At 59.4% G+C, this 54,309-nt stretch carries 61 protein-coding genes and 1 tRNA gene (2 of these 62 only partly in view); 27 read left to right on the forward strand and 35 right to left on the reverse strand.

The genetic code is table 11. The features are described from left to right. The 3 genes from treS to AC4PS7_RS07085 form a co-directional block, all read left to right on the forward strand. Positions 1-1,910 carry the 3' portion of a maltose alpha-D-glucosyltransferase gene (treS, locus tag AC4PS7_RS07075; RefSeq protein ID WP_044287235.1) on the forward strand. It extends 154 nt beyond the left edge of the window, so only the last 1,910 of its 2,064 coding nucleotides appear in the window; its start codon lies off the left edge, out of view; its stop codon occupies positions 1,908-1,910. A 148-nt stretch (positions 1,911-2,058) separates the two neighbouring features. After that, on the forward strand, positions 2,059-2,835 hold the full coding sequence (locus AC4PS7_RS07080; RefSeq protein ID WP_492179252.1) for a GNAT family N-acetyltransferase: 777 nt from the start codon (positions 2,059-2,061) through the stop codon (positions 2,833-2,835). 12 nt (positions 2,836-2,847) lie between these two features. Continuing rightward, the gene (locus AC4PS7_RS07085) at positions 2,848-3,966 is read left to right on the forward strand and encodes an acyl-CoA dehydrogenase family protein (protein WP_492179253.1); all 1,119 of its coding nucleotides are present in this window, start codon (positions 2,848-2,850) and stop codon (positions 3,964-3,966) included. Here the strand turns inward: AC4PS7_RS07085 and ppk2 are convergent. Continuing rightward, a complete protein-coding gene (ppk2, locus tag AC4PS7_RS07090; RefSeq protein ID WP_010210290.1) occupies positions 3,963-4,880 on the reverse strand; it encodes a polyphosphate kinase 2 in 918 nt (305 codons plus the stop codon). The genes AC4PS7_RS07085 and ppk2 overlap by 4 nt on opposite strands. Before the next feature lie 185 nt (positions 4,881-5,065). On the opposite strand from ppk2, the gene pstS reads away from it, so the two are divergent. From pstS to AC4PS7_RS07120, 6 genes are all read left to right on the forward strand, one after another. Continuing rightward, entirely contained in the window at positions 5,066-6,094 is a 1,029-nt protein-coding gene (gene pstS / locus AC4PS7_RS07095; protein ID WP_010210291.1) for a phosphate ABC transporter substrate-binding protein PstS, read from the forward strand. 73 nt (positions 6,095-6,167) lie between these two features. Continuing rightward, complete coding sequence (pstC, locus tag AC4PS7_RS07100; protein ID WP_010210292.1) at positions 6,168-7,133, forward strand: phosphate ABC transporter permease subunit PstC; 966 nt, start codon at positions 6,168-6,170, stop codon at positions 7,131-7,133. Next, a complete protein-coding gene (gene pstA, locus AC4PS7_RS07105) occupies positions 7,133-8,026 on the forward strand; it encodes a phosphate ABC transporter permease PstA (protein WP_010210293.1) in 894 nt (297 codons plus the stop codon). The genes pstC and pstA overlap by 1 nt, the downstream gene beginning before the upstream one ends. Before the next feature lie 76 nt (positions 8,027-8,102). Continuing rightward, positions 8,103-8,864, forward strand: coding sequence for a phosphate ABC transporter ATP-binding protein PstB (pstB, locus tag AC4PS7_RS07110; protein ID WP_010210300.1), 762 nt, complete (start codon positions 8,103-8,105; stop codon positions 8,862-8,864). A gap of 27 nt (positions 8,865-8,891) precedes the next feature. Then, complete coding sequence (locus tag AC4PS7_RS07115) at positions 8,892-9,590, forward strand: hypothetical protein (protein WP_010210302.1); 699 nt, start codon at positions 8,892-8,894, stop codon at positions 9,588-9,590. Beyond that, a complete protein-coding gene (locus AC4PS7_RS07120; RefSeq protein ID WP_021493089.1) occupies positions 9,590-10,180 on the forward strand; it encodes a hypothetical protein in 591 nt (196 codons plus the stop codon). The genes AC4PS7_RS07115 and AC4PS7_RS07120 overlap by 1 nt, the downstream gene beginning before the upstream one ends. A gap of 39 nt (positions 10,181-10,219) precedes the next feature. Here the strand turns inward: AC4PS7_RS07120 and AC4PS7_RS07125 are convergent, their stop codons facing one another. Continuing rightward, positions 10,220-10,825 (reverse strand): cysteine hydrolase family protein, encoded by a 606-nt coding sequence (locus tag AC4PS7_RS07125; protein WP_010210309.1) that lies wholly within the window; start codon positions 10,823-10,825, stop codon positions 10,220-10,222. A gap of 254 nt (positions 10,826-11,079) precedes the next feature. On the opposite strand from AC4PS7_RS07125, the gene AC4PS7_RS07130 reads away from it, so the two are divergent. After that, positions 11,080-11,277, forward strand: a complete 198-nt coding sequence (locus AC4PS7_RS07130; protein WP_021493090.1) for a hypothetical protein — start codon at positions 11,080-11,082, stop codon at positions 11,275-11,277. A gap of 248 nt (positions 11,278-11,525) precedes the next feature. Next, a tRNA-Leu gene (locus tag AC4PS7_RS07135) sits at positions 11,526-11,612 on the forward strand. 180 nt (positions 11,613-11,792) lie between these two features. On the opposite strand, the gene AC4PS7_RS07140 is transcribed toward AC4PS7_RS07135, so the two are convergent. Further along, positions 11,793-12,074 carry a hypothetical protein gene (locus tag AC4PS7_RS07140; RefSeq protein ID WP_010210311.1) on the reverse strand — a complete coding sequence of 94 codons (282 nt, stop codon included), beginning with the start codon at positions 12,072-12,074 and terminating at the stop codon, positions 11,793-11,795. A gap of 196 nt (positions 12,075-12,270) precedes the next feature. Between AC4PS7_RS07140 and AC4PS7_RS07145 the strand changes: the two genes are divergently transcribed. Next, the gene (locus AC4PS7_RS07145; RefSeq protein ID WP_010210312.1) at positions 12,271-12,744 is read left to right on the forward strand and encodes a GFA family protein; all 474 of its coding nucleotides are present in this window, start codon (positions 12,271-12,273) and stop codon (positions 12,742-12,744) included. Here AC4PS7_RS07145 and AC4PS7_RS07150 read toward each other — a convergent pair. After that, on the reverse strand, positions 12,716-13,243 hold the full coding sequence (locus tag AC4PS7_RS07150) for a DinB family protein (RefSeq protein ID WP_010210313.1): 528 nt from the start codon (positions 13,241-13,243) through the stop codon (positions 12,716-12,718). The two genes, AC4PS7_RS07145 and AC4PS7_RS07150, sit on opposite strands and share 29 nt — an antisense overlap. A 125-nt stretch (positions 13,244-13,368) precedes the next feature. On the opposite strand from AC4PS7_RS07150, the gene AC4PS7_RS07155 reads away from it, so the two are divergent. Then, positions 13,369-14,058 carry a tellurite resistance TerB family protein gene (locus AC4PS7_RS07155; protein ID WP_042572373.1) on the forward strand — a complete coding sequence of 230 codons (690 nt, stop codon included), beginning with the start codon at positions 13,369-13,371 and terminating at the stop codon, positions 14,056-14,058. Here AC4PS7_RS07155 and AC4PS7_RS07160 read toward each other — a convergent pair. From AC4PS7_RS07160 to AC4PS7_RS07205, 10 genes are all read right to left on the reverse strand, one after another. Continuing rightward, a complete protein-coding gene (locus AC4PS7_RS07160; protein ID WP_492179254.1) occupies positions 14,055-14,876 on the reverse strand; it encodes a PA4824 family protein in 822 nt (273 codons plus the stop codon). The genes AC4PS7_RS07155 and AC4PS7_RS07160 overlap by 4 nt on opposite strands. Before the next feature lie 18 nt (positions 14,877-14,894). Further along, entirely contained in the window at positions 14,895-15,242 is a 348-nt protein-coding gene (locus tag AC4PS7_RS07165; protein WP_010210317.1) for a DUF2493 domain-containing protein, read from the reverse strand. A 65-nt stretch (positions 15,243-15,307) separates the two neighbouring features. Beyond that, a complete protein-coding gene (gene mgtA, locus AC4PS7_RS07170; protein WP_010210318.1) occupies positions 15,308-18,022 on the reverse strand; it encodes a magnesium-translocating P-type ATPase in 2,715 nt (904 codons plus the stop codon). 235 nt (positions 18,023-18,257) lie between these two features. Continuing rightward, entirely contained in the window at positions 18,258-18,551 is a 294-nt protein-coding gene (locus AC4PS7_RS07175; RefSeq protein WP_074900577.1) for a hypothetical protein, read from the reverse strand. 317 nt (positions 18,552-18,868) lie between these two features. Further along, the gene (locus AC4PS7_RS07180; RefSeq protein ID WP_021493096.1) at positions 18,869-19,480 is read right to left on the reverse strand and encodes a LysE family transporter; all 612 of its coding nucleotides are present in this window, start codon (positions 19,478-19,480) and stop codon (positions 18,869-18,871) included. Between the two features lie 74 nt (positions 19,481-19,554). Beyond that, positions 19,555-20,346, reverse strand: coding sequence for an AraC family transcriptional regulator (locus tag AC4PS7_RS07185; protein ID WP_010210322.1), 792 nt, complete (start codon positions 20,344-20,346; stop codon positions 19,555-19,557). Between the two features lie 50 nt (positions 20,347-20,396). Then, complete coding sequence (arsH, locus tag AC4PS7_RS07190) at positions 20,397-21,083, reverse strand: arsenical resistance protein ArsH (RefSeq protein ID WP_044287231.1); 687 nt, start codon at positions 21,081-21,083, stop codon at positions 20,397-20,399. Then, positions 21,080-21,565 (reverse strand): arsenate reductase ArsC, encoded by a 486-nt coding sequence (locus AC4PS7_RS07195; RefSeq protein WP_010210324.1) that lies wholly within the window; start codon positions 21,563-21,565, stop codon positions 21,080-21,082. The genes arsH and AC4PS7_RS07195 overlap by 4 nt, the downstream gene beginning before the upstream one ends. Positions 21,566-21,578: 13 nt before the next feature. After that, positions 21,579-22,862, reverse strand: coding sequence for an arsenic transporter (locus AC4PS7_RS07200; RefSeq protein ID WP_038453268.1), 1,284 nt, complete (start codon positions 22,860-22,862; stop codon positions 21,579-21,581). 19 nt (positions 22,863-22,881) lie between these two features. Beyond that, positions 22,882-23,238: a metalloregulator ArsR/SmtB family transcription factor gene (locus AC4PS7_RS07205; protein ID WP_021493101.1), complete on the reverse strand. Its 357-nt coding sequence runs from the start codon at positions 23,236-23,238 to the stop codon at positions 22,882-22,884. A 176-nt stretch (positions 23,239-23,414) separates the two neighbouring features. Here AC4PS7_RS07205 and AC4PS7_RS07210 point away from each other — a divergent pair, with 176 nt between their 5' ends. The 4 genes from AC4PS7_RS07210 (at position 23,415) to AC4PS7_RS07225 (ending at position 25,229) form a co-directional block, all read left to right on the forward strand. Next, the gene (locus AC4PS7_RS07210; RefSeq protein WP_010210327.1) at positions 23,415-23,630 is read left to right on the forward strand and encodes a hypothetical protein; all 216 of its coding nucleotides are present in this window, start codon (positions 23,415-23,417) and stop codon (positions 23,628-23,630) included. A 71-nt stretch (positions 23,631-23,701) separates the two neighbouring features. Next, positions 23,702-24,397, forward strand: a complete 696-nt coding sequence (locus tag AC4PS7_RS07215; protein WP_021493102.1) for an AzlC family ABC transporter permease — start codon at positions 23,702-23,704, stop codon at positions 24,395-24,397. Next, on the forward strand, positions 24,394-24,705 hold the full coding sequence (locus tag AC4PS7_RS07220; RefSeq protein WP_010210330.1) for an AzlD domain-containing protein: 312 nt from the start codon (positions 24,394-24,396) through the stop codon (positions 24,703-24,705). The genes AC4PS7_RS07215 and AC4PS7_RS07220 overlap by 4 nt, the downstream gene beginning before the upstream one ends. Positions 24,706-24,875: 170 nt before the next feature. Further along, positions 24,876-25,229 carry a hypothetical protein gene (locus AC4PS7_RS07225; protein ID WP_010210332.1) on the forward strand — a complete coding sequence of 118 codons (354 nt, stop codon included), beginning with the start codon at positions 24,876-24,878 and terminating at the stop codon, positions 25,227-25,229. A gap of 146 nt (positions 25,230-25,375) precedes the next feature. Here the strand turns inward: AC4PS7_RS07225 and AC4PS7_RS07230 are convergent, their stop codons facing one another. The 11 genes from AC4PS7_RS07230 to AC4PS7_RS07280 form a co-directional block, all read right to left on the reverse strand. Beyond that, positions 25,376-26,080: a YoaK family protein gene (locus AC4PS7_RS07230; RefSeq protein WP_044287230.1), complete on the reverse strand. Its 705-nt coding sequence runs from the start codon at positions 26,078-26,080 to the stop codon at positions 25,376-25,378. A gap of 69 nt (positions 26,081-26,149) precedes the next feature. Continuing rightward, positions 26,150-27,772, reverse strand: a complete 1,623-nt coding sequence (locus AC4PS7_RS07235; protein WP_492179255.1) for an ABC-F family ATP-binding cassette domain-containing protein — start codon at positions 27,770-27,772, stop codon at positions 26,150-26,152. A 124-nt stretch (positions 27,773-27,896) separates the two neighbouring features. Beyond that, positions 27,897-28,934 (reverse strand): DNA topoisomerase IB, encoded by a 1,038-nt coding sequence (locus AC4PS7_RS07240; protein WP_492179256.1) that lies wholly within the window; start codon positions 28,932-28,934, stop codon positions 27,897-27,899. 77 nt (positions 28,935-29,011) lie between these two features. Continuing rightward, the gene (modC, locus tag AC4PS7_RS07245; protein WP_032883058.1) at positions 29,012-30,091 is read right to left on the reverse strand and encodes a molybdenum ABC transporter ATP-binding protein; all 1,080 of its coding nucleotides are present in this window, start codon (positions 30,089-30,091) and stop codon (positions 29,012-29,014) included. A gap of 5 nt (positions 30,092-30,096) precedes the next feature. Continuing rightward, on the reverse strand, positions 30,097-30,777 hold the full coding sequence (gene modB, locus AC4PS7_RS07250; protein WP_044287229.1) for a molybdate ABC transporter permease subunit: 681 nt from the start codon (positions 30,775-30,777) through the stop codon (positions 30,097-30,099). Further along, on the reverse strand, positions 30,778-31,536 hold the full coding sequence (modA, locus tag AC4PS7_RS07255) for a molybdate ABC transporter substrate-binding protein (protein ID WP_021493107.1): 759 nt from the start codon (positions 31,534-31,536) through the stop codon (positions 30,778-30,780). Positions 31,537-31,655: 119 nt separating this feature from the next. Further along, on the reverse strand, positions 31,656-32,717 hold the full coding sequence (locus AC4PS7_RS07260) for an NAD(P)H-dependent flavin oxidoreductase (RefSeq protein ID WP_045792081.1): 1,062 nt from the start codon (positions 32,715-32,717) through the stop codon (positions 31,656-31,658). Positions 32,718-32,906: 189 nt separating this feature from the next. Further along, positions 32,907-33,959: a bifunctional DNA-binding transcriptional regulator/O6-methylguanine-DNA methyltransferase Ada gene (gene ada / locus AC4PS7_RS07265; RefSeq protein WP_021493109.1), complete on the reverse strand. Its 1,053-nt coding sequence runs from the start codon at positions 33,957-33,959 to the stop codon at positions 32,907-32,909. A gap of 77 nt (positions 33,960-34,036) precedes the next feature. Continuing rightward, positions 34,037-34,702, reverse strand: a complete 666-nt coding sequence (alkB, locus tag AC4PS7_RS07270) for a DNA oxidative demethylase AlkB (RefSeq protein ID WP_010210343.1) — start codon at positions 34,700-34,702, stop codon at positions 34,037-34,039. 4 nt (positions 34,703-34,706) lie between these two features. After that, entirely contained in the window at positions 34,707-34,871 is a 165-nt protein-coding gene (locus AC4PS7_RS07275; protein ID WP_010210344.1) for a hypothetical protein, read from the reverse strand. Between the two features lie 25 nt (positions 34,872-34,896). Then, a complete protein-coding gene (locus tag AC4PS7_RS07280) occupies positions 34,897-35,199 on the reverse strand; it encodes a DUF1883 domain-containing protein (RefSeq protein ID WP_003191319.1) in 303 nt (100 codons plus the stop codon). Between the two features lie 214 nt (positions 35,200-35,413). Here AC4PS7_RS07280 and AC4PS7_RS07285 point away from each other — a divergent pair, with 214 nt between their 5' ends. Together AC4PS7_RS07285 and AC4PS7_RS07290 are read left to right on the forward strand one after the other, a co-directional pair. After that, positions 35,414-35,767 carry a hypothetical protein gene (locus tag AC4PS7_RS07285; RefSeq protein ID WP_010210349.1) on the forward strand — a complete coding sequence of 118 codons (354 nt, stop codon included), beginning with the start codon at positions 35,414-35,416 and terminating at the stop codon, positions 35,765-35,767. A gap of 173 nt (positions 35,768-35,940) precedes the next feature. Continuing rightward, on the forward strand, positions 35,941-36,222 hold the full coding sequence (locus AC4PS7_RS07290) for a hypothetical protein (protein WP_010210350.1): 282 nt from the start codon (positions 35,941-35,943) through the stop codon (positions 36,220-36,222). Positions 36,223-36,231: 9 nt separating this feature from the next. Here the strand turns inward: AC4PS7_RS07290 and AC4PS7_RS07295 are convergent, their stop codons facing one another. Together AC4PS7_RS07295 and AC4PS7_RS07300 are read right to left on the reverse strand one after the other, a co-directional pair. Then, positions 36,232-36,462, reverse strand: coding sequence for a hypothetical protein (locus AC4PS7_RS07295; protein WP_010210351.1), 231 nt, complete (start codon positions 36,460-36,462; stop codon positions 36,232-36,234). Between the two features lie 1,001 nt (positions 36,463-37,463). Continuing rightward, a complete protein-coding gene (locus tag AC4PS7_RS07300) occupies positions 37,464-37,649 on the reverse strand; it encodes a hypothetical protein (protein ID WP_010210353.1) in 186 nt (61 codons plus the stop codon). 310 nt (positions 37,650-37,959) lie between these two features. Here AC4PS7_RS07300 and galU point away from each other — a divergent pair, with 310 nt between their 5' ends. Both galU and gorA read left to right on the forward strand, forming a co-directional pair. Then, positions 37,960-38,799 (forward strand): UTP--glucose-1-phosphate uridylyltransferase GalU, encoded by an 840-nt coding sequence (gene galU / locus AC4PS7_RS07305; RefSeq protein ID WP_003173830.1) that lies wholly within the window; start codon positions 37,960-37,962, stop codon positions 38,797-38,799. A 105-nt stretch (positions 38,800-38,904) separates the two neighbouring features. Further along, the gene (gene gorA, locus AC4PS7_RS07310) at positions 38,905-40,263 is read left to right on the forward strand and encodes a glutathione-disulfide reductase (RefSeq protein WP_010210355.1); all 1,359 of its coding nucleotides are present in this window, start codon (positions 38,905-38,907) and stop codon (positions 40,261-40,263) included. On the opposite strand, the gene AC4PS7_RS07315 is transcribed toward gorA, so the two are convergent. Next, positions 40,264-41,271, reverse strand: coding sequence for a DNA-binding protein (locus tag AC4PS7_RS07315; RefSeq protein ID WP_010210357.1), 1,008 nt, complete (start codon positions 41,269-41,271; stop codon positions 40,264-40,266). Between the two features lie 170 nt (positions 41,272-41,441). Between AC4PS7_RS07315 and AC4PS7_RS07320 the strand changes: the two genes are divergently transcribed. The 3 genes from AC4PS7_RS07320 to ahpF all read left to right on the forward strand — a co-directional run bounded on the left by AC4PS7_RS07320 (position 41,442) and on the right by ahpF (position 44,768). Further along, positions 41,442-42,368: a site-specific integrase gene (locus tag AC4PS7_RS07320; RefSeq protein ID WP_492179257.1), complete on the forward strand. Its 927-nt coding sequence runs from the start codon at positions 41,442-41,444 to the stop codon at positions 42,366-42,368. 143 nt (positions 42,369-42,511) lie between these two features. Continuing rightward, on the forward strand, positions 42,512-43,075 hold the full coding sequence (ahpC, locus tag AC4PS7_RS07325) for an alkyl hydroperoxide reductase subunit C (protein ID WP_010210361.1): 564 nt from the start codon (positions 42,512-42,514) through the stop codon (positions 43,073-43,075). Positions 43,076-43,202: 127 nt separating this feature from the next. After that, positions 43,203-44,768, forward strand: coding sequence for an alkyl hydroperoxide reductase subunit F (ahpF, locus tag AC4PS7_RS07330; RefSeq protein ID WP_021493112.1), 1,566 nt, complete (start codon positions 43,203-43,205; stop codon positions 44,766-44,768). A gap of 49 nt (positions 44,769-44,817) precedes the next feature. Here the strand turns inward: ahpF and gloA are convergent, their stop codons facing one another. Beyond that, positions 44,818-45,339: a lactoylglutathione lyase gene (gloA, locus tag AC4PS7_RS07335; RefSeq protein ID WP_010210364.1), complete on the reverse strand. Its 522-nt coding sequence runs from the start codon at positions 45,337-45,339 to the stop codon at positions 44,818-44,820. Between the two features lie 196 nt (positions 45,340-45,535). Between gloA and AC4PS7_RS07340 the strand changes: the two genes are divergently transcribed. Then, positions 45,536-46,072: a DUF4946 domain-containing protein gene (locus AC4PS7_RS07340; protein ID WP_031291339.1), complete on the forward strand. Its 537-nt coding sequence runs from the start codon at positions 45,536-45,538 to the stop codon at positions 46,070-46,072. Between the two features lie 112 nt (positions 46,073-46,184). Here AC4PS7_RS07340 and AC4PS7_RS07345 read toward each other — a convergent pair whose 3' ends face one another. From AC4PS7_RS07345 to AC4PS7_RS07355, 3 genes are all read right to left on the reverse strand, one after another. Further along, positions 46,185-46,550, reverse strand: coding sequence for a histone-like nucleoid-structuring protein, MvaT/MvaU family (locus AC4PS7_RS07345; RefSeq protein ID WP_021493114.1), 366 nt, complete (start codon positions 46,548-46,550; stop codon positions 46,185-46,187). Positions 46,551-46,748: 198 nt separating this feature from the next. After that, a complete protein-coding gene (locus tag AC4PS7_RS07350) occupies positions 46,749-48,290 on the reverse strand; it encodes an EAL domain-containing protein (protein WP_010210368.1) in 1,542 nt (513 codons plus the stop codon). A 98-nt stretch (positions 48,291-48,388) separates the two neighbouring features. Beyond that, positions 48,389-49,258, reverse strand: a complete 870-nt coding sequence (locus tag AC4PS7_RS07355; protein WP_492179258.1) for a LysR family transcriptional regulator — start codon at positions 49,256-49,258, stop codon at positions 48,389-48,391. Between the two features lie 77 nt (positions 49,259-49,335). On the opposite strand from AC4PS7_RS07355, the gene AC4PS7_RS07360 reads away from it, so the two are divergent. Both AC4PS7_RS07360 and hppD read left to right on the forward strand, forming a co-directional pair. Then, complete coding sequence (locus AC4PS7_RS07360) at positions 49,336-50,259, forward strand: DMT family transporter (RefSeq protein ID WP_038454137.1); 924 nt, start codon at positions 49,336-49,338, stop codon at positions 50,257-50,259. 245 nt (positions 50,260-50,504) lie between these two features. Beyond that, a complete protein-coding gene (hppD, locus tag AC4PS7_RS07365; RefSeq protein ID WP_021493116.1) occupies positions 50,505-51,581 on the forward strand; it encodes a 4-hydroxyphenylpyruvate dioxygenase in 1,077 nt (358 codons plus the stop codon). 55 nt (positions 51,582-51,636) lie between these two features. Here the strand turns inward: hppD and rarD are convergent, their stop codons facing one another. The 3 genes from rarD to AC4PS7_RS07380 form a co-directional block, all read right to left on the reverse strand. Further along, positions 51,637-52,518, reverse strand: a complete 882-nt coding sequence (gene rarD / locus AC4PS7_RS07370; protein ID WP_021493117.1) for an EamA family transporter RarD — start codon at positions 52,516-52,518, stop codon at positions 51,637-51,639. A 223-nt stretch (positions 52,519-52,741) separates the two neighbouring features. Beyond that, positions 52,742-53,752 (reverse strand): aldo/keto reductase, encoded by a 1,011-nt coding sequence (locus AC4PS7_RS07375; RefSeq protein ID WP_010210373.1) that lies wholly within the window; start codon positions 53,750-53,752, stop codon positions 52,742-52,744. A gap of 79 nt (positions 53,753-53,831) precedes the next feature. Continuing rightward, on the reverse strand, positions 53,832-54,309 hold the 3' portion of the coding sequence (locus tag AC4PS7_RS07380; protein ID WP_044287220.1) for a LysR family transcriptional regulator. It continues 425 nt past the right edge of the window; only the last 478 of its 903 coding nucleotides appear in the window; the start codon falls outside the window, past its right edge — the gene reads right to left on this strand; it ends in the stop codon at positions 53,832-53,834.

The raw sequence follows: 54,309 nt of genomic DNA on the forward strand, positions 1-54,309 counted from the left end.
CAGTGTGGTTTACGGCGTACCCGGCGTCGATCGTTACCCGCGAGGGCGGCACGGTGTTGGAGGCGCTGGGGGACGAGGCGCTGTGGCATGCCTTGTCGAAGATCGGTATCCAGGGTATTCACAATGGCCCGCTGAAGAAGTCTGGTGGCTTGAAGGGCACGCAGCACACGCCGACCATCGATGGCAACTTCGACCGCATCAGCTTCGAGATCGACCCCGAGTTGGGCACCGAGGCCCAGCTGCAGGCGTTGACGCGCATGGCGGCGGCGCACAATGCGGTGATCATCGACGATGTGATTCCTTCGCACACCGGCAAGGGCGCAGACTTTCGACTGGCCGAGATGGCGTATGAGGACTATCCCGGCCTGTACCACATGGTGGAAATTCGCGAAGAAGACTGGGCGTTGCTGCCGGACGTCGTCGAAGGCCGTGATGCGCAGAACCTCAGCCCCGCCCAGGTCGACGCGTTGCGTGACAAACACTACATCGTCGGCCAGTTGCAGCGGGTGATCTTCTTTGAGCCCGGCGTCAAGGAAACCGACTGGAGCGCGACAGACGTGGTGCAGGGCGTGGATGGCAAGCCGCGCCGCTGGGTGTACCTGCATTATTTCAAGGAGGGCCAACCGTCGCTGAACTGGCTGGACCCGACCTTCGCCGCACAGCAGATGATCATCGGTGATGCGCTGCACGCCATCGACGTGATGGGCGCGAAGATCCTGCGCCTGGACGCCAATGGTTTCCTGGGGGTGGAACGCAAGCTGGACGGTACGGCCTGGTCCGAGAGCCATCCGCTGTCGATTACCGGCAACCAGTTACTCGGCGGCGCGATCCGCAAGGCCGGCGGCTTTAGCTTTCAGGAGCTGAACCTCACCGTGGATGACATCGCGTCCATGTCCCATGGCGGTGCCGACCTGTCCTATGACTTCATCACCCGACCGGCTTACCAGCACGCGCTGCTGATGGGCGATGCCGAGTTCCTGCGCCTGATGCTGCGTGAAATGCACCGCCAGGGCATCGACCCAGGCTCGCTGATCCATGCGCTGCAGAACCACGATGAATTGACCCTGGAACTGGTGCACTTCTGGACGCTGCATGCCCATGACACCTTTCTGTACCAGGGCCAGACGTTTCCCGGCAACATCCTGCGCGAGCACATCCGCGAGCAGATGTACGAGCGCCTGGCCGGCGAGCATGCGCCGTACAACCTCAAGTTCGTGACCAATGGCGTGTCGTGTACTACGGCAAGCATCATCACGGCGGCGCTGGGCATTCGTGATCTGGAGGCGATCACAGCGGCGGATATCCAGCAGATCCGTCAGATCCATTTGCTGCTGGTGATGTACAACGCCATGCAGCCTGGGGTGTTTGCCTTGTCGGGGTGGGACTTGGTGGGCGCGCTGCCGCTGGCGGCTGAAGAGGTCGAACACCTGATGCAGGATGGCGACACCCGCTGGATTCACCGTGGTGCCTATGACCTGGTGGATCTGAACCCGGATGCGCAGCTTTCGGCGGGCCATATGCCGCGTTCGAATAGCCTGTATGGCAGCTTGAACACCCAGTTGCAGGACCCCGAATCCTTTGCCTCGCAACTGCAGAAAATCCTCGCGGTACGCCGTGCCTATGACATCGCCGCCAGCCGCCAGATCCTGGTGCCAGAGGTGGAAAACTCGGCGCTGCTGGTGATGGTCCACGAATTGCCGGCCGGCAAAGGCACACAAATCACTGCGTTGAATTTCGGTGCCACGGCGATCACCGAAACCCTGCACTTGCCGGATATTGCTGCCGGAATGGTGGTGGACATCATCAACGAGCGGGTGGAGGGCGACCTGACGGCGGAGGGGGCATTTACCATTACCCTGGATGCGTATGAAGGGTTGGCGCTGCGGGTGGTCAGCAGCTCGCCCCTCTAACGTTGACGCACCCTTTTGTGGTGAGCGCGCTCACCACAAAAGATCGCAAGTTGTTTCGGAGTTTCCTTACGTTGCCTGAATAAAGTCGCATGTTAGTGTCCTGTTCATTACGTGCCTCTTATTAGTATGGCGACTCAAAGGAACAGGAATGCGATCTCTGTCGGTATCCAGTGAAGAACAGTTAACTGCACAACTTCCGCGTGCAGCATTAGTGGTCAGTCTCGCCACTCGGCAAGAAGAAATACGTGAGGTGCAACGCCTGCGTTATCGAGTATTCACCGAAACGTTCCAGTTGTCTGAACTCGAAAATCCAGAGGCGTTGAATACCGATGAGTTTGATGACTACTGCGACCACTTGCTGGTCCGCGACGCCAGTACTTCAGCCGTGGTCGGCACCTACCGCTTGATGGGCCCGGCCGCTGCACAGCGCATGGGGCACTACTATTCGGAAAGGGAGTTCGATCTCAGTGGGTTGGCGTCGTTGCGCGCCAGGACAGTCGAAGCCGGGCATGCCTGTGTTCACCCCGAGTACCGCAGCGGCAGCGTGATCATGATGTTGTGGTCGGGCCTGGCGAAGTACATGGAACGCGAGAGTTGTGATCATTTGATGGGCTGCGCAAGCGTGAGCCTGTCCGACGGCGGCCACGATGCGGCAGCGTTGTATCGCGGCTTTACCGCGCAGAATCTGGCGCCCGCCGACTATCGCGTAACGCCCCACCTGCCTTTCCCCCTTGATACGTTCGAGCCCGGACATGTACCGCGCGTCCCCCCGTTACTCAAAGGTTATTTACGCAGCGGGGGTTGGGTCTGTGGTGCGCCGGCCTGGGATAAGGAATTCAATGTAGCGGACTTCTTTATGTTATTGCCGCTGTCGAAGTTGGACAGCCGTTATGCGCGACATTACTTGAAGCCTAAACAATCATAAGGGTTGATCAATATGTTCCTGAGTGAAGAAAGAGATGCGGCTTTAGCCTGTATTCCGGACGTGGTGGCTGTTCTAGAAAAGACCTCGCTTATTGAACTTGAACGCGGTGAGTCCAAACAACTGGCCACGTTGTTTCGAACTGTCGGCGCTCCAGGGCTTTCCATCGCCAAGGCACTTGGCGGTGGAGGGCTTAGTGCCGTCAACTTGGCCCAGGTGCATACCTGGGTCGGCGCCCATTGCCCTTCATTGGCGGTGATGATGACCATGCACCATCACACGGTGGCCGGCATGATGGCAGCCAGTCGTTTCTTTCCCGATATTCAGGGGGTGCTAGGCCTGGTCGCCCGCGACAACCTGTTGGTTGCCTCGGGTTTTGCCGAGGGCCGGGCGCACGCCAATATCCTTGAGTCCATGCTGTCCGTTGAAAAGACCGCCGCGGGTTATCTGGTGAGCGGCAGCAAGAAGCCGTGCACGATGACCCATCACTTTGACGCGATCACCTTTGGCGTCAACTACGTCGACCCGCAAGGCCAGACGCATATCGGTATCGGCCTGGGGTTGGCGGGTGATCCGAACATCCAGCGCAACAAGTTCTGGTCGGTGCCGCATTTGCAGGCAGCCGATAGCCATGAAGTGATCTTCAACAAGCTCTTGGTGCCAGAGGCGATGATGTATTTCAGTAAAGCCGTGGATCACCAACTGGACGATGTGCAGCAGGGCACCGGTGAGCACTTGTTTGCGATCTGGTTCCAGCTGCTCGCCTCGGCGTCCTACCTGGGCATGGCGTCTGCGCTGGCGTCGAAGGCATTGGCGTGCAACAAAGGTTCGCAGGATGATCGCGCAATGCTGCTGATCGATCTGCAGGGCGCCACGATGGCGATACGTGGGCTGGCGGACGCGATCGACCAGAACCGGTTCCTGCGCGCTGACCTGGCGCGCGCGCAAGCCACGCGGTTTGCCGTGCAGGAGGCGATCAACCGTATCAGTACGCGGGCGTTCGAAATCCTCGGAGGCATGGCGTTCATGTCCTCCGAGGAAGTCGCTTACCTGTTGGTGGCAACACGGGTACTGGCGTTTCATCCGACTTCACGGCTCGCCAGTGTGCCGTTCCTGTGTGAACAGCTGAGTTAGTAACGTTGCGGCACGATGAGTTCGGGTGGTGTCGGGCTGCGGGAGTAATCCTCCTGCCGCACGCGCTGCGGCAGTTCGATCACCGGTAACTCGACCTCTTCATATGGCATCTGCCCGAGCAAGTGGTGGATGCAGTTGAGGCGAGCCTTCTTCTTGTCATCCGCCTGCACCACCCACCACGGCGCTTCGGCGATGTGGGTGCGTTCGAGCATGATTTCCTTGGCCTTGGTGTAGGCCTCCCAGCGCCGACGCGACTCCAAGTCCATGGGGCTGAGCTTCCATTGCTTGAGCGGGTCGTGAATGCGGCTGAGAAAGCGCAGGTGTTGTTCCTGATCGGAAATCGAAAACCAGTACTTGATCAACTGAATACCGGAGCGGGCAAGCATGCGCTCGAACTCCGGCACGGTGCGGAAGAACTCTTCATACTGGTCCGCGTTGCAAAACCCCATGACTTGCTCGACGCCGGCACGGTTGTACCAGCTGCGATCGAACAGCACGATTTCGCCTGCGGCCGGCAGGTGTGAAACGTAGCGCTGGAAGTACCATTGGGTCTGTTCGCGGTCATTCGGCGCGGGCAGGGCGGCGACCCGGCAGACCCTGGGGTTCAGGCGCTGAGTGATGCGCTTGATGACACCTCCTTTGCCGGCGGCATCGCGTCCTTCGAACAGGATCACCACCTTGTGGCCGGTCTTGACCACCCAGCTTTGCAATTTCACCAGTTCGCCCTGCAGGCGGAACAGTTCGCTGAAATAAATCCTGCGCGCGGCTTTTTCACTGCTTTCACCCTCGTGCTCGTCAAACAGCGCGTTGAGGTCGTGCCCATCTTCGGACAATTCCAGTTCCAGCTCTTCGTCACTGTGATCCAGCAGCTCACGGTGGATGCGCTGCATCAAGGCGTCTTCTATGGAGGACATGGGGCGGAACTCGCGTGGGGGGGATGGCAAAGTCTTAGTCGCATTTTGTTACTAACCAATGACATCAAATCCCGTCATTGCGGGGGGAGAGGGGGACAAACAGGCGTTTTGCCACTCCACGTTCATAAAACCGTAACAAGATTGTTGCAGAGTTGCCGGGCCCGAAATCACAAGGATTTTCCTTAATGAAACGTCTGATGAAGTCTGCTGCACTCGCCGTTGCGGTTTCTCTCAGTGCCACCTCGGTGTTTGCTGCCGAGAGCATCCGCCTGACCGGTTCCGGTGCGAGTTTCCCGGCACCGATCTACCTCACCTGGTTCAAGGATTTCAGCAAGAAAACCGAGGGCGTCACCGTTGACTACCAATCCAAGGGTAGCGGTGCGGGTGTACAAGACTTCCTGAACAAAACCGTCGACTTCGCCGCCAGCGACTCGGCCATGAAAGACGAAGACATCGCCAAGGTGGCCGAAGGCGCGCAACTGCTGCCGATGACGGCCGGTGAAATCGTGTTGGCCTTCAACCTGCCGGGCAATCCTAAAGAGCTCAAATTGCCTCGCGATGTGTACTCCAACATCTTCCTGGGCAAGATCACCCAGTGGAACGATCCTAAAATCGTCGCCGCCAACCCAGGCGTGAAACTGCCTGACATGCCGATCACCGTGGTCGTGCGCGCCGACTCCAGCGGCACCACCGCTGTGTTCACCAAGCACTTGGCCGCGATCAACCCTGAGTTCCAGAAAGACCTGGGCGAAGGCAACACCGTCAATTGGCCAGCCAGCGACAAATTCATCAAATCGCCGAAGAACGACGGTGTGACCGCCACTGTGCGTCAGACCCCAGGCGCGATTGGTTACATCGAATACGGCTTCGCCAAACTGGCCAAGGTTGACTTTGCCCAGTTGCAGAACAAGGCCGGCAAGTACGTCGTACCGAACGCCGAAAGCGGCGCAGAAGCCCTGGCTGCGGTGAAAATGCCGGAAAGCCTGGTGGCCTGGCTGCCGGATCCGGATGGCGCCAAGTCCTACCCGATCACTTCCTACACCTGGATGATCTTCCGCAAGGACAACGGCAACCCGGCCAAAGCCAAGGCCATGCGTGAAATGGTTGAGTACAGCCTGACCGAAGGCCAGAAAATCGCCGACTCGATGGGCTACATCCCACTGCCGCCATCGGTTGTCGATCAAGTTCGTAAAGCTTCCGCCAACATCCAGTAAGGCCGCCAGGCGGTTCCCGGCATGGGCTTTCAGCCATGCCGGGAGCGTTCCCCCCTTGTTCCGGAATTAGCCAATGAACACACCTTTTGTCGTACCGGTTAACCCGGATTCTGCGTGCCAGCCACCCTCTACGAAGGATTTCCTGGTTGACCGCACCTTCCGTGCACTTGCACGCATAGGCGTAGTGCTGGTGCTGGCGCTGGTTTTTGCGCTGGTCTTCGAAGTAGGGCGCAAGGCACTTCCCGGCATGGAAAAGCACGGTTTTGATGTGCTGTTCGGCAGTGTCTGGGACGTTAACCAAGGTAAATACGGCATTCTGCCAGCTATTTGGGGCACGCTTTACAGCGCCTTTATCGCGTTGCTGATCGCAGGTTTTTTCGGCGTCAGCATGGCGATTTTTCTCACCCAGGATTTCCTGCCGGCAAAACTCGCGGCGGTGTTTCGCACCATCGTTGAATTGCTCGCCGCCATCCCCAGCGTGGTCTATGGCCTCTGGGGCATTTATGTGGTCATCCCGGCCATCCGCCCGCTTACCGCGTGGCTGAACACCGAACTGGGATGGATCCCGTTTTTCGGCACGTCCCTCAGCGGGCCGGGCCTGCTGCCGGCGGCGCTGGTACTGGCGATCATGATTCTGCCCACCATCGCCGCCGTTTCCCAGGACGCCCTCACCGGTGTGCCGATGAAAACCAAGCAAGCTGCCTACGGCATGGGGACCACGCACTGGGAAGCGATTCTCAAGGTGATGGTGCCATCCGCCGCCACCGGCATCTTCGGTTCCCTGGTGCTCGGCCTCGGTCGCGCCTTGGGTGAAACCATGGCCCTGGCCATGTTGGTAGGTAACGCGAACAACATTTCCCTTTCCCTGTTTGCACCGGCCAACACGCTGGCGGCCTTGTTGGCACTGAACTTCCCCGAAGCCGGCCCGAATGAGATTGAAGTGTTGATGTATGCCGCACTGGTCCTGATGTTTATCACGCTGCTGGTAAACATCATCGGTTCGATGATCATGGTCTACGCCCAGCGGGGTACCAAATAATGACTGATCTCTCTACGCCCATCGTCGCCATGCCGAGCCTGCAGCGGCGGTTCGAAGGCCGTGCCTTGCGCAGCCTGGTGCTGACCACGCTGGTGTGGTTCGGCGCGCTGCTGGCCGCCGTCCCGCTGATTTCCGTGCTCTACATGCTGATCACCCGTGGCGGCGCGCGCCTGAGCCTGGAAGTGTTCACCGAGCTGCCGCCCACCGGCTTCGAGACCGGCGGCGGCTTCGGCAATGCCATGGCTGGTACGTTCGTGATGGTCGGTATCGCTGCCGCCATTGCCGTGCCGGTCGGCATCCTGGCCGCGATTTTCCTCGCGGAGCTGGGGCCGGACAGCAAACTGGCGAACGCCTCGCGCTTCGCCGCGAAGATGCTCACTGGCTTGCCGTCGATTCTGGCGGGTGTTTTCGCCTACGCCTTGGTGGTGATGACCACTGGGACTTATTCGGCACCGGCCGGTGGCGTGGCGCTGGCCGTGCTGATGCTGCCTATCGTGGTGCTGACGGCTGAAGAGTCGATGAAGATGGTGCCCAAAATCATGAAGGATGCCGCCTACGGTATGGGTTGCACCCGTTCGCAGGTGATCTGGAAAATCGTCTTGCCCACCGGCATGCCGGCGATCCTGACCGGTGTGATGCTCGCCGTTGCACGTGCTGCCGGCGAAACCGCACCGCTGTTGTTCACCGCGCTGTTCAGCAACTACTGGATCTACCACGACGGCAGCCTGGCAGTCATGAATCCGACGGCATCCCTTGCCGTGTTGATTTACAACTTCTCCGGCATGCCTTTCGATAACCAGCTCGAGCTCGCATGGGCGGCCTCGTTGGTGCTGGTAATGATCGTGCTGGTCGTGAATATCGTGAGCCGTATCTTCGGCAAGCCCAAGTACTAAGAACGGGAGCACCTGAATTTTGAACGTATCAACTGCGCAAAAAGCCGCTCCGTTTGTCACCCAGGCGCCTGTGGTCATGGACTGCAAGCTGGACAAGATTTTCTACGGCAACTTCATGGCGGTGCGTGATAGCCATGTGCCGATCGAGAAGAACAAGATTACCGGCTTCATCGGCCCGTCCGGCTGCGGCAAGTCCACCGTGCTGCGTAGCCTCAACCGCATGAATGACCTGGTAAAGGGCTTCCGTTTCGAAGGCCATGTGCATTTCCTTGGCCAAGACGTTTACGGCAAGGGCGTGGACCCTGTGGTCGTGCGCCGTTATATCGGCATGGTGTTCCAACAGCCCAACCCGTTCTCGATGAGCATCTTCGACAACGTGGCCTTCGGCTTGCGCCTGAACCGCTACAAAGGCGACCTGGGCGACCGCGTCAAACACGCGTTGCAAGGCGCGGCGCTGTGGGATGAGGTCAAGGACAAGCTCAAGGTCAGCGGCCTGTCGCTCTCCGGCGGCCAGCAACAACGCCTGTGCATCGCCCGTGCCATCGCAACCGAACCGGAAGTGCTGTTACTGGATGAACCGTGTTCGGCACTGGACCCGATTGCTACGCGCCGTGTCGAAGAGCTGATGGTCGAGTTGAAAAAGGATTACACCATCGCGCTGGTCACCCACAACATGCAGCAAGCGATCCGTGTGGCGGATACCACCGCGTTTTTCTCGGTGGACATTTCCCAGGGCACCCGTACCGGTTACCTGGTGGAAATGGGCCCGACCGCGCAGATCTTCGAGAACCCGCGTGAGCAAATGACCGGGGACTACATCAGCGGCAAGTTCAGCTGACCCATGCAGCGTTTTTCAGGATTGCCAATGCCTGCAACACATCGTCTTGACCTGGCCGCGATTGAACGCGCACTGCGTGAGGTCCAGTCGCGTTTTGCCCAGCTCAGCCAGGACTTCACCGAGCCACGCGACCCATTCACAAACGAAGTGCTGCAGAATGTGCTTGAAGGTTATGCCCTGATTGACGACTATGTTGCGCGCGGTGTCGACCTGTTTGACCTCCAGCAACTGAACCTGATGCTGGAGATCAATGCCACGGTACTGTGTGGCAGCGACCCGGTACGCCGGCAGGAATACGCGCAGCACCTGGCGGCGACCGAAGTGCACTTTTTCAACAATGTCGAAGGTGGCATCAAGGATCTGTACAACTGGTATTGCAAGCACCATAACGAATCCGTATGGAAGCGAGCCGCAGGTGTCTACGTACGGGTCCTGAGCAAGCCGCAGTTGTTCATTGAAGGCAATCACCGCAGCGGGTCGCTGATCGTCAGCTACCTGCTGATGCGCGAGGGGTTGCCGCCTTTCGTGCTGACGCTGGACAACGCCGAGGGCTATTTCAACCCGTCCTCGGTGATACGCAACTCCGCCAAGCATGGCGTGATGGCTTTGTACGAATTGCCCAAGATCAAGAAAAAATACGCAGCGTTCCTGGAAGATAATGCTCCGGATCCAACAGAATTTTTCCTGAGCGACACACCTGCGCCCGCCCATCAGGGGGGCCGTTGATGGGAAGGTACCCAGTGCTCGACACGATCAAGCGTGTGTTCAAGCGTCAGCGAATCCGTATTTCGTTCGACATCGACGACACACTGGCCTGCCAGCTCCACCACAGTGCGACCGAACACAGCCGCTTGCCGGCGTGTGTGCACCGTTGGTTGGGCGAACCCCTGCGCAGCGGCACCCGTTCCCTGACCCGCGAGCTACGTCGCCAGGGCTGCAGTGTCTGGGTCTACACCTCATCCGGCCGCACCCCGTCCTACATCCGCCGCTGGTTGTTGCTGTACGGCATCCACGTCGACGGCGTGGTTAACAGCGTGCGCCATAACCAGGCACTCACGGAGCGCGGGTTGACGAGCACCCCGTCGAAATTTCCGCCGGCCTTCGACATCGACTTGCACGTCGATGATTCTGAAGGCGTTCAGCTTGAAGGTTTCGACCACGGGTTTCGTGTGGTGGTGGTTGACCCGCAAGACGAGCAATGGGCGCAACGGGTGTTGGAGGCTGTTGCACAGGTCCAGGCACAATTGGCTCGCCAACAGCCGCTGAGGCACAAGGTGCCGGTGCGGGCTTATCCAGGCCTGACGGTGAACGGTTGAAGCAAAAAGGGCAACTGAAAGATCAGTTGCCCTTTTTGCTTACTTGGCGTTCAACGCCCCAAGAAACTCGGTATGCCGTAACACCTTCGAAAACATCGGCAGTGTGAAGTTTTCCGCCGCTTTTTGCTGTTCGTCGGTGAACGTCGCTGTACAGTCGGCCAGAGTCACCACGTTATAACCCTTTTCATAACCTGATCGAACCGTGCCTTCGACGCAGCAGTTGGTCAGGAATCCTGCCACCACCAGGTTGTGGATGCCATTGTTGCGCAGCACCAGGTCCAGTCCAGTGGTAGCAAAACCATCCAGGCCGCGCTTGCCTTCCACAAGAATATCGCCAGGTTCACGGCTGATCGCATCGGTGATGTCTGCGCCCCAACTGCCGGTGCGGAACGCGCTGCCATCGGCAACGCCCTTTAAAATCCCGTAGTCGCGTGTCGTCAGCTCCGGATAGCCCTCCGCGAACTGAATCGGCAGGTGAATGATCTTCACGCCCAGTTGGCGCGCCTGTTGCACCGTGGTTGCGGTATTGGCCAGCATGTCGGTCGCGTGCATGACGTCTTTGACGGCGTCATGGAAGACGCCACCGGGAGTGGTGAAATCGTTCTGGAATTCGATCAGGACAAGGGCGGTGGCGTGGGGATTCATGGTGCGTCTCCGATAGGTGGGTTCAAGCATTGGGTTCGGGTGTCAAGCATAGAGCTGGGATCGCAGTCTGGCCGATTTTGTAACGCGCATACCACCGGTTATACACCGGATTGATCACCCGCAACGGCACCCGGTGGTGGTGACGAGGCCACAGGCGCAGCGTTCACCATTCGTCTAATGCCCGGCACTCTGAAGAATGTACTGTCTCTGAATAATAAGCACGGATACCCCGAGCGTAAGAAAGGAGAGCCCGTATGGAAATCAATGAAAACGCCCCAGGGAATATTTCACAGCAAGCAGTAACCCGCGGCACAGATAATGAAACAGGGCACGATCCAAAGCGTGATGACGACAATATCCCGCTGCCGCCGGACGACGAGGCACCGCTTGAAGAGGATATGTCTGACGTGGACGCTGCCGATTCGGTAGCGAGCGAGCATCCCGACCACTGATGTGCCTCCCAGCACAACAATTCCGACGTGTGCGTCGGGATTGTTGTTTATGCCCGTGGGGAGGGCATCAGGATCGCCGAGCAAGGGCCCAAGTGACGCCCATGAGCCGGGTTTATTCCTCTGGATGCTACCTAGATCACTGATCTACCGAGCTTTTTCGCCAGCCTCGCAGCGCGAGAAAGCTGTCGTTCGACCTTGCGTCAAAGCGACTGGATCTATATATTCCCAACCCTGCAACACGCGCTGCCGCCCGAATGGCGAAACTGGTAGACGCATGGGACTTAAAATCCCCCGCTCGTAAGGGCGTCCCGGTTCGATTCCGGGTTCGGGCACCATCATTTGGTTTCACGACCTCTCAGGACGTCGCTGCAGCCCGCATAGAACCTGCCTTGTGCAGGTTTTTTTGTGGCCCGGTTTTTTGCCGGATGTACGCCCTGTTCGCGGGGCGCTGTAGCGCTGCAACAGGCGATTGCAAACCTTGCGGGCAAATGGCAGGTGGCCCCGTGGCGCCATGATTACACGAACGGCTGACCACTGAACCCGCGCGGCAAACGCTGCAAGCCTGGCAAGTCGGTAAGGCGCTGCGTCCAGGCACTGCGCCAGTCGATATTGGTGTGGGTCTTGGCTTTGCGATTAACGCGTCGGGCCGCATTGCGCTGGGTGCGGCGGGCATCCTTGTAGGCGTCAGTGTTGCGGCAGGTACGACATTTGACTCGGTTCAGCTCGGTGCTGGAAGGGAGGTTGGTGCCGTGGTGACCACAGGCCAAGTGACCTGCAACCTTGAAGTGAATGACCATGTAAGCGTCTCCTTCTCGGGGGTACGCACATCGCTAGACCCTCAATGCGCGCGGGGAGGGCGGGGCGGTAAAAACCTCGACACCTAGGGTTAGGACCCCAACAACCAGGCAGCGTTCGGTTTGGGCGACAGGCCTGTTCAAGTCTGGCACCTGAGGCTAACCTGAGACGCTACCCATCAATAATAAGGAAGCAATGATGAGCGTCGACACCCTGCCATATGAGGGCAGCTGCCGTTGTGAGCGTGTGCGTTTCACCGTGAGTGCCGCCCCGGTGATCACCATGGCCTGTCATTGCACGGGCTGCCAGAAGATGTCTTCCAGTGCGTTCTCACTGAGCGCGTTGATTCCCGCCAGCGGTTTCACGGTCACCCAGGGCTGCCCTGTGATCGGCGGCCTGCAGGGCGTGGATCGCCATTATTTCTGCCCCCATTGCATGAGCTGGCTGTTCACACGGCCCCATGGCATCGATGAATTCGTCAATGTACGCGCCGCGTTGCTGGATAACGCCAGCGGTTACGTGCCTTTCATGGAGACTTGGACCCGCGAGAAGCTGCCTTGGGCATCCACCCCGGCCGTGGAAAGCTATGCACAGTTGCCCGAGCCGCACGAGTTTGCGCGCTTGATGCAGGCCTATGCCGAGTTCAGTCGATCAGCGCCAGCAAGTCCGTAGTGCCCACATCCAGCCCGGCCTGGGTCAGCAACGTCGTGGCCTGGCCCCGGTGGTGGGTCTGGTGATTGAAAAAGTGCACCAGCAGGCTGAAGAAATCCTTGTCGGCGCTCACGCCGCGCATATTGCGGTAATGCAGGCGATGGTCCAGGTCGGGCTCCTGCACGCTGTGGCTCCAATCGACAATCAACTGATCCAGCCAGGTGCGATGGGCTGCCAGCTCACGTATATCAGCAAAAGCCAATTGTTTGAGATCGGCAGGCGTAGCAATAACGTGCAGCGGAGCCAGCGCTGTGAAGCCTGCTGGATGCTGCGCAAAACGCTTGAGCCAGACGGTGTCGCCCAGGACCAGATGGTTCAGCGTGCCGAGGATCGAGCCGAAAAACGCCTGTCGATCCATCGCCAGTTCCGCGTCCGTCAGTGTCTGGGCCGCGTCATAGAGCTTGCGGTTCATCCACTGGTTGTAATTCGCCATCAGCGCGATGTGCTCAGTCCGGTTCACTTGGGTTTTCTCTCAAAGGCGCGGTAACGCCATGATAGGCCGTGCCCGCCCGGCGGTCATGGTGTTCCGGCAGTGTCGGGCTATGGTTGTTAGACGCCAACACTGCGCCCTGGGAGGGTGACACCATGAACACCAGTGATTTACTTGAACAACTTTTGCGCGCTGGGCAAGGCGGCAGTGCATCATCCGGCGGACTGGGTGGGCTGCTCGGTGGGTTATTGAAAGGCACCCGCACTGGCAATGCATCGGCCGGTGGCGGTCTGGGTGATCTGTTGGGAGGCCTGGGTGGGATGTTGGGCGGCACAAACGCTACTCGTCCCGCTCAAGGGCGTTCCGGTGGGATGAACTACGCGGCGTTGGCCTCTCTGGGAATGGCCGCGTTTCAGGCCTATCAAGCCTGGCAGCGCCAGCAAGCCAATGCGCCGCAGCAAGCCTTGCAGACAGTCGACCAGCTCGACGGCCCCGCAGCCGAGGACCACAGCCATGCGGTATTGCGTGCCTTGATCGCCGCTGCCAAAGCCGACGGCCGTATCGATGAAAATGAGCGGCAACTGATTTCCAATGAGCTGGGCCGGCATACCGAGGACCCGCAACTGCAGCAGTGGCTCGACGCTGAAGTCGCCAAACCGCTGGATGCTGCGGATTTCTCTGAGCTCGCCGGCGACCCAGCTGTGGCGGCCGAGGTGTACCTGGCCAGTGTGATGATGGTGGACGATCAGCAGGACGCCGAACGCAATTACCTGGATGAGCTGGCCGGGCAGTTGCAAATCGACCCGCAATTGCAACTGCACCTGGAGCAACAAGCCAAGGCCTAGAACCGCAGCGTGGCGCCGGTGGTAAGCCATTGCGTGTGGTCACCGACCAGGCTGCGTCCAACCACCAGGTCCACGTCGACCCGCTCGCCGACATGAAACCTGGGCCCAGCCTGCCACGCCTGGTCGCCGCCATCCTGGCCGTAGCGCTCGGCGACCAGCGTCAATGAATGCGCCACCTGGTACTCAAGGCCGGTGCCCCAGGTCAGTCGGTGTTTTTGGTCTCCGTCGTTGTAGGTGTGGGACCAACCGGCATTCAAATTCAGGCGCACGGGTGCCAACGGCTGCCACGTCAACGGGATGTTGAAGTCGGTGCCTTCAAAGCCGTGCCGACGGCCTTGTGCAAAGTGCGCGCCGGCCGACACGGCCATTTCCAGTCCCAGGTCTTCCCGCGACCAGACGTGTGCCTTGAGCTGTGGGTTCACCTGGGTTTCACCCTTGCCTGCGCTGGTAGCGCGGGAGAGGGCTGCGCCCCATTGCACCGAAGGCAGCGCGGCAAAGGTGCAGGCAGGCGACAGCATTTCAGTGTGAGTGCTGCCATCGTGTCGGTTGGCGGTGTGCCAGGCATCAACGTTGCATTCGCCTGGCGCATTGATCGCGCCGTCGTCGACCACATAAGAACCGCCGGCCGCGTGGGCCTTTGACAACAAGGCAATCGTCAACAGGATGCCCAGGGTCAGCCCGATAAAGATCAGGTTGCGCCGCAACGCGCGACGTTTGGCCGGTGGTAGTAACAACAGGGTGGGGCGTGCACCGTGGTAGCGACGCGCTCGGTATTTGGCAAACCCGTCCTGGCGGGCTGGGGTGTGTTTTTTGTGCATGATGCACCTCGCATGAATTCAGCTTTCTACGCTCAGCACCGAAATGCCGCTGGCTTTGGCCTGGCAGACCAACTCGCAGGTGTCGTCCCCGCCGGGTAGGGCGATGACCACGTCTGGGCGGCTGTCGGCCAGCATGAAATGGTTGCGCTGGCGTTCCGCCTGCTTGCCGTGGCGTTGCCAGTTGGGCGGGTAGCGCACCACGTCGATACCCAATTCTCGGGCCCAGTCCTCAACGTCACTGCCGAGGAATTGATTGCCCCCGTGGATCAGTACCTGCACCGGGCGCAGGCGGTGGTAAGCGTCCAGCACTTGGCGGGACATTTTGGTGTCGGCGTAATGACGACCTGCACAGATCAAGACGCGCATAAGGTGATTCCTTGTGTTGCACGGTGGCGGCCGGGCGACCGCCACCGTTTAAACGGCGGGGGAGATCAGTACCACTGCTTGAAGCGGCGGATGTAGATCGTCTTCATCAGTTGGGCCACGCAGCAGTAGCTGATCAGGGTGCCTACCAGCCATGGGAAATACGCCATTGGCAGCGGTTGCAGGCCCACCAGGGTGCCCAGTGGCGAGAACGGCACGTAGATCCCCAGCACGATCACCACGCAGGTCATCATCAACACCGGCCAGGCGGCGGTGCTCTGGAAGAACGGGATCTTGCGGGTCCGCAGCATGTGCACGACCAGGGTTTGCGAGAGCAATCCCTCGATGAACCAGCCGGATTGGAACAGGGTCTGCACTTCCACACTGTTGGCCGCGAACACGAACCACATCAGCGCAAAGGTGGTGATGTCGAAGATCGACGAGGTCGGCCCGATCCAGATCATGAACCGACCGATGTTCTTCGCATCCCACTTGCGCGGCTTGGCCAGGTACTCCTTGTCCATCTTGTCCCACGGCAAGGCCAGCTGGGAGATGTCGTACATTAAGTTTTGCAGCAGCAAGTGGATCGACAGCATCGGCAGGAACGGAATGAACGCACTGGCCACCAGCACCGAAAACACGTTGCCGAAGTTGGAGCTGGCGGTCATGTTCAGGTACTTCATGATATTGCCGAAGGTTTCGCGGCCCTTGAGCACGCCTTCTTCCAGCACCATCAGGCTCTTTTCCAGCAGGATGATGTCGGCCGATTCCTTGGCGATATCGGTCGCTGTGTCGACCGAGATACCCACGTCGGCATCGCGCAAAGCCGGTGCATCGTTGATCCCATCACCCAGGAAACCCACAGTGTGGCCGTTGGCTTGCAGCGCCTTGAGCACGCGGGACTTCTGCAGCGGCGTCAGCTTGGCGAACACGGTGCGTTCTTCTACGCGGCGCAGCAGCGTCGCGTCGTCCATGGCTTCGATTTCGGCACCGAGCAGCGGCTGGCCTGGCTCGAGACCGACCTGACGGCAGATCTTGCTGGTGACCACGGCGTTGTCGCCGGTCAGCACCTTGATCGCCACGCCGATCTGTTGCAGTGCAGCAATCGCAGGGCCGGCGGTTTCTTTCGGTGGATCGAGGAAGGTGAGGAAACCCTGGATCACCAGGTTGCGCTCATCGGCGGTGGTGTACTGCTGGCGCGCCATCGATTTAGGGATGTGGCGGGTGGCGACCACCAGCACACGGAACCCGTCTTCGTTGTAGTCGTTGGCAATCGCCAGCAGTTCTTCACGGCGACGCTCGTCCAGCGGCACGGCGGCGCCCGCTTCCATGACATGGCTGGAAATGCTCAGCATCTCTTCCACGGCGCCTTTGCACACCAGCAGTTGGTCGTCGGCGGCATCCTTGACCACGATCGACAGGCGACGGCGGACGAAGTCGAACGGCAACTCGTCGATCTTGCTGTAGGCGAACGGCACCTTGAACTTCGGGTTCTGCTCCGAAAATTCCACCACCGCCTGATCCATCAGGTTCTTCATGCCACTTTGATGATGGCTGTTGAGCCAGGCCAGGGACAGTACGGCATCATCACGCTGGCCAAAGGCGTTGACGTGATGTTCGAGGATGATCTTGTCCTGGGTCAGGGTACCGGTCTTGTCGGTGCACAGTACGTCCATCGAACCGAAGTTTTGGATCGCGTTGAGGCGTTTGACCACCACCTTGCGCTTGGCCATGGCGGTGGCGCCCTTGGCCAGGTTGGCACTGACGATCATCGGCAGCATTTCCGGGGTGAGGCCGACGGCCACCGCCAGGGCAAACAGGAAGGCGTCGCCCCAGTCGCCCTTGGAGAAGCCATTGAGCAGGAACACGATCGGCACCATCACCAGCATGAAGCGGATCAGCAACCAGCTGACGCTGTTCACCCCACGGTCGAACGCAGTTTGCACCCGGGAACCGACAATCGCCTTGGCCAGGGAGCCAAAGTAGGTGCGTGGTCCGGTGGCGACCACCACGGCTTTTGCACGGCCGCTGACCACGTTGGTGCCCATGAAGCAGATGTTCGGCAGGTCCAGCAGGTTGCCTTGGTCAGCGGTCACCGGTCCGGCTGATTTTTGCGTGACGTTACCCAGGGTGTCGTACTTTTCCACCGGCAAGGCTTCACCGGTCAGCACGGCCTGGCTGATGAACAGATCGCGGGATTCGATCAGACGGATGTCCGCCGGAATCATGTCGCCGGCCGACAGCTGCACGATATCGCCAGCCACCAACTCGCGCATCGGTACTTCGCGCAGGGTGGGTGGCGAGCCCACTTGTTCACGACGCAACACGGTGGCCGTGGTGCGTACCATGGCTTTCAAGGCTTCGGCGGATTTGGCCGAGCGGTGTTCCTGCCAGAACCGCAGCAGGCTGCTGAGCAGCACCATGGTCATGATGATGATGACTTTGGTCGGGTCAGCCTCTTCGCCTTCCTGCATCGGCAGCCAGCAATCGGTGAAGAAACTGATGCCCCCCAGGGTCAACAGCACATAAATGAACGGGTTGTTCAGTGCCTGCAGGAACTGGACGATGGCGTGAGGTGGCTTGTCGTGGGCGACTTCGTTATAGCCTTCGCGTTGCAGGCGGCCGCAAGCGTCCAGTTCGGTCAAGCCGTCCTGGGTGGCACGCACGTTCGCCAGGGTGGCCGACAGGCCGTTGTGGGCTTCGCGGGCGGCACGCATCGACAGTTTGGTGTCGGCGTCAGTGCCATTCTTTTTGTGCAGAGGCGTGTTTTTTACGGCGCTCATTGTCTGTACTCCTGTCGCCAATTTTCGACAAAACATACCCGGTACTTACCTGAGGACAGGCGAGCGAAAGCATGCCGAGTCGCTAACTTCGCGATCGGTTTAAATAAGGTGTTCATCTAACTTCTACAGGGCCCGCTAACAGTGCGTTAGTTAACTAGCGCGCAGCGGGCTACTACTGGACGTGTTCATAAAGAACTCCAGGAAATTGATCAGGAAGTTGCTGTTTCCAGCCGGGTCAGGTGGCGCGAGCGCTCACATAAAGACCGAGCATCAAGCTGGCTTGTGCCAGGCTGGAAACCTTGGGTCTCTGCGGGTCTTGAGGGTCGGGGTGATCCCAGTGCTGCACCCGTTGGCCGCTGTCCGGGCAGATACGCCAGTGCGCCAGCGGGTAAGCCGGGCGCACTTGAGGGGAAGGTGCTGCAAAAGCGGAGCGGGTAGGGGAAAAGCCTACGGGCTCACGGCACAGCTTGGCGCGCAGGGCGGCCGCTAGTGCGCGTACATCAGGCAAAACAAGGGCTTTGAAGGTCATAACACACCTCGGGACCGGACGGGCGACCGGCGAGGCAGTTACGGTGGAGCATCGAGCTCTAGCGCAGCTTACCGGACCGGTGTGGCGAGTCCTGTCATATTCTGGGTTTGGCGCCCGATGCCCGCAGAGGCGGTGCTCGGACAGCGACTAGATACTGTGTCCATTGGCTTCTTTTGTGAGGTTTAAAAAAGGCCCCAGTTGCGGGCACGGGCAATCTACTCAGACGCTTACAAAATGTCAACGCATGATTAATTAAATTGTCCGGTGTTCAGAGTTCATTCAGACAATCGGCATTCGAAAGTTAGTGGATATATAACTTATATACCCTGTGCGGCGAGAACGGCCAGATAGATCAATACCACGCCACAGGTGCCATAACTGATACGTTGCCACAACGGTGATGCGTTCTGGCGCAACACATTGACCAGCGCCGCGATCAGAAAGCACGACAGCACCGACGCCAACATGAACCCGGCAAAGAACATCAGCGTCTGCCCGTGGCTGGGCGTGGTGCCGACGATGCCTGACAACGCGCTGCCCAACGCGCCCCAGTAGACGATGTTTTTCGGGTTGGCCAGTGAGATCGCTGCGCCAACTGCCAGCGCATTTTGCCGGGTGCTGGCGGGTGCAGCGTCTGACTCAGGCAGCTTCCAGGCGTCGATCAGGCTGCGGATGCCGAGCCACGCCAGGTACAGCGCACACACCACTGTCAGCGGCACGCGCACGGCATCATGCTGGATCAGCAGGGCGATGCCGGTCAGGCCGATCACCGCCCACACCGCATCGCCCACCAGTGAGCCAAACTGCACCAGCAAGGCCGGTGTGAAGCCATGCAGCAAGCCACGGCGCAGGGTCTCTGCCAGCACCGCGCCGGGCGAGAGGCAGAACACAAAACCAAATACCAGTGCGTAGAAAAAGATCGTCAGCATGCCCACATTCCTTCAAGCGATGGCGGGCAGTGTGAGGACGCGCCGAAGCGCTGTCTTGGATCAGATTGCGCTGTTCAGCGCGTCACCGCGCGTTGATAAACGCCCGGCGTAATGCCGTAAGCCGCGCGAAAATGCCGGTTAAGGTGACTTTGGTCGGCAAAGCCCAGGGTATGTGCGGCCGCGCTGGCGGGCACCCCATTGCGCAGGAGACCTTTGGCGCGACGGGTGCGCAACTGCATGGCCCACTCACGGGGCGTCAGCCCGGTTTCTTTCTGGAAGGCGCGCAGCAGATGGAATTTGGACAGCCCCAGTTCGACGCCAAGATGATCGAGGGTCAGCGGCTGATGCAATTGTGCGGCGAGCAGCTCCTGGGCGCGGTTGATCAGCGGCTTGCCGGTGTTGGCGCTGCCTGGCAGGCGCACACCGCTGGTGTTCACCACTTGGCCCAACAGGAGCACCAACGCCTCTTCATTCAGTTCGCGAACCAGTGTGTCGGTACTCAGTGCCCCCTTGATCGCCGCCGCCAGTCGCTGCGCGAGGTCGGGCTGGAAGCACAACGACCGATCAAACTCCAGGTGCGCCAGCCCAAGGTCCGCCGCCAGTTGATCTGCGGTGGCATACAGGCTCACAAAGTGCCAGGGCGCGCCCTCTGCTGCGCCGCCGCCCTGAATCTGGCCGGGGTTGTACAGGGTGATGGAGCCGGGCCCTGCGTCGAACTCCCGACGGTCGAGCCAGACTTTTTCTTCGCCCAGCAGGTTCACGCCGATCACGCATTCATCATGGCTGTGGCGGGCAAAGGTCAGGCCGGTGCAGGCGGTACTGCTGATTTCATAGTTGCCCAGCCAGGCGTGTCGCACGGCGCTCATCGATTCAACTCAGTCAGGGGGCAGGTACGAGCATACGCTGGCAGGCGGGCTCAGATCGACCGTTGATTGACGCGGTGCGAGAGTTCTTCGGCGCTTTCCTTGCGCTCCGAATAGCGGTCCACCAGATCCGGACGTTCGCGCAGCAGCAGGGTGAACTTCATCAGTTCTTCCATCACGTCCACCACGCGGTCATACAGGGCGGAAGGCTTCATGCGGTCCTGATCATCGAACTCCATGAATGCCTTGGGCACCGAGGATTGATTGGGGATGGTGAACATGCGCATCCAGCGCCCCAGCACTCGCAACTGGTTAACCGTATTGAACGACTGGGAGCCGCCGGACACCTGCATCACCGCCAGGGTTTTGCCTTGGGTCGGGCGCACCGCGCCAAGGGCCAGCGGCACCCAGTCGATCTGTGCCTTGAACACCGCTGACATCGAACCGTGGCGCTCGGGCGAACACCAGACCTGGCCTTCGGACCACTGCATCAGTTCCAGCAGCTCTTGGACTTTTGGGTGGTCACGCGGTGCATCGTCGGGCAGTGGCAAACCGCTGGGGTTGAAGATGCGCGTTTGCGCACCGAAGTGCTGCAGCAGGCGTGCGGCTTCCTCCACCAGCAGGCGGCTGAACGAGCGCTCCCGGGTCGATCCGTAGAGCAGCAGGATGCGCGGTGGCTGGGCCACACCGTCCGGTTTTGGCGGGATCAGTGACGGGTCCAGGTTGGGCAGGGTGGTCATGGGGCCTCCGACTGCAACTGTGCAATGCGAGCGAGTTCTGTCTTGAGTTCGGCAGGGCTGAGCTCGGCAAAAGGCAGGATGAAAAACGCCCGGCAGCGGGTGGCAATGATCTTTAACGTGGCGTCGAATGCCGCCTGCACACTCGCGTCGTCACCCTGCACGTCCGAAGGGTCTTCCAGCCCCCAGTGCGCCTTCACCGCCGGCCCGAAATACACCGGGCAAGCCTCGCCGGCGGCCTTGTCACATACGGTGATCACCACGTCCGGCGGGCTGCTTTCGAACGCGTCGTTGCCTTTGCTGTACAAACCTTCGGTGCTGATGCCGGCGGCCTGCAACGTGCTCAGGCTGCGCGGCAGGACCTGGCCCTTGGGAAAGCTGCCGGAGCTGATCGCCTCGAAACCTTGTGGCGCCAGGTGATTGAACATCGCTTCGGACAAAATGCTGCGGCAGCTGTTGGCGGTACACATGAACAGGACTTTCATCGAGGTGACTCCGTTAGAAACTCAGGCGTAAAGCAAGGGCGGCGAGGGTGATCAACAGCACTGGCAGGGTCAGTACAATCCCGACCTTGAAGTAGTAGCCCCAGGTGATGGTGATGCCCTTGCGCGCCAGGATATGCAGCCACAGCAAGGTGGCGAGGCTGCCAATCGGGGTGATTTTCGGGCCCAGGTCGCTGCCGATCACGTTGGCGTAGATCATGGCCTCCTTGATCACGCCCACGGCATGGCTGGACTCGATGGACAGCGCGCCGATCAACACCGTCGGCAAGTTGTTCATCGCCGAGGACAGCAGCGCCGTCAGCACACCGGTGCCCATGGCTGCGCCCCACACGCCATAAGTGGCGAAGGTATCGAGCCAGGTCGCCAGGTAGGTGGTGAGGCCGGCGTTACGCAAGCCGTAGACCACCAGGTACATGCCGAGTGAAAAGATCACGATCTGCCAGGGTGCTTCCTTCAGTACTTTGCGCGTGGAGATCTTGTGGCCCTTGGCGGCGATCACCAGCAGGAGCAAGGCGCACACGGCGGAAATCGCGCTGATCGGAATGCCCAACGGTTCCAGGGCAAAGCAGCCCACCAGCAGGATGCCCAGCACCCACCAGCCGGCGCGGAAGGTGGCGCGGTCGTGGACCGCACTGGCAGGGTCGTCAAGGTCGGCGGGGTCGTAGGTCTGCGGAATGTCGCGGCGGAAGAACCACAACAGCACCGCCAGCGTGGCCGCGACGCTGACGAAGTTAACCGGCACCATCACGGCGGCGTATTCGTTGAAGCCAATCTTGAAGTAGTCGGCCGAGACAATGTTCACCAGGTTCGACACCACCAGCGGCAGGCTTGCCGTATCGGCGATAAAGCCGGCGCCCATGACGAACGCCAGCGTGGCCGCCGGAGAAAAACGCAGCGCCAGCAGCATCGACATCACGATCGGCGTCAGGATCAGCGCCGCACCGTCGTTGGCGAACAGCGCCGACACCAGTGCGCCGAGCAACACCATATAGGCAAACAACCGTCGGCCGCGCCCGCGCCCCCAGCGCGCTACATGCAGGGCGGTCCAGGCAAAGAAGCCGGCCTCGTCCAGCAACAGGCTGATGATGATCAGCGCGACAAAGGTCCCGGTGGCATTCCAGATGATGTGCCACACCACGGGAATGTCCGCCAGGCTGATCACGCCGCAGGCTAAGGCCAGGATCGCGCCCATGGTGGCGCTCCAGCCAACGCCCAAACCTTTGGGCTGCCAGATGACCAGGACGATGGTGAAGATAAAAATGGCAATTGCGACAAGCATGAATAAAGGCTCCGGTGGCTCAGCAGCAGGTGCTGGCCCGTTGTGGTCTGTCGCCCATTGCATCCAGACGCTGTGCGTCGCTGTGCAACCATGGCTGGTTGGCTTGCTGGGTGATGTGCAGCACCTGTGTCACCCACTCGGGCAGCGCAGGGTTGATGCGGTAGTAGATCCATTGACCCTGACGGCGGTCCAGCAGTAACCCGCAACTGCGCAGTTGCGCCAAGTGGCGGGAGATTTTTGGCTGGCTGTCGTCCAAGGCATGGATCAGTTCGCACACGCAAAGTTCGCCTTCGCGCAGGATCAATAACGTCAGGCGTGCGCGGGTGGCATCGGCCAGGCATTTGAACAGGGTGGGGGGGGAGATGGCGTCCGACATGGCCAAGGCCTTTGCATATTGGGTTATTCGAATATACGAATATCCATATATGCGGTCAAATCCTGTTTCAATTGACATGGATCAAATGCCTTGAAATCCGCCACAAGTGTTTGAAATTAAAATGAAACACGAATGTCCTAAAGTGCCTGCCCATTGCTGAAGAAGGATAAATCCGCGTGACCCGTGCCACTCGCAACCTGCGCAAGACCCTCGATTCCGTCGCGGACAATAACGAAACCGCCGCGTTCGACCTGATGCGCGCCGTTGAAAAACTCGGCGATGAAGTGCTGCGCCAGCGTTTGCTCAACACGATTCACCGGCTCAACCAGGATGCCTATGAGCTGCGTGAGGCGCGCGACTCGGTGGAGCAGGTGTCGGTGAGGCTGGCCTGAGCAAGATCGTTCAAGACAAGCCCGTTGTTGCGCTGGCATGCTTGTCGACTGTTTGTCGATGAGCCGTTTCCATGCCCACTGCCTTACCTCATTACGCCTTCGCTCGCGGCGCCATCGCCGTCATTCCCCTGTCCCTGGCCTGTGCGCCCTGGGGGCTGCTGGCCGGTTCCATGGCCATCGATGCGCAATTCAGCCCTTTGCAAGCCCAGGGTCTGTCCGCCATCGTGTTTGCCGGTGCTGCGCAACTGGTCGCCATCGGTATGGTCAAGAGTGGCGCCAGCCTGATTTCCATCGTGTTGACGACCTTGCTGCTGACCTCTCAGCATTTGCTCTACGGCATGCACCTGCGCCCGGTCCTGTCACCCCTCAAGACGCGCTGGCGCATGAGCCTGGGCTTTTTGTTGACCGACGAATTCTTTGCGCTGGTCAGTCACTATGACCGCGAGACGTTCAACCGCTGGTATGCCCTGGGCGTTGGGCTGACGTTCTATATCATCTGGAACCTGTTCACCCTGGCCGGCATCGTGCTCGGCAAAAGCATTCCCGGCCTTGATCAACTGGGCCTGGAATTTTCCATCGCCGCCACGTTTATCGCGCTGATCACGCCGGTGGTGCGCGACATACCCACGGTGGTCTGCGTGGCCGTGTCGCTGCTGTTTTCGGTGTGGTTGAGTTTCCTGCACTGGGAGTCGGCGGTGGTGGTGTCCGGCTTGCTGGGCATGAGCGCGGGTTATGCCTGCAAGCGACTGGGAGTAGGGCAGCAATGATCTACATCATGATTGTGGCCATGGGCCTGGTGGTATTTTTCAACCGTTACCTGTTTATCGAACCGCGCCTGCCGGTGCGCCTCAACCGTGGCGCGCGGGAGTTTCTCGGGTTTGCAGTGCCGGGCATGCTCACGGCGATTTGCGGGCCGATCATTTTCCTGGCGGACCATCACCTGAACCTGAGCCCGGCCAACCCCTACCTGCTGGCGGGTATCAGCGCCGTGGGGCTGATGTTCTGGACGCGCAATGTGCTGGTCACCGTGCTGCTGAGCATGGCGCTGTTTTACCTGTTCCGCTGGTTGCTCTGAGCCCAGGCGAAAAAAAGCCCGCGGGAGAGCGGGCCGAAGGGAGACTACTAAAAATGAGCGTGGTCAATATAGACCGCGCCTTCTCCCTTTACAGTGAAACAAAGTTCATGCGGCCGTCAGTCCAGCCCGCGGCAATGGTACAGTCGCGTTTTTTCCAACGGAGCAATGGCATGCACAAGGTGGTAATTGGCGCACTGGTACTGGCGGCCCTGGCCGGTTGCGCAGGTTCGAAGATGAAAGAGGCGCGCGCAGGCACGCCCTACAAGACGCTGGCTTCGGACAAGGCCACCCTGGTCGTTGCCGAATGCGTGCAATTCGGCTGGCAGGACGAAGGCGTGTTCGGCGTTGATGCCGGCGGCTTCAAGGAGCCAATCGAGGCGGGCGGTTACACCGTCTACACCACCGCTGGCGATTACTTCGTCGACGTGCAAAGCGCGGGTGCCGGCTCCACGATCAAGTACTATGCCGCAGAAGACAATATGCCGGCCAAGCGCCGTTTGGCCGCACTCGCGACCTGCCTGTAATCCATTGCCTTAGTCGAATTAGGAAATGCCTGGCACGACAGCCGTCGGGCATTCGCTTATGATTCACCCGCTCGCCCGACATGATGGCTCTTTACCAGTACACGGACGTCGAGGCCTAAACGTCGGGCGAGCACCTCTTCCTATCTTCAGCGCGGCATGTAACCCAAGTGCCAGCGACGGGGAATCTTCAGCGACACCAACCCCAGCAACCCTGCCAGCACGCCGCTGACCAGCAGCGCTTTCAAGCCCATCTGGTGTTCCAGCAGCGCGCCAATCACCGCCCCAACGAACATGCCTGCCCACGGGATCAACTGCACGCGCCAACCCATGCGGCGCTCCCCGAGCAGCCAGCGTCCCAGCCCGCGGCCAAAGCGTGAGAGCGCTCCGGTGACGTAAGTCAGCCCGACCGGCAATCCGTTGACCTCTTCCACTGCAGCATTGAGCATGCCCATGGCGATGATCGCCGCCAGCAGCGCGGGCAACGTATCGCTGGAAGGCAGCCATGCCGCACCGCACAACAAGGTCGCAATGCACAACAGCAAAGGCAAGGCATGACGGCGGCTCATCCGGCTGACCACCACACCTAGCGCATTACCGACCACGAATGTTGCGACCAACAACAGCAGGCGCCCGGTCAGTCCAAGATCCCCCTCGCTGATCGCTACCGCCAGGCGCGTGGTGTTGCCGCTCATGAACGAAACGAAGTCGCCGCTCGCCATGAAGCCGATGGCATCGGTCATGCCTGCCAGCACTGAAAGGCTGGCCACCAGCATCAGCCCGACCCGACCACGCCAGCGCTGTCGATGGGCGAGTGCAGCATTGACGTAAGGTTTGCGGGGCGAAGGCAGCATAGGGCCGGGTTCCTCGATGAGATTATCCGGCCACTACCGTAGGACGCTTTACGCGCGCATGCAATGACCTCAGGCAGGCGTCAATGACCAACCTGTGTGGTGCCAATCCAGGAAATGGGTTGGCTTGATCGATTGGATGAACGCGGCGTCATGGGATACCACCAGCATCGCCCCGTTGAAACCTTGCAGCGCCTGTTCAAAAGCCATCACCGACTCGAGGTCCAAATGGTTGGTCGGTTCGTCCAGCAACAGCAGTTGCGCCGGTTTGTCACCCCATAAGGCAATCGCCATCGCGGCCTTCAAGCGCTCTCCGCCGCTGAGTTGCCCGGTGGGTTGGGTGACGCGCGAGGCATCCAGGTGCAGCAACGCCAGGCGCGTGCGCAACTCGGCTTCGGCCAGTGGGGTGTCGAGCAGGTTGAGGTGTTCGACGATGGAGCGTCGATCGTCCAGCAGCGCAAGGTGTTGGTCGATGTAGGCGCAGGGCAGAGGCACACTGCATTCACCCGCGACAGCCTGCCACTCACCGGCCAGTACCTTGAGTAACGTGGACTTGCCGCATCCGTTGGGCCCACGCACGGCGACGCGCACCGGACCTGCGAGATGCACAGTGAGGTCGCTTGACGGTAACCACGGCAATTGTACGTCGATCAAGGACAGCACCTGCCGTCCGTTGGGCACCGCTGATGCAGGCAATGCCAACAGCGTCGGCGTTTCCTCTTCGACCCGTTCATAAGCCTGGCGCACCTGCGCATCCAATTCGTGCTTGTGCTGCCAATGCGCACTGCGCACGCTGCTGACGATCTGCGTGGCGGCGCCTTTCCAGCGCGCCTTGGTGAAACGGTCGACGTTGGCGGTTTCCGCATGTTTGCGTGATCGCGCGGCGTTGCGTTGCAGGTTGTCGTGGTCTTTTTGCAGGCGCCGCCGCTCGCGGCTGCGCTCCAGGCGTGCATGGTCCAGCGCGGCGATGGCGGCCTGTTGTTCCGCATCACGCTGCCGACGGTAGGCATCGTAGTTGCCGCCATACACGCTGACACCAAGGGGCGACAGTTCTACGATGCGCGCCATGGCGTTGAGCAATGACCGATCATGACTGACCACCACCAGGCCGCCACGCCAATCGCCAAGTACACGCAGCAGCCAGGCGCGGCCATCGTTGTCGAGGTGGTTGGTGGGTTCATCGAGGACCAGCAACGGCGGAGCGGCGAGCAGCGCGCCGATGATCGCGACCCTGGCCAACTGGCCGCCACTGAGTTGATCGGCTGGGGTATCAAAAGCCAGCTGCGATAACCCCGCAGCATCCAAGGCATTGCGCAAGCGTTCGGCCAAGCCCCAGCGGTCGTCGATCAATTCCAGGTCATCGGGCTGTGCGGCGCCTCGGGCCATGCGGTCAAGGGCGGCCAGTATCGCAGCGGTGCCGGTGAGGTCGGCGACGGTTTCCCCCGGCGCAACCACGACATTCTGCGCAACGTAGATAGTACCGGGCGGGCCACTCAGCGTGCCGGAGGAGGGCGACAGCAGCCCGGCGATCAGCTTGGCGAGGACGCTTTTGCCCCGTCCGTTACGGCCGACTATACCGGTAGGGGTGTGATCGATGGACAGGCACAGGTCATCCAGCAGGGTTTCGCCATTGGCGAACTGGACACTCAGGTGTTGCAGGGAAACAAGCGTGGGCAGCCGGTTGACGTCAGTCATCAGCACCTCCAAAAAAATGTCGGACAGGCCAACAAGCGCGCCAGGCGGCTCGTTGCAGATACATTTTGGAAGGCTTAGTTGTTCACGTCGGCGGTCGTCCTGCGGATCAGAAGGAAGGCCAAGCCTAACCCGTTTTGGCTTTTTTCGGCAAGTCCACCGCCAGTTGCTCAAGGAACATCGCCAAGGCCACTTCTTCAGCCTTGAGCCCTTTGCGCAACCGCGGCTTGGGCAGTTTGGAGAGTTCGCCGAGGCTGAAATGCTCCAGCACCGCAGGGTGGATGTAACACTTGCGGCACACCGCCGGTGTGTTACCCAGCTGCTTGGCGACATCCTTGACCATCGCCACCACGTGCCTTTTGGCATCGGACTCGGGCTGCCACTCCAATTCCCGCAACACGGCCAGCGCCATGGCGGTGCCGGCCCAGGTGCGGTAGTCCTTGGCGGTGAAGTCGGCGCCAGTGAGGCTGTGCAGGTAGTCATTCACGTCGTGGGAGCTGACGGTGTGGCGCTCTCCATCCTCGCCCAGGTACTGGAACAGGTTCTGCCCTGGCAATTCCAGGCAGCGCTTGACCACCGTGGCCAAGCGGCGGTCCTTGACGCTGATCTGGTGCTCCACGCCACTCTTGCCGCGAAACTGGAACTGGATTTCGCTGCCTTTCACATCCACATGGCGGGTGCGCAGGGTGGTCAGCCCGTAGGATTTGTTGTCCCGCGCATACTGGGTATTGCCGACGCGGATCAGTGTGGCGTCGAGCAGCATCACCACGGTGGCCAAGACTTTTTCACGGGTGAAGCCGGGTTCGGCGATTTTTGCCTCCAACTGCTTGCGCAATTTCGGCAGGGCGTTGCCGAACTCCTGCAACCGGGAGTACTTGTCACTGTCGCGCACCTCGCGCCAGCGTGGGTGATAACGGTATTGCTTACGGCCACGGGCGTCGCGGCCGGTGGCTTGCAGATGCCCGCGCGGGTCGGCGCAGATCCATACGTCGGTGTACGCAGGCGGGACCGCCAGGGCGTTCAGGCGCTTGATCTCCTCGGCATCGGTAATGCGCACGCCCTGGGGGTCGAAGTATTGGAACCTGCCCCGTACTGTCTTACGGCGGATGCCGGGCTGGGTGTCGTCAACGTAATGCAGGTCGCGGGGCAGTGCAGAGTCAGACATGGGGCAGGTTCCTTGGCAAAAATCAGGCCGGTATGTCTGATGGACCGCAGCGGTGTGCGGTCGTGCCAAAAGGTTGCTTACGCCAAGACTGCGACGGCCTTGATCTGTGCCCACAGCCTCTGGCCAGGGTGCAGTTGCAGCTGGTCGCGGGAGAAGCGCGTGATGCGCGCCAGCAACGGCGTGCCACAGGCGTCCAGGCGCACCAGCACGTGCGCGCTGTTGTCCGCGGAGATCTCCTGGGTGACCGTTACCGGCAGGCGGTTGAGGATGCTGCTGTGTTCCTCGGCTTGCAGGCTGAGGCTGACATCACGCGCCTGCACCTTGATACGCAGCGCTTTGCCCACCGCCAACGGCGCATGGGCCACGCGCATGTGCAAGGCGCTGGCGGGCAGTTGCAGGGTGAGCAACTGATAGTGAGGGTCATAGGCACTGACCGCGCCGTCGATCACTACACCCGCGTCGTCGCCCCGCGCCAGGGGCAGGTCAAGCCGCGCCAGGGTTTCGCCGATGGGCCCGCTGGCCAGGGCCTTGCCGTCGCTGAGCAAGACGATGTGATCGGCTAGGCGTGCCACCTCATCCTGGGCATGGCTGACGTACAGCACCGGGATGTCCAGCTCATCGTGCAGGCGTTCGAGGTACGGCAGGATTTCGCCTTTGCGCTGGCTATCGAGGGCGGCCAAGGGTTCGTCCATCAATAACAAGCTGGGGCTGGTGAGCAACGCGCGGGCGATGCCAATGCGTTGGCGCTCACCGCCGGAAAGGTGCTGGGGATGCCGATCAAGCAGGTGGCCGATGCCGAGTAACTCGGTGGCCTGGGCCATATCGACACGGCGCTGCTGGCGGGGAATACGTTTGAGACCGAATTCCAGGTTGGCCCGCACCGACAGATGCACAAACAGGCTGGCTTCCTGAAAGACGTAACCCAGCGCGCGTTTATGGGGAGGCACGAACACCCCGTTACGGCTGTCTTGCCAGACGTCATCATTGATCTGGATAAACCCGTCTTCGGCACGCTCCAGCCCGGCGATGCAACGCAGGCAGGTGGTCTTGCCGGAACCGGAATGCCCGTACAGCGCAGTCACACCGCGACCAGGCAAATGCAGATCCACATCCAGGGCAAAGGCCGAATACTTGAGGTACAGGCGTACATCGATCATCGACATCAACTCCAGCCCATCTTGGTTTTACGGCTGGAATAGAGCGCCAGCAACACCAGGAACGCGAACACCACCATGGAACCGGCCAACCAGTGAGCCTGGGCATATTCCATGGCTTCAACATGGTCATAGATCTGCACGGACACCACCCGGGTCTTGTCCGGAATATTGCCGCCGATCATCAGCACCACGCCGAATTCACCGACGGTGTGCGCGAAACCCAGGATGGAGGCGGTGATAAACCCTGGTCGCGCCAAGGGCAAAATCACCGTGAAAAACGTGTCCCACGGATTGGCGCGCAAGGTCGCGGCCACTTCCAGCGGGCGTGTGCCGATGGCGGAGAACGCGTTCTGCAAGGGTTGCACCACGAACGGCATGGAATAGATCACCGAGCCGACGACCAGCCCGGCGAAGCTGAAGGTGAGGGTGCCCAGGCCCAGCCATTGGGTGAACTGGCCGACGTAGCCATTCGGGCCCATGGTCAGCAGCAGGTAGAAGCCGATCACCGTCGGTGGCAACACCAACGGCAGGGCAACGACAGCGCCGATGGGACCGCGCCACCAGGAGCGGGTGCGCGACAGCCACAGGGCGATCGGAGTGCCGATGACCAGCAGGATCAGCGTGGTCAGGGAGGCCAGTTGGACAGTCAACCAGATGGCGGAAAAATCGGCACTCGATAACGGCATTTACTTGGCCAGCTCGTAACCATAGGACTGGATGACAGCAGCGGCTTTAGGCCCCTTCAGGTAGTCGACCAACGCCTTGGCAGCGGCGCTGTCCTTGCCCTTGTTGAGGATCACCGCGTCTTGTTTGATCGGGTCGTGCAGGGCGGCGGGAACGATCCACGCCGAACCGCTGCTGACTTTGCCGTCTTTATAGATCTGCGACAAGGCGACAAAGCCCAGCTCGGCGTTGCCGGTGGACACGAATTGGTAGGCCTGGGTGATGTTCTGGCCTTCGACGATCTTGTCTTTGACCTTCTCGGTCAGACCTTCCTTGGCCAGCACTTGGGTGGCAGCGAGGCCGTAGGGCGCGGCTTTGGGGTTGGCAATCGACAGGTGCTTGAACTCGTTTTTCTTCAGCACGTCGCCTTTGGCGTCGACGTAACCTTCCTTGGCCGACCACAGCGCCAGGGTGCCGACGGCGTAGGTAAAGCGTGAGCCTTTGACGGCGTCACCTTCGGCTTCAAGCTTTTGAGGCGTAGTGTCGTCAGCGCTCAGGAATACTTCGAACGGCGCGCCATTCTTGATTTGGGTGTAGAACTGGCCGGTGGCACCGTAGGCGGCGACCAGTGTGTGACCGGTGTCTTTTTCGAAGTCGGCGGCAATCGCTTGGATCGGTGCGGTGAAGTTGGCGGCCACGGCCACCTGCACTTCATCGGCATGCGCCGAACCGAAGGCGAGGGCAGCGACCAGGATCGCCAGGCGTGAGGCGTGAATCTTCATGAAGCAGCTCCTCTGAGGGTGTACGGCGCGTTATGGGTCGAAGGTGTAACCGCTATGTATGGGAATATATAGCGGTTGGCCATTGCCGGTACAGTGCAAAGTTGCCGCGGGAGCAGGTTCTATGGGGTGATTTTGGCCAGCGCCTGCTCCGCCAGTTCGCGCGTCAGCGCGTAGGTGGTGGTGTCTTTGCCCAGGCGCAGCGCCTGGCCGGACCAGAGGTTGCTGAAGCCTGCTTCGTCCTTGGCTTTGAGCGGAATCAGTGCACCACCGGCGGTAGGGAATGCGGGAGCCGCGGGGTTGATTGGACCCAGCTCACGCATGACCCGGTTGACGATGCCTCGTGCCGGGCGACCGGTGAACAGGTTGGTCAGTGCGGTCTCGCTGGCCTGGGCATGGCGCAATGCGTGGTGGTGCGAAGGGGTGACATTGGCTTCAGGGGTAAACAGGTAAGCCGTGCCGATTTGCACCGCCGAAGCACCCAGGGCAAAGGCCGCCACAATCCCGCGCGCATCACCGATACCCCCGGCGGCAATCACCGGCACGCTTACGGCGTCAACGACTTGTGGCAGCAAGGCGAACAGGCCGATCTGGGTGTTGAGATCATCGCTGAGAAACAAGCCACGATGCCCGCCCGCTTCACTGCCCATGGCGATAATTGCATCGCAGCCGTGCTGCTCCAGCCAGATCGCTTCTTCCACGGTGGTGGCCGAGGACAGCACTTTCGCGCCCGTGGCTTTTACCCGGTCGAGCAAAGCTTTTTCCGGTAGGCCGAAGTGAAAACTGACGACCTCGGGTCGCAATTCTTCGATGAACTGGCAAGCCGCTTCGTTGAACGGCTCGCGGTTGGACACGGGTGTTGGCGCCTGAAAATCGGCACCCAGTTCGCGGTAGTAGGGTTCCAGCAGGTCCTTCCAGTGGCGGTCACGCGCGGCGTCGGGTGCTGGCGGTTGGTGGCAGAAGAAATTCACATTGATCGGACGTGGGCTGGCCTCACGGACCGTGACCAACGCTTCGCGCAGTTGCGCGAGACTCAGTGCTGCAGCCGGTAATGAGCCCAGCGCCCCGGCTTTACTGGCCTCGATGACCATGGCGGTGGTAGTGCCCACGGCCATGGGCGCCTGGATGATGGGCAGTTCGATCCCCAGCAGGTCGATAATGCGGGTGTCGGGCCAGGTGCTCATGGGATGTCTCTCCAGCGTTAATGAGGCTTTTGGCTGTTTTAACAGGGCTCACAACACCCGGCCACTCTGTTTTATTCACTGGACGAACGGAACGTTTCGTGGTGTGCCACCCGTTGAGAGCGTCACCCCGCACCGCATGAATCCGCTTATCAATGTGGGTTGCGTGGGTTTCCAAAGAGAAAGCACTCGCTAGGCCTTCGGCAACTGCTCCCGAGCGAGCAACTGCTGCTTGCGTTCCACACCCCAGCGGTATCCCGACAGATCGCCATTACTGCGTACCACGCGGTGGCAAGGAATGGCGACCGCAAGGCTGTTCGCGCCGCATGCCTGAGCGACTGCGCGGAAAGACTTCGGCGCGCCGATTCGTGCGGCGACTTGCGCGTAGCTGGCCGTGCTTCCCGGTGGAATGTCGCGCAAGGCTTGCCACACCCGTTCCTGAAAGGCCGTGCCGCGCAGATCCAGGGGCAGGTCCAGGCCGAGCGCAGGTGCTTCGATAAACCCCACGACCTGTGCCACACACTGTTCGAAGCGCTGGTCGGCGCCTACCAGTTCGGCCTTGGGAAACTGGTCCTGCAGATCGCGTACCAATTGGTCGGGATCGTCCCCCAGCAGAATTGCGCACACACCACGGGCACTTTGCGCCACCAGGATCGCCCCCAGCGTGCATTGACCGACCGCAAACAGAATCGCAGTGTTGGTACCGCCAGCCTTGTAATCACTGGGCTTCATACCGAGAAGCTGGTCAGCCGATTCATAAAAGCGGCTGTTGGAGTTGAAACCCGCGTCATACAAAGCCTCCGTCACCGAGTGCGAGGCTTTGAGCCCGTCGCGCACCTTGCGTGAGCGATGGGCGCTGGCGTAGCCCTTGGGCGTCAAGCCCGTGACGGCTTTGAACACGCGGTGGAAGTGGAAGGGACTGAGGTTGGCTTGCATGGCCAGCGCGTTCAGGCTGGGCGGGGTGTCAGCCTGTTCGATACGTCGGCAAGCGTCGGCTACCAGTTGCGCGTGGTGCGCAACCAACTGCGTCTGGTCCCCGGCTGCGCGTTTGCTGGCGCGATAACCTGCAGCTTCGGCCTGCGCCGCGGTGTCGAAAAATTCGATGTTTTCCGGGCGCGGCAAACGTGAGGCACTGCTGGGGCGACAGTACACACCGGTGGTCTTTACGCCGTAGACAAACAGCGTATCGGCCTTGGGATCGCGGGCCAGGATCGCTGCCCAGCGCGGGTCTTGTTCAGTCATCATGGTCGGCACTCTTGACGGATCGTTGGCCAGATTAATCGCGCCGTGCGCATCTGGACACTCCGAAGCTTGCGGTCAAATCAACCGGCAGTGCGAAACGTGAGGTTGATGCGTTGCGGCCCCATGATCGGATGCACACCGTCCTTGATCGGCATCACCCCGTGGAAGCGCAGGCGATCCACGCCACCCCAGACCACCACATCACCATGGAACAGCGAGACTTTCCGGGGTTTGTCACTGCGCTCATGTCCGCCAAACAGGAAAATCGCCGGTAGGCCAAGCGATATTGATACAACCGGCTCGCTATAGCGACGCTCGTTTTTGTCCTGGTGCAGGGACATTTTTGCGCCGGGCACATAGCGGTTGATCAGGCAGGCGTCGGGAGCAAAGTCGAAAAAGCCGGCCTGTGCCGCCGCCTGCACCGCCAATTGACGCAACACCTCTGGCATTTGTGGCCACGGCTGTTGACTGCGCGGGTCGACTGGCGAGTAGCGGTAACCGGACGTGTCGGTGGTCCAGCCCAGATCGCCGCAACTGCTCAATGCCGCCGACATGGTAAAACCGCCAGGTGTCACCATTTGCCGAAACGGTGACTGAGCCAGCACCCGTCGCAATTCCGGCAGAATGCGTTCAATCCAGGGTAGGGCTAGGCCCCGTAATACGTAGGACTGTTCGCCAATTTGCTCACGCCCTGCGGGTTGCTGCAAGGCGTCGTCGGCGAACAGGTCGGCGGTGGGACCGGGCATTGGCTTACAGCGCCTTGCTCACATTGATGTCGGTGATTTCATCACTGGCATCGTGAATTTTCTCCAGGGCTTGCTTGGCTTCTTCCACGCTGTTGGTCTGCAGTTGGGCGAACTCAAAGCGGCGTTCGCCGTTGAGCTTGTACTTGATTACGTATTTTGTGGTGGTCACGGCTATTTCCTGTGAAGTGTGCGGATCAGCTCAGCTTGGAGCTGGTGCGCCGCACAATGCGGATCTTGTGGGACAACGCGGGTTTGCGGGTCACGCTGATTGCGCGGCGCGTGACCACGTCCAGGGTGATGTTCCAGAACCCGGTGCTCGGGGCGGTTATTTTGGCCGGGAACTTGTCGAAGGCGCCGCCGTGATAGGTGTGACGGCCGCCATTCTTGAAACTGCGAAAATTCGCATCGCTCATCAGACGGATATTACAAGTTTGCGAGCATTCGATGACGACAATGTCGCCCTCGTTGAGGTGCTCACGCTGATGGATGAATTTCATGGGTAGGGGCTCCAGAAGGGCTTTTTCTGAAAAATCAGAACGATACGTAGGTTAAGATGGAGTTTATCAGCCCCAGCACGTTTATTATCGGCCCGTCTTCAACGACGTCGACAATTTAAAACAGTTATTTACCGAGTTATCACGGATAAATCCTACGTGGGCGGGAGAAAATTACCATTCCCGCTGTCGTAGGATCTTTATCGGAGGTTTTAGTATGAAGTGGAGTGTGTTGGTTCTGGCCCTGGCGATTGGTGGGTGTGCTTCGGTTGCAGATATCAAGCAGACCCCTCCGACCTTGGCGGTTATTTCCGGGAAGAAGCCACAGGAATACGCCGCATGTGTGGTGCAGAAACTGTCGGCAACCCGTCGGCCACCGCAGATCGAACCGCATAAGGAAGGTGGTGTGCAGGTGATTGTGCCGCAAAAGTTTTCGGCCGATCCATCAGCGATTTTCGAAATTGATGAACGCTCCAGTGGTAGCAGTATCAAGCTCTACGAGAGCATGTCTAACGTGCCGATCCGTCCGGGTGACGTGAAGAAGGCTGGCGAGGACTGCATTTCCGGCTGATAACGCCCGTTTCACCCTGCGACTTCGAATCCGATAAAAAGCCTGGTCCCATGATTGCGGGGCCGGGCTTTTTTCATGGCTGTGTGTACGTAGATGGCAGTTCGCTATAATCTCGACCAAACGCCCCACGACAGTGTCTGCGCTCTTTCCAATTCCTACGACGATGAACCTATATGAACAAGATTCTTGCACTGATTGCGGTAATGGCACTCGGCGGCTGCACGACCACCTCTGACGTCTACCTGAAAAACGGCGAACAAGGGCTGACTATTGATTGTTCCGGCGAGGCCAATTCCTGGGCCAGTTGCTATGAAAAGGCCGACGCCTCCTGTGCAGGCACCGGTTACCGTATCGTCGGCACCGAAGGCACGCCTGCACTCAAGGAAAGTGAAAAGACCTTGGGCCAAGACGTAGGCAACTTCAAAGGTCGCAGTGTAGTCGTGGTCTGCAAGTAAGCATTACGCCTACATTTGAATATCGGCAAACTTGATGCCTAATCCACGGATAGTCTCCACCAGATCATCCAGGCGAGGGAAAGACTCAACCTCGTCCTGATCGTCCACCAGGAAAAAACTGCGGCCACCGCTTTTCTTGAAGAATACGATCCACTCCCCAAGATCGGCCGGGCTCTGGATGATGTGAGTGGCCGTTATCTGGCCTTCGGCCTGGCGAGCCATGACGTGTTCGCGTTTCATGAAAGACTTCCCCAAAAAGACGAATGCCGAGTAAACCTAGGGTTTGTGCGGCATTTTTGCATTGATTCGGTCGAAAGTTTAACGGATGTGAGCGGGCGAGTCGTGTTGGACGGTGTTTTTGTCTCAGCGGCAAATAGAGACTGAGAGTTACGCTGCGTTTGTAGATTCCGAATGGGTCTAAAAAACTAGTATTTCTCACAGTACTCAGTCAATTCCCGGTTAATTCACAATGGCGCTCACTGGTCGGAACGTTATTCCTGACGCTTAGCGGTGCAGGTGAGCAACGTCTGACGACCAGCGGACAACGTAACGATGCGGGCAAACGAACCAGGCAGAAAGCGCGGGCATTCAAGGGAAGCGAGTAGAACGTTTACGCGCGTGACATGCGGTATCGGTCGGATGCTTGAGACGATGGGAATGAGCCGGGAGGCGCTATCATGAGCGAAATGGATACAGTTAAAGTGTCGTACATCCCAGAGGAATTTTGCGAGGGAAATGCTAGTGAAGTGACGCGTGTAGTGAAATATAGCGCCGGAGAAGCGTACGAACTTGTGTCATTAGTAGGTGGAGTGGCAACGTACGAAGCGCCGACAAACGAAAATAACGTTGATAGCAGAGTTGTTCGCAACTCGATGATCGCGATGTTAGGCGCCTCAAACTATAGATCTAAGTACCCATCCTCTCTAAAGCACTTGTTCGTCGTTGACGTCACTAAATGGCAGCCGCCCGTAGTTGCTCCCGAGCCACCGAGGACCGAATGCCCAGCTCGGCCCGCAGAGTGGCCCCAACAATTGGACTGGCCCCCAGTTCGGCCCCCAGCATGGCCCCCTGGCATACAGTGGCCCCCAGAAGGCATGCCAGTCGAGCAGCTTATAGAGGTATCAATAAAAAATAATTCAATTCGGTGGGAAGAGTTTTACCGAGATCGGTATCAATGAGGTTACGGTTCCGAGCACGAAAAAGCCCCGTTAATCGGGGCTTTTTCGCGCAGCCTGCAAGGTTTACTTGCCTTTCGGCCGTTTGCTCGATGCATGCCCCGCTTCATCCACGAACACTTCAGCTACGGCGATAGCCTGGCTTTCGCTCGGAAATGCGCCGGCGACGCTGTCGCCGTGGAAGTTGATCAAATGCCAGCCATCCGCTCGCTGTGTGATCAGGTAGCCGTTCACGCCTTTTGGTTCTGACATCTATCAAGTATCTCGTGGTGTGGTTCAAGGCCCTTATGATAGCGCCAAATACCGCAATCCAGCGCACGTTATTCCAAGTCAGTGTTCCGGTTGCAAAAGCGTGCTAAAAAGGGTGCAGCCCTTTGATACATTGAGGGGCAAGCGTCTTTCGCCGAGGCGGTGAGCATGCGCCTCGTAAGATCAGCGGAACTTACGCTGAGATTTTTTCTCTATGATGACATCGCAACGCCAGCAGGACCCATTGTAAGGTGACTGCGGCCTGATTAGACTGCGCCGAATTCCGTACGCACAGCCCTTTGTAAGGACTTATATGATCAAGAAATGCTTGTTCCCAGCAGCCGGTTACGGCACTCGCTTCCTGCCAGCGACCAAAGCCATGCCCAAAGAGATGCTGCCGGTGGTGAACAAGCCACTGATTCAGTACGGCGTCGAAGAGGCCCTGGATGCCGGTCTGAACGAGATCTCCATCGTCACTGGCCGTGGTAAGCGCGCGCTGGAAGACCACTTCGACATCAGCTACGAGCTGGAAAACCAGATCAAGGGCACCGACAAGGAAAAATACCTGGTCGGCATCCGCAAACTGCTGGACGAGTGCTCGTTCTCCTACACGCGTCAGACCCAGATGAAAGGCCTTGGCCACGCCATCCTGACCGGTCGCCCGCTGATCGGTGACGAGCCGTTCGCCGTGGTACTGGCGGATGACCTGTGTGTGAACCTGGAAGGCGATGGTGTGCTGACCCAGATGGTCAAGCTGTACCAGAAATACCGTTGCACCATCGTTGCAGTGATGGAAGTGAACCCGACTGAAACCAACAAGTACGGCGTTATCGCCGGCGACGACATTGGCGATGGCCTGATCCGCGTACGTGACATGGTTGAAAAACCAGCACCGGAAGATGCACCTTCCAACCTGGCAATCATTGGTCGTTACATCCTGACCCCGGATATCTTCAAGTTGATCGAAGAAACCGAGCCAGGCAAGGGCGGCGAAATCCAAATCACCGACGCCCTGCTCAAGCAAGCCAAAGACGGTTGCGTGATTGCCTACAAGTTCAAGGGCCAGCGTTTCGACTGCGGCGGCGCTGAAGGCTACATCGAGGCGACCAACTTCTGCTACGAACACTTCTACAAGACTGGTAAGGCTTACTGATTAACCCAATAAGCAGCCTGTTCTAAAAAAGCCACCTTAGGGTGGCTTTTTCGTTTTTCAGCCCCATGTAAGTCGGTATGCTGATTGCCTGCCGAGGAGAGTGAAATGGCCTACGATTTTGACCTGTATGTGATTGGCGCCGGTTCCGGCGGTGTTCGTGCGGCCCGTTTTGCCGCGGGCTTTGGAGCCAAGGTGGCTGTGGCGGAAAGCCGTTACCTGGGCGGTACCTGCGTCAACGTCGGCTGCGTACCGAAAAAGCTGCTGGTGTACGGCGCACATTTCGCCGAAGACTTTGAGCAGGCCAGTGGGTTTGGCTGGTCCCTGGGTGAGGCGAATTTTGATTGGGCCACCCTGATCGCCAACAAGGATCGTGAGATCAACCGCCTCAATGGCATCTACCGCAACTTGCTGGTCAACAGCGGCGTGACGTTGCACGAAGGGCATGCGCGGCTGGTCGATGCGCATCAGGTCGAGATCAATGGCGAGCGCTTCACCGCCAAGCATGTTCTGATTGCGACGGGTGGCTGGCCGCAAATTCCGGAGATTCCGGGGCATGAACATGCCATTGGCTCCAATGAGGCGTTCTTCCTCAAGGAATTGCCGAAGCGCGTACTGGTCGTCGGGGGTGGTTACATTGCCGTGGAGTTCGCAGGAATCTTCCATGGCCTGGGCGCGCAAACCACGCTGCTGTATCGCGGTGATCTGTTCCTGCGCGGTTTCGACGGTTCGGTGCGCACGCACCTGAAAGAAGAGCTGACCAAGCGTGGCCTGGATCTGCAATTCAATGCCGATATCGAGCGTATCGACAAGCAGGCCGACGGCAGCCTCAAGGCGACTTTGAAGGACGGCCGCGTGCTGGAGGCCGACTGTGTGTTCTACGCCACCGGGCGGCGTCCGATGCTGGACAACCTGGGGCTGGAGAATACCGGCGTCAAACTCGACAAGCGCGGCTTCATTGAGGTGGATGACCAGTACCAGACCGCCGATGCATCAATCCTGGCCATCGGCGATGTGATCGGTCGCGTGCAACTGACGCCGGTGGCCCTGGCCGAGGGCATGGCCGTGGCGCGCCGCCTGTTCAAGCCTGAGCAGTATCGCCCGGTCGACTACGCGATGATCCCGACCGCGGTGTTTAGCCTGCCGAACATTGGCACCGTGGGCCTCACCGAAGAAGAAGCGAAAGAGAAGGGCCACAAGGTGCAGATCTTTGAAAGCCGTTTCCGGCCGATGAAGCTGACCCTGACCGAGTGCCAGGAAAAGACCCTGATGAAGCTGGTGGTGGACGCCGATACCGATCAAGTGTTGGGTTGCCACATGGTCGGTCCGGACGCGGGTGAAATCGTCCAGGGCCTGGCGATCGCACTCAAAGCGGGTGCGACCAAGCAGCATTTCGATGACACCATCGGCGTACACCCCACGGCGGCGGAAGAGTTTGTCACCATGCGCACGCCTGTGGCCGACTGATCAGTCCTCGGGCGTTGCCTCTGGCGCCGTCGCAACGACGGTCGCCAGGCGCAATGCCTCAAGGCTGGCCTGGGCCTTGATCAGGTCCAATTCCAAGGTTTTGTTGGCGTGCTGGTGTTCCGCCAATGCTGCCTGGCGTGACTGGCTCTCCAGCACGGCAACGCGCAGACGCTCCTGCAGCAGGGTGCGTTCGCTGTCAATCAGGCCCACTTGTTCATTCAGCTTGAGCAGCTGGGCCTGATCTTTGCGGGATTGTTCCTGTAGCGCCGTCAACGCTTTCGATGCCACTCGATGCTCGATCAACAGTCGCTCATTGTCGCGATGCAGCTGGGTGATTTCATCCTGGCGCACCATGGCGCTCTGCTGCGCTTGGCGCAGTTCGGCCTGGACCTGTTGCAGTTGACCTTCGTGGCGACGCTGTTCCTGCTCACGCTGCTCCTTGATTGCATGGCGGTAATGCTCCAAGGCATCCCGGGCGTGTAAATGCTTTTCTTCCAGTGAGCGAATCTGCTCGTCCTTGTCGCTGATCCTTAACTCGTAATCACTGCACGCCTGGCTCAGCCCGGCGTTACGGGTTTGTTCGGTCTGCAGGCTGGTGCTGGCGGTTTGCAGCGCGGCGCTTTCCTCTGCAAGGGCGGCGGCCTGGATATCAAATTGTTGCTTGAGCTGGCTGTGGGCCTCTTCAAGGGCTTCGACCTGGGTGAGCAGGGCGGCTTTCTGTTGCTCGAACTGCGCCATGGCCAGATCGATAGGCTCCTGGGCTTTTTCCTTTAATCGTTGCGCCAGGCGCGCCACTAACTCGCCAAGCTCGTCGTCGATAGGCGCCTCGGTAATGGTGGCACGGGTCTCGCTCTCGTCGAGCTCCTTCAGATAGCGATGAATCGTGGTTTTCGAGCCCGTATTGCCCATTTCGATGCGTACGGCGTCGATGCTGGGGTTTTCGCCGCGGGCGAGGATTGCCAAGCGCGCCGTTTGAACTACTGCTTTGTTAATGCCGCCGCGAGCCATGGGGTCTCCGTCGATTTCGTATTGTGGTACATGGTATTTATATACGTATCATATCATGAACAAAATACGGTTTGAATTCATGATTTAACAGATGGGATATTGGCGTATTATCCCGTGTCATATGCGTTTGAACCGCGCAAGCACCTGCCAGCCGTACGAATAGGCCTCCCATGAGCGATCTGGACCGTTATCTCAATGCCGCCACCCGCGATAACACGCGACGCAGCTATCGCGCCGCCATCGAACATTTCGAAGTGAGTTGGGGAGGGTTCCTGCCCGCCACCAGCGACAGCGTGGCGCGTTATCTGGTGGCGCATGCCGGGGTATTGGCGGTCAACACGCTGAAGTTGCGGCTTTCGGCTTTAGCGCAGTGGCACACGAGCCAGGGCTTTCCCGATCCGACCAAGGCGCCGGTGGTGCGCAAAGTGCTCAAGGGTATTCGCGCCGTGCACCCGGTGCAGGAGAAACAGGCCGAACCTTTGCAGCTCAAGCACCTGGAGCAGGTGGTGGCGTCCCTTGAGAGCGAGGCAAAGGCCGCGGCCCACGACCTGCCTCGGCTACTGCGCGCCAAGCGCGACACCGCACTGATCCTGCTGGGCTTCTGGCGCGGGTTTCGCAGTGATGAGCTGTGCCGTCTCGAGATCGAGCATGTTCACGCCACGCCCGGCGCGGGCATCAGCGTGTATCTGCCACGCAGCAAAAGCGACCGCGACAACCTCGGCAAGACCTATCACACCCCGGCGCTGTTACGCCTGTGCCCGGTGCAGGCCTACAACGAGTGGCTCAGTGCCTCGGCGTTGGTGCGTGGCCCGGTATTTCGCGGCATCGATCGCTGGGGCAACCTGGGGGAGGAGGGGTTGCACCCCAACAGCGTAATCCCATTGCTGCGCCAGGCGCTGGAGCGTGCGGGGATTCCCGCCGAGCAATACACCAGCCACTCATTACGTCGTGGGTTTGCCACGTGGGCCCATCGCAGCGGCTGGGATTTGAAGTCGTTGATGAGTTACGTCGGCTGGAGCGACATGAAATCCGCCATGCGCTATGTTGAAGCGACGCCCTTTCTTGGCATGACCCTGGCGACGCAACCGCTACTTTGAGATTTCTTCTATTAATACAGTCTCCTGATAGGGAAAACCAATCGTCAGCATCAGGTTTGCCAATGAGCCATCGGCTCAAAGAGTGGGTAGGATTCACTTCATCAACTTTAAGCCCTTCTACAAAACCTGACGGAGAGTCAACGATGCCTATCATCAACAGCCAAGTAAAACCGTTCAAAGCTACCGCCTACAAAAACGGCAACTTCGTAGATGTGTCCGACGCCGATCTGAAAGGCAAGTGGTCCGTTGTGTTCTTCTACCCAGCCGACTTCACCTTCGTTTGCCCAACCGAACTGGAAGACCTGGCTGACAACTACGCCGAATTCCAGAAGCTGGGCGTCGAAATCTATAGCGTTTCCACCGACACCCACTTTGCCCACGCTGCTTGGCACAACACCTCGCCAGCCATCGGCAAAATCCAGTACACCATGATCGGTGACCCAACCCTGACCATCTCCCGCAACTTCGACGTACTGATCGAAGAAGCTGGCCTGGCAGACCGCGGTACGTTCGTGATCAACCCAGAAGGTCAGATCAAGATCGTTGAGCTGAACGACGGCGGTGTTGGCCGTGACGCTTCCGAGCTGCTGCGCAAAATCAAAGCGGCTCAGTACGTCGCTGCCCACCCGGGCGAAGTGTGCCCAGCCAAGTGGAAAGAAGGCGAGGCTACTCTGGCTCCGTCCCTGGACCTGGTCGGCAAGATCTAAGTCTGTGAAGTCTCAAGGGCGGTATTCCGCACTTAAGTAAGCTGCATCCGCCCCCAAAACGCCCGGGCGAGATTCGCTCGGGCGTTTTTTTGTCTGCAATAAACCGAATAAACAGGAAATCGCCCGTATGTTGGACGCCAATCTTAAAGCTCAGTTGAAGTCATACCTGGAACGGGTCACCCAGCCGATCGAGATCGTCGCCTCCCTCGACGACGGCGCGAAATCCCAGGAAATGCTTGCCCTTTTGCAGGATGTTGTCAGCCTCACGACGCTGATTACCCTGAAAACCGATGGTGATGATGCGCGTAAGCCGTCGTTCTCCATCAACCGCCCGGGTGCCGAGATCAGCCTGCGTTTTGCCGGCATCCCCATGGGTCATGAATTCACTTCGTTGGTGCTGGCCCTGCTGCAAGTCGGTGGCCACCCGTCGAAGGCCAGTGTCGAAGTGATTGAACAGATCCGCGCCCTTAAAGGCGAGTTCAGCTTCGAGACCTACTTTTCGCTGTCCTGCCAGAACTGCCCGGACGTGGTCCAGGCGCTCAACCTGATGGCCGTGCTCAACCCGAACATTCGCCACGTCGCCATCGATGGCGCGCTGTTCCAGGCTGAAGTCGACGAACGTCAGATCATGGCGGTGCCCAGCGTTTACTTGAACGGTGTGAACTTCGGCCAGGGCCGCATGGGCCTGGAAGAAATTCTCGCCAAGCTCGACACCAGTGGGATCGAAAAAGCCGCCGAGAAAATCAGTGCCAAAGACGCCTTTGATGTGCTTGTCGTCGGTGGTGGTCCAGCCGGTTCTTCGGCGGCCATCTATGCCGCACGTAAAGGCATTCGTACCGGCGTCGCTGCCGAGCGTTTTGGTGGCCAGGTGCTGGACACCATGTCCATCGAGAACTTCATCTCGGTGCAGGAAACCGAAGGCCCAAAACTGGCCAGCGCCCTGGAAGCCCATGTACGCCAGTACGACGTGGACATCATGAACCTGCAGCGCGCCAGCAGCCTGGTGCCGGCGAAAAACGCCGGTGACCTGCACGAAATTCGTTTCGAAAGCGGCGCGACCCTCAAGTCCAAGACCGTGATCCTGGCCACCGGCGCCCGCTGGCGCGAAATGGGTGTGCCGGGCGAGCAGGAATACAAGGCCAAAGGCGTGTGCTTCTGCCCGCACTGCGACGGCCCGCTGTTCAAGGGCAAGCGTGTGGCGGTGATCGGCGGTGGTAACTCCGGCGTTGAAGCGGCCATCGACCTGGCCGGCATCGTCAGCCACGTCACCTTGCTTGAGTTCGACAGCAAGTTGCGCGCCGACGCCGTGTTGCAACGCAAGCTCTACAGCCTGCCCAACGTTGACGTGATCACCAGCGCGCTGACCAGCGAAGTGAAAGGTGATGGCCAGAAAGTCACCGGCCTGGCGTACAAGGATCGCGACAGCGGCGAGTTCAAGACCATTGACCTGGAAGGTATCTTCGTACAGATCGGTTTGCTGCCCAACACCGACTGGCTCAAAGGCACCGTGGAGCTGACGCCGCGTGGCGAAATCATCGTCGATGCGCGTGGTGAGACTTCACTGCCAGGTGTGTTCGCCGCCGGCGACGTGACGACGGTGCCGTACAAGCAGATCGTGATTGCGGTGGGCGAGGGTGCCAAGGCTTCCCTGAGTGCTTTCGATCACCTGATCCGCACTTCCGCTCCGGCGTAAATCCGAAGCCGCAATGAAAACCCCATGAGCGATCATGGGGTTTTTTTCGTTATAGCGGTGCGGGCTGGATAATCTCGACCCAGTACGCGTCCGGGTCCTTGATGAAGGCCAGGCTTTTCATGCGGCCATCGGTCAGGCGTTTCTGGAAGTCGCAGCCTAGGGCTTCGAAACGTTCGCAGGCAGCGACGATATCCGGCACCGAGATACAGATGTGACCAAAACCACGTGGGTCGGTATTACCATTGTGGTAGGCAAAGTCGGCGTCGTTTTCGGTGCCATGGTTGTGGGTCAGTTCCAGGATACCTGGGATCGACTTCATCCACTGGGTACGCTCGGCGGCGTCGGCCGGAATCTGGGACTTGTCCACCAGGGCCAGGAAGTACAGGCTGAATTCGGCTTCCGGAAAGTCACGCTTTTCAACCAGGGAGAAACCGAGGACGCGGGTGTAGAAGTCCAGAGACTTGGTGATGTCCTTGACCCGCAGCATGGTGTGGTTGAACACGAAGTTCGTGGTGGCGGTGTCCGGTTGGGCAGTGACGCCCGGGAAAGTGTTCAGTTCGTGCAGGCTCATGGGCCCTCCAGAAAAAATGGGGCAAACGCGGCTCTGAAATGTGAGCGGTTCCTTGGCTTGCGGCTGGCATCCGTGCAGCCGGACCATGATACGCAAGGCTCGCCCCAGGCGCCAAATGAAAAAGCCCAAGCAAGCCTTGCGACACATGGGCGCGGGGGCTCAAACTTTGGCGCTTGAACCTTGGGTATTTTTCACAATGATCGCATTTCGTAAACCGCTGTTGAGCGCTGTGTGTGTGCTGTTGGGCAGTTCCTTCGTGCTGGCGGCCGACCCCGAAATTCATTGGCCCAGTGGCTGGCAGGTTGAAGAGGTTGTCCCGGATGGTGACGCACCTGCCAAACCCCAGCCGGTGTCGCGACAGCGTGCGATAAAGAATGATGAAAATGGCGCGACCTTGATGGTGATGGAGTTGACGGGGACGCCGATTGAAGCGGGGCATAAGGTTAATCTTCAAGGCGTACTGCTGGAGATGCGCAAGTCCATCCAGAAAGATTTTGCCCAAGGTGGTTATCAAAGTGTGTGCAGCAAGATGCGCCCTACAACATTGAGTCATCTTGACGCGTTGGAAACTACGTGTGTGATAACCGAAAACGGGCGTCACGTGCTTTCGCAAACATTGGTGGGCGCGGTTGATGCCGATAAGGCGTATGTTTTTTCATACGCAGGGCAGGCGGATGCGTACGAAGCCAGCAAGGACGAAGTCAGTTCGGTGCGCGATAGCCTCAAACTTTAAGTGTGTAATGTCCGGCGGTTCTGAACATAATGAAACGTTATTTAAGTTCGATTTCGAACCGTTGAAATAAAAAAGCCCCGCTTAAGCGGGGCTCTTTGTTAGTGCAGTGCGATCAGCCGCGAAGCCAGGAGTCTACAGTGGCAGCGCCGTACTGTTCTTTCCAGGCCTTGAGGCCACGGTGGTTGCCGCCTTTGGTTTCGATCAGCTCACCGGTGTGTGGGTTCTGGTAAACCTTGACCACGCGGGCGCGGCGCTGTTTTGGTGCGCTGACGGCAGCAGCGCTGGACTTGCCCGGGTTTGGATCAAGGATGGAAATGATGTCACGCAGGCTTTTGCCGTAGGTCTTCATCAGGCCCTGGAGCTTTTCTTCGAATTCGATTTCTTTCTTCAGGCCGGCGTCGTTTTTCAGGGACTCCAGCTGGGCAAGCTGCTCTTGAAGGGCTTTTTCGGCTGCGCGAAATTCGGCGAGTCTGGACAAAATAGGTACTCCAATAGTGTGTTTGGCTGATATCAACTGCAGACAAAGCTATAAGCCAAGCGCTTTAAGGCGACTCAAGAAAGAAGCCGTCTCGCGAGTTCTGCACAGGCTGAAAAAATTGTAGTAGTTAATGTGCTAAGAGTAAATCATGTCTTTTGGCTAAATAAAATTATTTCAGCGCAGGTAGTGCATGGCTATTCAATGGCTGACCAGTGATTGAATAAATTCGTCGCACGGCAATGGCTTTCCGAACAGGTAGCCCTGCAGGAAGTCCACGCCTTGGGCGGCCAGGTAATCGGACTGTTCAGGCGTTTCCACACCTTCTGCAACGATGCCCAAGTCGAGTTTGCCGGACAGTTCAATGATGCTGTCGAGAATATGCAGCGATAATGCATCCGCACCGATCATGGCGACAAAACTCTGGTCGATCTTCAAGTAGTCGACATTGAAGTTACGTAAATAGCCCAGGCTTGAGTGGCCGGTTCCAAAGTCATCAATAGCGATCATCACCCCCAGTTGATGCAGGGCGTCGAACAGGCGGCGGGTGATATCGGTGGGCACGATCAGCTCGCGCTCGGTCAACTCCAGCACCAGGGTGACCTGGCCAACGGGAAAGGCGGCGAGAAACTCTCGGCAGTCATCCACCAAGGCCAAATCCTGGCAGTGGCGTGCGGTGATGTTGACGCCGATATGAAACCCAGGGCTGAAACGCGACGCGTGGGGCGACAGTTGTGCCGCGGTCTGGCGTAACAGGGCACGGGTCATGGGGACTATCAGGCCAGAGTGCTCGGCCAGAGGAATAAACAGGTCGGGCCGCACCAGGCCTTCTTTGGGATGTTGCCAGCGCATCAGTACTTCACATCCCGCCCACTCGCGGGTATCCCCCCTTACCACTGGCTGGAAATACGGAATGAACTCATTGGCACCCAGCGCCCGTTGCAATTCTTGAGTCGGTGCCGAGGAGCGCTTTTGCAGCCAGTGGGCCAAAAAACCCGCCAGCACGCCAAAAAACACGATCAGGCTGAACATTGCCGGGTAACGGGCCTGCATGTAGCGCCACACTTCGCCCGCCGGCATGCCTGCGTTGACGCTGTAGTGATAGCGTTCGGACGCCAAGTGCTCGTTAGCCACGGCAAATACCGGCATCGCCGTGTCACGCACCTTGCCATCAGTCCCCAGCCAATTCGGGCCAACCTGCAGTACCAGATGGGCGTATAGGTTGATCAGGCGCAGGGCGTTGGTCAGGTGATAGCCGTCTATCGAAGCAAAAGCGGCCTTGTCACCGTCAACCAGCCGGTAGACCAGCAGTGCGGTGTCGGGGGTCACCGGGTTGCCATTCATCAGCCATAACTGGCCGGCCACATAGTCATCCGGGTTGACCGGTGACATGTAGTTGCTGCCGAACAATGAGCTGCAATAGATGTTTTTTTGCCAGGACAGGGTGGTCGCACGCACAAAGGGCCTGCGAGTGACCTGTTCGCGCAGCGCCAGCTGTGCGCCGCTATCACAGGGTTGCCCCGCCAATGGCAGCAAGGCCTGGGCGGCGAGGGCGGTGTTGTCGAGCATCAGGTCGAATTGGCGCACCGCCTCCTGCGCGGTCTGGGCCGAACTTTGTTGCAAGGTACGTTCGGCTTGCCAGTGCAGGATGATGACCCCGAGCGCAATCGGCAGCAGCGCACTCAGTGAGGTGATCAGGTAACGACTGGCGCGTTTTCGCGGGCCGTTGATGGTCAGTGGCATGGGGTGAACGGCCTGTTGCAGGAATCAGATTCAGTCGATGATAGATGGCCCGACCGAAATAAGCTCGCGGTACCTAACCATTTGGCCAGTATGCGTCGCTACAACGCCAGACCTTGGGCAATACGGATAAAAGCGAGCGTCGCCGGGGAAGACTGACGCCGGTCCAGTACGGCGAGGCCAACCTGGCGCGGCACACGCGGGGATAATACGCGCTGTACGTAGCGAGGATCGTGGCCGGCCGGCAACGAGGCCTGCGCCACGACGCTCACCGCGTCACCCCGGCTGACGGTTTCCAAGGTGCTCAGCAGTTGCGAGCAGCGATAACGCACATTCGGGGTCAGCCGCGCCTCGTTGAACAAGCGCACCACTAATTCAGTTGACCCGGCCTCGGTCAGCGCGAAAGGGTCGTTGCACAAGTCCTTGAGGCTCACGTGTTCGCGGCCAGCCAGCTTATGATCGGACGGCAGCAGCGCCACCATCTGGTCCTCGAACAGTGGGAAAGTGTCGAAGCGTTCCTGGTCCAGCACCACAAAGCCAATATCAACCCGGCGTTCATCGAGCCATTGGATGACTTGTCTGTCCGGCCCTTCATCCACGTGCACCTCAATGCCCGGATACGCCACGCGGAACCGGTTGAGAATCTTCGGCAGCAAGTAAGTCGAGGAGGTGGGGCCGAATGAGCCGATGCGCAGTGTCCCGCGTTTCATGCCCCGGGCGTCCGCGGCCTCCTGTTGCAAGGTGTTTGCCAGGCCTAGCATCGCCCGAGCGCGTCCCAGCAACTGCGCGCCGATATCGCTCAGCTCGACCTGGGCATGGTGGCGCCTGAACAACGCCACCCCCAGTTCCTGTTCCAGGCCTTTGATCGCGTGGGACACTGCCGACTGGCTGATGCCGAGGCGATGGGCTGCGCTGGTAAAGCCTTGCAGCTCGGCCACCAGCGAGAAGATTTCAAGTTGAGTCAGGGTCATGAGTGATCACTCATTTTACGATGACTTTGTATTACCAGAACAATGCAGGCACCTTCAAGCCAGTAGAGCCCTATCCCGTGCATTCGAGCTCAGATCGCATCACTTATATGAAGTTGGCGGCTGTCACCATGATCTGGGGCGGCACCTTCGTGGCCGGTCGCTACCTGAGCGGGACGGTCGACCCTTTGCTGGCGGCCAGCCTGCGGTTCGCGCTGGCCAGCCTGGCCTTACTGGGATTCCTGGGCTTGGCACGCATCCCACTGGCCCGCCCAAGCCCCAGACAGTTACTGCAACTGGGGATGCTGGGTTTCTTCGGGATTTTTTTCTACAACCTGTGTTTCTTCTACGGATTGCAGTCCATCAACGCTTCGCGAGCCTCATTGATCGTGGCGCTTAACCCGGCGGTGATCGGCCTGGCGTCGCGTTGGCTGTTCAAGGAGCGCCTGGGTGCCAGCAACGTCGCTGGGATCCTGCTGTGTCTGACGGGTGCCGCCGTGGTCATTGTCAGTCGCAATCCCCACGTGCTGAATGAAGCAACCAGCAGCTGGCGTGGGGATTTACTCATCTTCGGGTGTGTCGTGGGGTGGGGCATCTATTCACTGTTTTCCCGTGGCTTGAACCAGAGCCTTGGGCCGCTGCAGACGGTCACCTGGTCGATACTGCTGGGAACCCTGATGCTCACCCTCACAACGCTGATCATGGGCCGCTTTACACTTGAAGCAATGGGTCGCCTGCAGACTGCGCAGGGGCTGAGCCTGGCGTACCTCGGCGTGCTTGGCTCGGCGCTGGCCTATATCGGCTATTACGATGGCATCCGCCGTATCGGCGCGACACGTTCCGGCGTATTTATAGCGCTTAACCCCCTCACCGCGGTGATCTGCGGCGCTTTGCTGCTGGATGAACCGTTGAGCCTGCCCATGCTGATCGGCGGGGCGGTGATCCTGCTGGGCATCTACCTCTGCAACAAACCCCTTGCACGCGCCAGGGCAATGGGGATTTGATAAGAGTACGGACAAATACGGTTACGCTGTGTAGAATCGATTTACGCATACAAGAATATGGACTTGCGCTCACGCAAGCCTAAGCCGTCAGAGACTGATGACCCCATGAAGCTACTCGGCTCCCCCCTCATCTTTGGTGACTTCCTCGCCCGCAGCGTGCGAGGCCTTTCCTGTGCGCCACCCTGCAACCTCATCCTTGCTCGCCATTAATACTGTGTCTATTACAAGAATGATGAGGTGTCACCATGGCAGATCTATACGAAAACCCAATGGGCCTGATGGGCTTTGAATTCATCGAATTCGCGTCGCCGACGCCGGGCACCCTGGAGCCGATCTTCGAGATCATGGGCTTCACCAAAGTCGCGACCCACCGTTCCAAGAACGTGCACCTGTACCGCCAGGGCGAGATCAACCTGATCCTCAACAACGAGCCCAACAGCATCGCCTCCTACTTTGCGGCCGAACACGGCCCGTCGGTGTGCGGCATGGCGTTCCGCGTGAAGGATTCGCAAAAGGCCTACAACCGCGCCCTGGAACTCGGCGCCCAACCGATCCATATTGACACCGGGCCGATGGAATTGAACCTGCCGGCGATCAAGGGCATCGGCGGCGCGCCGTTGTACCTGATCGACCGTTTCGGCGAAGGCAGCTCGATCTACGACATCGACTTCGTGTACCTCGAAGGTGTGGAGCGCAATCCGGTCGGTGCAGGTCTCAAAGTCATCGACCACCTGACCCACAACGTCTATCGCGGCCGCATGGTCTACTGGGCCAACTTCTACGAGAAATTGTTCAACTTCCGTGAAGCGCGTTACTTCGATATCAAGGGCGAGTACACCGGCCTGACTTCCAAGGCCATGAGTGCGCCGGACGGCATGATCCGCATCCCGCTGAACGAAGAGTCGTCCAAGGGCGCGGGGCAGATCGAAGAGTTCCTGATGCAGTTCAACGGCGAAGGCATCCAGCACGTGGCGTTCCTCACCGACGACCTGGTCAAGACCTGGGACGCGTTGAAGAAAATCGGCATGCGCTTCATGACCGCGCCGCCAGACACTTATTACGAAATGCTCGAAGGCCGCCTGCCTGACCACGGCGAGCCGGTGGATCAACTGCAGGCACGCGGTATCCTGCTGGACGGATCTTCCGTGGAAGGCGACAAACGCCTGCTGCTGCAGATCTTCTCGGAAACCCTGATGGGCCCGGTGTTCTTCGAATTCATCCAGCGCAAGGGCGACGATGGGTTTGGCGAGGGCAACTTCAAGGCGCTGTTCGAGTCCATCGAACGTGACCAGGTGCGTCGTGGTGTATTGACCGCCGATTAAGCGTCAAAAAGCCCGGCCGAGGGTGACCCCGGCCGGGCTTTTTATTGCCTGCGCATCAGGTTTTGCGTTGATGCACCAGGTGCTTGAAGCCTTCAAACACCAGCACCATTACCGCCAACCAGATCGGGATGTAGGTGAGCCACTCGCCACCCTTGATGCCTTCACCCAAGATCAGCGCCACGCCTAACAGCAGGACCGGCTCAACATAGCTAAGCAACCCGAACAGGCTGAACGCCAGCAACCGGCTGGCGATGATATAGCTCACCAGCGCCGAGGCGCTGATCAGGCCCAGCATCGGGATCAGCGCATACAGTTTCGGGTGGGCATCCATCACCGCAAAGCCTTGCTCGCCACTCTGCACAAACCACCAGGCCACCGGCAGCATCAACGCCATATCCAGCCAGAGCCCACCCAGATGGTCGGTCTTGAGGTACTTGCGCACGATGAAATACACCGGGTAGCCGATGATCACCACCAGCGTTGCCCAGGAAAACCCACCGGCCTGATACAGCTCGTTGAGCACCCCGAGGGCCGCAAAAAACACGGCAATCCGTTGCAAGTAGGACAGTTGTTCGCCCCACACCAGGCGCCCGGTCAGCACCATGGTCAGCGGCAGCAGGAAGTACCCCACCGACACATCCAGGCTGCGCCCATTCAGCGGCGCCCACATGAATAGCCACAATTGCACGCCCAACAAGGCAGAGGACAGCAACACACCCGCAATCAAGCGTGGCTTGGCCGCCAACAGCTGCAGCAGCTCCCACACCCGCCGCCATTCGCCGCTGACGATCATGAACACCGTCATGCACGGCACGGTCAGCAACATGCGCCAGCCGAAAATCTCCAGGCCGCTCAAGGGCGTGAGCAATGATGTGAAGTAATACATCACGGCAAACAGCACCGAGGCCAAGACCGATAAAACAACTCCTTTAGACACTCTGTCCTCGCGAAAACCGTTGATACAAAAGATAAGGGGATTATGGAGCTTTTGGCGGGAGAGGGTTGCGCTGTTTTGGGGCGTTTTTCAGCAAATTTTATCGCCGCCTCTTGTAGGAGCGAGCTTGCTCGCGAAGAACGTCAACGATCACGCAGCGCTATCAGGTAGCCTGCGGCGTCCTTGGGTTCTTCGCGAGCAGGCTCGCTCCTACAGAGTGGAGGGGTTATGCGCGTGGTAAGCGACCGGAGACGAAGTGCCCCACATCATTGAACCCCGGCGTCGACGAATGCCCCGGCGTCACCAACGAATCGATAAACGCCTCATCTTCGGCGCTGATCTTCACCTCAAGCGCGCCAATATAGGCATCCCACTGCGCCTCCGTACGCGGCCCGACAATCGCCGAGCTGACCGCCGAGTTGTTCAACACCCAGGCAATCGCAAACTCCACGATCCCCACGCCACGTCCTTGGGTGTACTGCTGGATCTGCTGGGCGATGCGCAGCGATTCCACACGCCATTCGGTTTCCAGGATGCGTTTGTCCTGGCGCGCCGCGCGGCTGCCGGCCTCGGGGGTAACGTCGGGCGCGTATTTACCGCTAAGCACACCGCGAGCCAGCGGGCTATAGGGCACCACACCCAGGCCGTAGGCGGCTGCAGCGGTGATCTGCTCCACCTCGGCCTGGCGGTTGACGATGTTGTACAAAGGCTGGCTGATGACCGGCTTGTCGACGCCCAGGCGCTCGGCAACGCGAATCACCTCGGCAATGCGCCAACCGCGATAGTTGGACAGGCCCCAGTAGCGGATCTTGCCCTGGCGGATCAGGTCGCCAATCGCCGACACTGTTACTTCCAGCGGGGTGTTGTGGTCTTCACGGTGCAGGTAGTAGATGTCCAGGTAATCGGTGTCCAGGCGGGTCAGGCTGGCTTCCAGTGCGTTGAAAATGCGCTTGCGGCTCAAGCCGCTGCGGTTGGGCAAACCGTCCACCGGGCCGATGCCGACCTTGGAGGCCACCACCCAATCCTGGCGATTACGCACAATGGCTTCGCCGACGATTTCCTCGGAGCGCCCGCCGGTGTAGACGTCCGCCGTGTCGATGAAATTGATGCCCTGATCCCAGGCCTTGTCGATGATGCGCAGCGAGTCCTCGGTGTTGGTCTGTTCGCCAAACATCATGGTGCCCAGGGTCAAGGCGCTGACCTTCAAACCGGACTGGCCCAATGTGCGGTAAATCATGGATAACTCCTCAAGGCGGGAAATGTACCCATGCAATACCAGACTCAGAGGCTCTGGGACAAGCCCTGCGCGGGTTTCTTCATGTGCTCAGCAGTGTCTGGCAGCGCTGCTGTAAAAAGCGATGCAGCACCTTCACCCGTTCCGACACCTGCAGGCGGTGAGGGCACATCAGGTTGAAAGGGGCAGGCTCTCCTTGCCAATCCTCTAACAGCGCGACCAGTCGGCCGGCGGCGATATCGCCGATCACGTCGAGCCTGGCCTTGTAGGCGATACCGTGCCCGCCAAGCGCCCAACGCCGGACGATTTCTCCGTCATTGCTGAGGAAATCCCCCGTCACTTCAACCTCCTGTAGCTGATCAGCCTGACGAAACCGCCAAGTCTTGCTCACTTGGCCCTGGCGCATGTACCGCAGCGCGCTATGTCGGGACAGTTCCATCGGTTCGCGCGGCGTCCCATGACGGGCCAGGTAGTCGGGGCTGGCGCAGGCGACGCGGTGGTGATCAGGCGCGATCGGCAATGCAACCAGGCTGGAGTCCTGGGGCACTCCAAAGCGCAGG

It is taken from the genome of Pseudomonas sp. DW-iso3, assembly GCF_058725305.1.

What these genes read in the sequence shown, in the direction of transcription:
- AC4PS7_RS07085 (WP_492179253.1), top strand. Translation starts at nt 2,848, where the DNA reads ATGTTCCTGAGTGAAGAAAGAGATGCGGCTTTAGCCTGTATTCCGGAC.
- AC4PS7_RS07280 (WP_003191319.1), bottom strand. Translation starts at nt 35,199, where the DNA reads ATGAAATTCATCCATCAGCGTGAGCACCTCAACGAGGGCGACATTGTC.
- AC4PS7_RS07080 (WP_492179252.1), top strand. Translation starts at nt 2,059, where the DNA reads ATGCGATCTCTGTCGGTATCCAGTGAAGAACAGTTAACTGCACAACTT.
- AC4PS7_RS07155 (WP_042572373.1), top strand. Translation starts at nt 13,369, where the DNA reads ATGAACACCAGTGATTTACTTGAACAACTTTTGCGCGCTGGGCAAGGC.
- AC4PS7_RS07240 (WP_492179256.1), bottom strand. Translation starts at nt 28,934, where the DNA reads ATGTCTGACTCTGCACTGCCCCGCGACCTGCATTACGTTGACGACACC.
- AC4PS7_RS07165 (WP_010210317.1), bottom strand. Translation starts at nt 15,242, where the DNA reads ATGCGCGTCTTGATCTGTGCAGGTCGTCATTACGCCGACACCAAAATG.
- AC4PS7_RS07320 (WP_492179257.1), top strand. Translation starts at nt 41,442, where the DNA reads ATGAGCGATCTGGACCGTTATCTCAATGCCGCCACCCGCGATAACACG.
- AC4PS7_RS07175 (WP_074900577.1), bottom strand. Translation starts at nt 18,551, where the DNA reads ATGACCTTCAAAGCCCTTGTTTTGCCTGATGTACGCGCACTAGCGGCC.
- AC4PS7_RS07300 (WP_010210353.1), bottom strand. Translation starts at nt 37,649, where the DNA reads ATGTCAGAACCAAAAGGCGTGAACGGCTACCTGATCACACAGCGAGCG.
- gorA (WP_010210355.1), top strand. Translation starts at nt 38,905, where the DNA reads ATGGCCTACGATTTTGACCTGTATGTGATTGGCGCCGGTTCCGGCGGT.
- ahpC (WP_010210361.1), top strand. Translation starts at nt 42,512, where the DNA reads ATGCCTATCATCAACAGCCAAGTAAAACCGTTCAAAGCTACCGCCTAC.
- AC4PS7_RS07260 (WP_045792081.1), bottom strand. Translation starts at nt 32,717, where the DNA reads ATGAGCACCTGGCCCGACACCCGCATTATCGACCTGCTGGGGATCGAA.
- pstC (WP_010210292.1), top strand. Translation starts at nt 6,168, where the DNA reads ATGAACACACCTTTTGTCGTACCGGTTAACCCGGATTCTGCGTGCCAG.
- modA (WP_021493107.1), bottom strand. Translation starts at nt 31,536, where the DNA reads ATGAAGATTCACGCCTCACGCCTGGCGATCCTGGTCGCTGCCCTCGCC.
- ada (WP_021493109.1), bottom strand. Translation starts at nt 33,959, where the DNA reads ATGATGACTGAACAAGACCCGCGCTGGGCAGCGATCCTGGCCCGCGAT.
- pstS (WP_010210291.1), top strand. Translation starts at nt 5,066, where the DNA reads ATGAAACGTCTGATGAAGTCTGCTGCACTCGCCGTTGCGGTTTCTCTC.
- AC4PS7_RS07195 (WP_010210324.1), bottom strand. Translation starts at nt 21,565, where the DNA reads ATGAAAGTCCTGTTCATGTGTACCGCCAACAGCTGCCGCAGCATTTTG.
- modB (WP_044287229.1), bottom strand. Translation starts at nt 30,777, where the DNA reads ATGCCGTTATCGAGTGCCGATTTTTCCGCCATCTGGTTGACTGTCCAA.
- ahpF (WP_021493112.1), top strand. Translation starts at nt 43,203, where the DNA reads ATGTTGGACGCCAATCTTAAAGCTCAGTTGAAGTCATACCTGGAACGG.
- modC (WP_032883058.1), bottom strand. Translation starts at nt 30,091, where the DNA reads ATGATCGATGTACGCCTGTACCTCAAGTATTCGGCCTTTGCCCTGGAT.
- AC4PS7_RS07160 (WP_492179254.1), bottom strand. Translation starts at nt 14,876, where the DNA reads ATGCACAAAAAACACACCCCAGCCCGCCAGGACGGGTTTGCCAAATAC.
- AC4PS7_RS07180 (WP_021493096.1), bottom strand. Translation starts at nt 19,480, where the DNA reads ATGCTGACGATCTTTTTCTACGCACTGGTATTTGGTTTTGTGTTCTGC.
- AC4PS7_RS07220 (WP_010210330.1), top strand. Translation starts at nt 24,394, where the DNA reads ATGATCTACATCATGATTGTGGCCATGGGCCTGGTGGTATTTTTCAAC.
- AC4PS7_RS07315 (WP_010210357.1), bottom strand. Translation starts at nt 41,271, where the DNA reads ATGGCTCGCGGCGGCATTAACAAAGCAGTAGTTCAAACGGCGCGCTTG.
- AC4PS7_RS07340 (WP_031291339.1), top strand. Translation starts at nt 45,536, where the DNA reads ATGATCGCATTTCGTAAACCGCTGTTGAGCGCTGTGTGTGTGCTGTTG.
- AC4PS7_RS07125 (WP_010210309.1), bottom strand. Translation starts at nt 10,825, where the DNA reads ATGAATCCCCACGCCACCGCCCTTGTCCTGATCGAATTCCAGAACGAT.
- AC4PS7_RS07145 (WP_010210312.1), top strand. Translation starts at nt 12,271, where the DNA reads ATGAGCGTCGACACCCTGCCATATGAGGGCAGCTGCCGTTGTGAGCGT.
- AC4PS7_RS07230 (WP_044287230.1), bottom strand. Translation starts at nt 26,080, where the DNA reads ATGCTGCCTTCGCCCCGCAAACCTTACGTCAATGCTGCACTCGCCCAT.
- AC4PS7_RS07235 (WP_492179255.1), bottom strand. Translation starts at nt 27,772, where the DNA reads ATGACTGACGTCAACCGGCTGCCCACGCTTGTTTCCCTGCAACACCTG.
- AC4PS7_RS07130 (WP_021493090.1), top strand. Translation starts at nt 11,080, where the DNA reads ATGGAAATCAATGAAAACGCCCCAGGGAATATTTCACAGCAAGCAGTA.
- mgtA (WP_010210318.1), bottom strand. Translation starts at nt 18,022, where the DNA reads ATGAGCGCCGTAAAAAACACGCCTCTGCACAAAAAGAATGGCACTGAC.
- ppk2 (WP_010210290.1), bottom strand. Translation starts at nt 4,880, where the DNA reads ATGTCCTCCATAGAAGACGCCTTGATGCAGCGCATCCACCGTGAGCTG.
- AC4PS7_RS07215 (WP_021493102.1), top strand. Translation starts at nt 23,702, where the DNA reads ATGCCCACTGCCTTACCTCATTACGCCTTCGCTCGCGGCGCCATCGCC.
- AC4PS7_RS07115 (WP_010210302.1), top strand. Translation starts at nt 8,892, where the DNA reads ATGCCTGCAACACATCGTCTTGACCTGGCCGCGATTGAACGCGCACTG.
- AC4PS7_RS07140 (WP_010210311.1), bottom strand. Translation starts at nt 12,074, where the DNA reads ATGGTCATTCACTTCAAGGTTGCAGGTCACTTGGCCTGTGGTCACCAC.
- pstB (WP_010210300.1), top strand. Translation starts at nt 8,103, where the DNA reads ATGGACTGCAAGCTGGACAAGATTTTCTACGGCAACTTCATGGCGGTG.
- AC4PS7_RS07350 (WP_010210368.1), bottom strand. Translation starts at nt 48,290, where the DNA reads ATGCCACTGACCATCAACGGCCCGCGAAAACGCGCCAGTCGTTACCTG.
- alkB (WP_010210343.1), bottom strand. Translation starts at nt 34,702, where the DNA reads ATGCCCGGTCCCACCGCCGACCTGTTCGCCGACGACGCCTTGCAGCAA.
- AC4PS7_RS07225 (WP_010210332.1), top strand. Translation starts at nt 24,876, where the DNA reads ATGCACAAGGTGGTAATTGGCGCACTGGTACTGGCGGCCCTGGCCGGT.
- AC4PS7_RS07375 (WP_010210373.1), bottom strand. Translation starts at nt 53,752, where the DNA reads ATGATTTACCGCACATTGGGCCAGTCCGGTTTGAAGGTCAGCGCCTTG.
- gloA (WP_010210364.1), bottom strand. Translation starts at nt 45,339, where the DNA reads ATGAGCCTGCACGAACTGAACACTTTCCCGGGCGTCACTGCCCAACCG.
- pstA (WP_010210293.1), top strand. Translation starts at nt 7,133, where the DNA reads ATGACTGATCTCTCTACGCCCATCGTCGCCATGCCGAGCCTGCAGCGG.
- galU (WP_003173830.1), top strand. Translation starts at nt 37,960, where the DNA reads ATGATCAAGAAATGCTTGTTCCCAGCAGCCGGTTACGGCACTCGCTTC.
- hppD (WP_021493116.1), top strand. Translation starts at nt 50,505, where the DNA reads ATGGCAGATCTATACGAAAACCCAATGGGCCTGATGGGCTTTGAATTC.
- AC4PS7_RS07185 (WP_010210322.1), bottom strand. Translation starts at nt 20,346, where the DNA reads ATGAGCGCCGTGCGACACGCCTGGCTGGGCAACTATGAAATCAGCAGT.
- AC4PS7_RS07355 (WP_492179258.1), bottom strand. Translation starts at nt 49,258, where the DNA reads ATGACCCTGACTCAACTTGAAATCTTCTCGCTGGTGGCCGAGCTGCAA.
- AC4PS7_RS07205 (WP_021493101.1), bottom strand. Translation starts at nt 23,238, where the DNA reads ATGTCGGACGCCATCTCCCCCCCCACCCTGTTCAAATGCCTGGCCGAT.
- AC4PS7_RS07295 (WP_010210351.1), bottom strand. Translation starts at nt 36,462, where the DNA reads ATGAAACGCGAACACGTCATGGCTCGCCAGGCCGAAGGCCAGATAACG.
- AC4PS7_RS07285 (WP_010210349.1), top strand. Translation starts at nt 35,414, where the DNA reads ATGAAGTGGAGTGTGTTGGTTCTGGCCCTGGCGATTGGTGGGTGTGCT.
- AC4PS7_RS07120 (WP_021493089.1), top strand. Translation starts at nt 9,590, where the DNA reads ATGGGAAGGTACCCAGTGCTCGACACGATCAAGCGTGTGTTCAAGCGT.
- AC4PS7_RS07200 (WP_038453268.1), bottom strand. Translation starts at nt 22,862, where the DNA reads ATGCTTGTCGCAATTGCCATTTTTATCTTCACCATCGTCCTGGTCATC.
- AC4PS7_RS07290 (WP_010210350.1), top strand. Translation starts at nt 35,941, where the DNA reads ATGAACAAGATTCTTGCACTGATTGCGGTAATGGCACTCGGCGGCTGC.
- arsH (WP_044287231.1), bottom strand. Translation starts at nt 21,083, where the DNA reads ATGACCACCCTGCCCAACCTGGACCCGTCACTGATCCCGCCAAAACCG.